General features: G+C 47.9%; 67 protein-coding genes and 1 pseudogene (2 of these 68 cut by a window edge). 2 read left to right on the top strand and 66 right to left on the bottom strand.

Annotated elements, in window-relative coordinates; translation table 11 throughout:
- From panC to ACX1C1_RS18670, 10 genes are all read right to left on the bottom strand, one after another.
- Window positions 1–699, bottom strand: partial view of a pantoate--beta-alanine ligase gene (gene panC / locus ACX1C1_RS18715; protein WP_458953693.1) — the 5' portion only. 192 nt of this gene lie to the left of the window's left edge; the window shows 699 of its 891 coding nt (coding positions 1–699); it begins with the start codon at window positions 697–699; its stop codon lies off the left edge, out of view.
- Window positions 696–1,610, bottom strand: a complete 915-nt coding sequence (gene panB, locus ACX1C1_RS18710) for a 3-methyl-2-oxobutanoate hydroxymethyltransferase (protein WP_458953692.1) — start codon at window positions 1,608–1,610, stop codon at window positions 696–698. Before panB ends, panC begins: the two co-directional genes overlap by 4 nt.
- Window positions 1,611–1,898: 288 nt before the next feature.
- Entirely contained in the window at window positions 1,899–2,882 is a 984-nt protein-coding gene (locus ACX1C1_RS18705; protein WP_458953691.1) for a biotin--[acetyl-CoA-carboxylase] ligase, read from the bottom strand.
- 12 nt (window positions 2,883–2,894) lie between these two features.
- Window positions 2,895–4,202 carry a CCA tRNA nucleotidyltransferase gene (locus ACX1C1_RS18700; protein WP_458953690.1) on the bottom strand — a complete coding sequence of 436 codons (1,308 nt, stop codon included), beginning with the start codon at window positions 4,200–4,202 and terminating at the stop codon, window positions 2,895–2,897.
- Window positions 4,199–5,359 carry an N-acetyl-alpha-D-glucosaminyl L-malate synthase BshA gene (gene bshA, locus ACX1C1_RS18695; protein WP_458953689.1) on the bottom strand — a complete coding sequence of 387 codons (1,161 nt, stop codon included), beginning with the start codon at window positions 5,357–5,359 and terminating at the stop codon, window positions 4,199–4,201. Before bshA ends, ACX1C1_RS18700 begins: the two co-directional genes overlap by 4 nt.
- A 73-nt stretch (window positions 5,360–5,432) precedes the next feature.
- Window positions 5,433–6,125 (bottom strand): bacillithiol biosynthesis deacetylase BshB1, encoded by a 693-nt coding sequence (bshB1, locus tag ACX1C1_RS18690; protein ID WP_458953688.1) that lies wholly within the window; start codon window positions 6,123–6,125, stop codon window positions 5,433–5,435.
- Complete coding sequence (locus ACX1C1_RS18685; RefSeq protein WP_458953687.1) at window positions 6,125–6,547, bottom strand: methylglyoxal synthase; 423 nt, start codon at window positions 6,545–6,547, stop codon at window positions 6,125–6,127. The genes bshB1 and ACX1C1_RS18685 overlap by 1 nt, the downstream gene beginning before the upstream one ends.
- Before the next feature lie 29 nt (window positions 6,548–6,576).
- Window positions 6,577–7,383, bottom strand: a complete 807-nt coding sequence (gene dapB, locus ACX1C1_RS18680; protein WP_458953686.1) for a 4-hydroxy-tetrahydrodipicolinate reductase — start codon at window positions 7,381–7,383, stop codon at window positions 6,577–6,579.
- Window positions 7,383–7,940 carry a tetratricopeptide repeat protein gene (locus tag ACX1C1_RS18675; RefSeq protein ID WP_458953685.1) on the bottom strand — a complete coding sequence of 186 codons (558 nt, stop codon included), beginning with the start codon at window positions 7,938–7,940 and terminating at the stop codon, window positions 7,383–7,385. Before ACX1C1_RS18675 ends, dapB begins: the two co-directional genes overlap by 1 nt.
- A 65-nt stretch (window positions 7,941–8,005) precedes the next feature.
- Window positions 8,006–8,329 (bottom strand): nucleotide pyrophosphohydrolase, encoded by a 324-nt coding sequence (locus ACX1C1_RS18670; protein ID WP_458953684.1) that lies wholly within the window; start codon window positions 8,327–8,329, stop codon window positions 8,006–8,008.
- 141 nt (window positions 8,330–8,470) lie between these two features.
- On the opposite strand from ACX1C1_RS18670, the gene ACX1C1_RS18665 reads away from it, so the two are divergent.
- On the top strand, window positions 8,471–9,331 hold the full coding sequence (locus ACX1C1_RS18665; protein WP_458953683.1) for a YitT family protein: 861 nt from the start codon (window positions 8,471–8,473) through the stop codon (window positions 9,329–9,331).
- A 1-nt stretch (window position 9,332) separates the two neighbouring features.
- Here the strand turns inward: ACX1C1_RS18665 and ACX1C1_RS18660 are convergent, their stop codons facing one another.
- From ACX1C1_RS18660 to ACX1C1_RS18605, 12 genes are all read right to left on the bottom strand, one after another.
- Window positions 9,333–10,229, bottom strand: a complete 897-nt coding sequence (locus ACX1C1_RS18660) for a sporulation protein YpjB (protein WP_458953682.1) — start codon at window positions 10,227–10,229, stop codon at window positions 9,333–9,335.
- 57 nt (window positions 10,230–10,286) lie between these two features.
- The gene (locus ACX1C1_RS18655) at window positions 10,287–10,922 is read right to left on the bottom strand and encodes a DUF1405 domain-containing protein (RefSeq protein WP_458953681.1); all 636 of its coding nucleotides are present in this window, start codon (window positions 10,920–10,922) and stop codon (window positions 10,287–10,289) included.
- 60 nt (window positions 10,923–10,982) lie between these two features.
- Window positions 10,983–11,831, bottom strand: coding sequence for a menaquinol-cytochrome c reductase cytochrome b/c subunit (locus ACX1C1_RS18650; protein ID WP_458953680.1), 849 nt, complete (start codon window positions 11,829–11,831; stop codon window positions 10,983–10,985).
- A 19-nt stretch (window positions 11,832–11,850) separates the two neighbouring features.
- Window positions 11,851–12,522, bottom strand: a complete 672-nt coding sequence (gene qcrB, locus ACX1C1_RS18645; RefSeq protein WP_458953679.1) for a menaquinol-cytochrome c reductase cytochrome b subunit — start codon at window positions 12,520–12,522, stop codon at window positions 11,851–11,853.
- A gap of 16 nt (window positions 12,523–12,538) precedes the next feature.
- Window positions 12,539–13,069, bottom strand: a complete 531-nt coding sequence (locus ACX1C1_RS18640) for a QcrA and Rieske domain-containing protein (protein WP_458953678.1) — start codon at window positions 13,067–13,069, stop codon at window positions 12,539–12,541.
- Window positions 13,070–13,308: 239 nt separating this feature from the next.
- Window positions 13,309–13,731 (bottom strand): DUF2487 family protein, encoded by a 423-nt coding sequence (locus tag ACX1C1_RS18635; protein ID WP_458953677.1) that lies wholly within the window; start codon window positions 13,729–13,731, stop codon window positions 13,309–13,311.
- Between the two features lie 116 nt (window positions 13,732–13,847).
- Window positions 13,848–14,027, bottom strand: a complete 180-nt coding sequence (locus tag ACX1C1_RS18630; protein ID WP_458953676.1) for an IDEAL domain-containing protein — start codon at window positions 14,025–14,027, stop codon at window positions 13,848–13,850.
- 23 nt (window positions 14,028–14,050) lie between these two features.
- The gene (locus ACX1C1_RS18625) at window positions 14,051–14,557 is read right to left on the bottom strand and encodes a gamma carbonic anhydrase family protein (RefSeq protein WP_458953675.1); all 507 of its coding nucleotides are present in this window, start codon (window positions 14,555–14,557) and stop codon (window positions 14,051–14,053) included.
- Between the two features lie 63 nt (window positions 14,558–14,620).
- Complete coding sequence (locus ACX1C1_RS18620) at window positions 14,621–15,772, bottom strand: hypothetical protein (RefSeq protein WP_458953674.1); 1,152 nt, start codon at window positions 15,770–15,772, stop codon at window positions 14,621–14,623.
- 184 nt (window positions 15,773–15,956) lie between these two features.
- Window positions 15,957–16,544, bottom strand: coding sequence for a histidine phosphatase family protein (locus tag ACX1C1_RS18615; protein WP_458957718.1), 588 nt, complete (start codon window positions 16,542–16,544; stop codon window positions 15,957–15,959).
- Between the two features lie 28 nt (window positions 16,545–16,572).
- Window positions 16,573–17,178, bottom strand: coding sequence for an anti-sigma factor family protein (locus ACX1C1_RS18610; protein ID WP_458953673.1), 606 nt, complete (start codon window positions 17,176–17,178; stop codon window positions 16,573–16,575).
- Window positions 17,175–17,771 (bottom strand): RNA polymerase sigma factor, encoded by a 597-nt coding sequence (locus ACX1C1_RS18605; protein ID WP_458953672.1) that lies wholly within the window; start codon window positions 17,769–17,771, stop codon window positions 17,175–17,177. Before ACX1C1_RS18605 ends, ACX1C1_RS18610 begins: the two co-directional genes overlap by 4 nt.
- A gap of 521 nt (window positions 17,772–18,292) precedes the next feature.
- Between ACX1C1_RS18605 and ACX1C1_RS18600 the strand changes: the two are divergent.
- Window positions 18,293–19,449, top strand: a pseudogene (locus ACX1C1_RS18600) (IS110 family RNA-guided transposase).
- A 390-nt stretch (window positions 19,450–19,839) separates the two neighbouring features.
- On the opposite strand, the gene ACX1C1_RS18595 reads toward ACX1C1_RS18600, so the two are convergent.
- From ACX1C1_RS18595 to ACX1C1_RS18380, 44 genes are all read right to left on the bottom strand, one after another.
- Window positions 19,840–20,931 (bottom strand): prephenate dehydrogenase, encoded by a 1,092-nt coding sequence (locus ACX1C1_RS18595; protein WP_458953671.1) that lies wholly within the window; start codon window positions 20,929–20,931, stop codon window positions 19,840–19,842.
- Window positions 20,932–20,941: 10 nt separating this feature from the next.
- Window positions 20,942–22,033 (bottom strand): histidinol-phosphate transaminase, encoded by a 1,092-nt coding sequence (hisC, locus tag ACX1C1_RS18590; protein ID WP_458953670.1) that lies wholly within the window; start codon window positions 22,031–22,033, stop codon window positions 20,942–20,944.
- Between the two features lie 158 nt (window positions 22,034–22,191).
- Window positions 22,192–22,998 (bottom strand): tryptophan synthase subunit alpha, encoded by an 807-nt coding sequence (gene trpA / locus ACX1C1_RS18585; protein WP_458953669.1) that lies wholly within the window; start codon window positions 22,996–22,998, stop codon window positions 22,192–22,194.
- On the bottom strand, window positions 22,985–24,190 hold the full coding sequence (gene trpB, locus ACX1C1_RS18580) for a tryptophan synthase subunit beta (protein ID WP_458953668.1): 1,206 nt from the start codon (window positions 24,188–24,190) through the stop codon (window positions 22,985–22,987). Before trpB ends, trpA begins: the two co-directional genes overlap by 14 nt.
- On the bottom strand, window positions 24,187–24,876 hold the full coding sequence (locus ACX1C1_RS18575; protein WP_458953667.1) for a phosphoribosylanthranilate isomerase: 690 nt from the start codon (window positions 24,874–24,876) through the stop codon (window positions 24,187–24,189). Before ACX1C1_RS18575 ends, trpB begins: the two co-directional genes overlap by 4 nt.
- The gene (gene trpC / locus ACX1C1_RS18570; protein ID WP_458953666.1) at window positions 24,873–25,670 is read right to left on the bottom strand and encodes an indole-3-glycerol phosphate synthase TrpC; all 798 of its coding nucleotides are present in this window, start codon (window positions 25,668–25,670) and stop codon (window positions 24,873–24,875) included. The genes ACX1C1_RS18575 and trpC overlap by 4 nt, the downstream gene beginning before the upstream one ends.
- Window positions 25,660–26,706 (bottom strand): anthranilate phosphoribosyltransferase, encoded by a 1,047-nt coding sequence (trpD, locus tag ACX1C1_RS18565; RefSeq protein ID WP_458953665.1) that lies wholly within the window; start codon window positions 26,704–26,706, stop codon window positions 25,660–25,662. The genes trpC and trpD overlap by 11 nt, the downstream gene beginning before the upstream one ends.
- Before the next feature lies 1 nt (window position 26,707).
- Window positions 26,708–28,291, bottom strand: coding sequence for an anthranilate synthase component I (gene trpE / locus ACX1C1_RS18560; RefSeq protein WP_458953664.1), 1,584 nt, complete (start codon window positions 28,289–28,291; stop codon window positions 26,708–26,710).
- A 352-nt stretch (window positions 28,292–28,643) separates the two neighbouring features.
- Window positions 28,644–29,018 (bottom strand): chorismate mutase, encoded by a 375-nt coding sequence (gene aroH, locus ACX1C1_RS18555; RefSeq protein ID WP_458953663.1) that lies wholly within the window; start codon window positions 29,016–29,018, stop codon window positions 28,644–28,646.
- On the bottom strand, window positions 29,015–30,115 hold the full coding sequence (aroB, locus tag ACX1C1_RS18550; RefSeq protein WP_458953662.1) for a 3-dehydroquinate synthase: 1,101 nt from the start codon (window positions 30,113–30,115) through the stop codon (window positions 29,015–29,017). Before aroB ends, aroH begins: the two co-directional genes overlap by 4 nt.
- Window positions 30,116–30,478: 363 nt before the next feature.
- Window positions 30,479–30,640 carry a hypothetical protein gene (locus ACX1C1_RS18545; protein ID WP_458953661.1) on the bottom strand — a complete coding sequence of 54 codons (162 nt, stop codon included), beginning with the start codon at window positions 30,638–30,640 and terminating at the stop codon, window positions 30,479–30,481.
- Window positions 30,641–30,710: 70 nt separating this feature from the next.
- The gene (locus ACX1C1_RS18540; RefSeq protein ID WP_458953660.1) at window positions 30,711–31,490 is read right to left on the bottom strand and encodes a CheR family methyltransferase; all 780 of its coding nucleotides are present in this window, start codon (window positions 31,488–31,490) and stop codon (window positions 30,711–30,713) included.
- Window positions 31,491–31,534: 44 nt separating this feature from the next.
- Window positions 31,535–31,978, bottom strand: coding sequence for a nucleoside-diphosphate kinase (gene ndk, locus ACX1C1_RS18535; RefSeq protein WP_458953659.1), 444 nt, complete (start codon window positions 31,976–31,978; stop codon window positions 31,535–31,537).
- A gap of 29 nt (window positions 31,979–32,007) precedes the next feature.
- Complete coding sequence (locus ACX1C1_RS18530; RefSeq protein WP_458953658.1) at window positions 32,008–32,982, bottom strand: polyprenyl synthetase family protein; 975 nt, start codon at window positions 32,980–32,982, stop codon at window positions 32,008–32,010.
- Window positions 32,979–33,839, bottom strand: coding sequence for a menaquinone biosynthesis protein (locus ACX1C1_RS18525; protein WP_458953657.1), 861 nt, complete (start codon window positions 33,837–33,839; stop codon window positions 32,979–32,981). Before ACX1C1_RS18525 ends, ACX1C1_RS18530 begins: the two co-directional genes overlap by 4 nt.
- A complete protein-coding gene (locus ACX1C1_RS18520; protein WP_458953656.1) occupies window positions 33,802–34,479 on the bottom strand; it encodes a UbiX family flavin prenyltransferase in 678 nt (225 codons plus the stop codon). Before ACX1C1_RS18520 ends, ACX1C1_RS18525 begins: the two co-directional genes overlap by 38 nt.
- Window positions 34,476–35,345 (bottom strand): UbiA-like polyprenyltransferase, encoded by an 870-nt coding sequence (locus tag ACX1C1_RS18515; RefSeq protein WP_458953655.1) that lies wholly within the window; start codon window positions 35,343–35,345, stop codon window positions 34,476–34,478. Before ACX1C1_RS18515 ends, ACX1C1_RS18520 begins: the two co-directional genes overlap by 4 nt.
- The gene (locus tag ACX1C1_RS18510; RefSeq protein ID WP_458953654.1) at window positions 35,342–36,064 is read right to left on the bottom strand and encodes a demethylmenaquinone methyltransferase; all 723 of its coding nucleotides are present in this window, start codon (window positions 36,062–36,064) and stop codon (window positions 35,342–35,344) included. The genes ACX1C1_RS18515 and ACX1C1_RS18510 overlap by 4 nt, the downstream gene beginning before the upstream one ends.
- A 5-nt stretch (window positions 36,065–36,069) precedes the next feature.
- A complete protein-coding gene (locus tag ACX1C1_RS18505; RefSeq protein WP_458953653.1) occupies window positions 36,070–36,939 on the bottom strand; it encodes a heptaprenyl diphosphate synthase component 1 in 870 nt (289 codons plus the stop codon).
- 103 nt (window positions 36,940–37,042) lie between these two features.
- Window positions 37,043–37,645, bottom strand: coding sequence for a hypothetical protein (locus ACX1C1_RS18500; RefSeq protein WP_458953652.1), 603 nt, complete (start codon window positions 37,643–37,645; stop codon window positions 37,043–37,045).
- Between the two features lie 213 nt (window positions 37,646–37,858).
- Entirely contained in the window at window positions 37,859–38,083 is a 225-nt protein-coding gene (mtrB, locus tag ACX1C1_RS18495; protein WP_458953651.1) for a trp RNA-binding attenuation protein MtrB, read from the bottom strand.
- A gap of 136 nt (window positions 38,084–38,219) precedes the next feature.
- Window positions 38,220–38,495: an HU family DNA-binding protein gene (locus tag ACX1C1_RS18490; RefSeq protein ID WP_087567006.1), complete on the bottom strand. Its 276-nt coding sequence runs from the start codon at window positions 38,493–38,495 to the stop codon at window positions 38,220–38,222.
- A gap of 264 nt (window positions 38,496–38,759) precedes the next feature.
- Window positions 38,760–40,238, bottom strand: coding sequence for a stage IV sporulation protein A (gene spoIVA / locus ACX1C1_RS18485; RefSeq protein WP_458953650.1), 1,479 nt, complete (start codon window positions 40,236–40,238; stop codon window positions 38,760–38,762).
- Between the two features lie 324 nt (window positions 40,239–40,562).
- Window positions 40,563–41,324, bottom strand: coding sequence for a DUF3939 domain-containing protein (locus ACX1C1_RS18480; RefSeq protein ID WP_458953649.1), 762 nt, complete (start codon window positions 41,322–41,324; stop codon window positions 40,563–40,565).
- A gap of 19 nt (window positions 41,325–41,343) precedes the next feature.
- Window positions 41,344–41,688, bottom strand: a complete 345-nt coding sequence (locus ACX1C1_RS18475) for a 2Fe-2S iron-sulfur cluster-binding protein (RefSeq protein ID WP_458953648.1) — start codon at window positions 41,686–41,688, stop codon at window positions 41,344–41,346.
- Entirely contained in the window at window positions 41,640–42,281 is a 642-nt protein-coding gene (locus ACX1C1_RS18470) for a nucleotidyltransferase family protein (protein WP_458953647.1), read from the bottom strand. The genes ACX1C1_RS18475 and ACX1C1_RS18470 overlap by 49 nt, the downstream gene beginning before the upstream one ends.
- Before the next feature lie 475 nt (window positions 42,282–42,756).
- Window positions 42,757–43,053 carry a 2Fe-2S iron-sulfur cluster-binding protein gene (locus ACX1C1_RS18465; RefSeq protein ID WP_458953646.1) on the bottom strand — a complete coding sequence of 99 codons (297 nt, stop codon included), beginning with the start codon at window positions 43,051–43,053 and terminating at the stop codon, window positions 42,757–42,759.
- Window positions 43,054–43,103: 50 nt separating this feature from the next.
- Window positions 43,104–43,283: a DUF2768 family protein gene (locus tag ACX1C1_RS18460; RefSeq protein WP_458953645.1), complete on the bottom strand. Its 180-nt coding sequence runs from the start codon at window positions 43,281–43,283 to the stop codon at window positions 43,104–43,106.
- Window positions 43,284–43,505: 222 nt separating this feature from the next.
- Complete coding sequence (locus tag ACX1C1_RS18455; protein WP_458953644.1) at window positions 43,506–43,781, bottom strand: stage VI sporulation protein F; 276 nt, start codon at window positions 43,779–43,781, stop codon at window positions 43,506–43,508.
- An 84-nt stretch (window positions 43,782–43,865) separates the two neighbouring features.
- A complete protein-coding gene (locus ACX1C1_RS18450; protein WP_458953643.1) occupies window positions 43,866–44,903 on the bottom strand; it encodes an NAD(P)H-dependent glycerol-3-phosphate dehydrogenase in 1,038 nt (345 codons plus the stop codon).
- A gap of 5 nt (window positions 44,904–44,908) precedes the next feature.
- Complete coding sequence (gene plsY / locus ACX1C1_RS18445) at window positions 44,909–45,505, bottom strand: glycerol-3-phosphate 1-O-acyltransferase PlsY (RefSeq protein WP_458953642.1); 597 nt, start codon at window positions 45,503–45,505, stop codon at window positions 44,909–44,911.
- Between the two features lie 15 nt (window positions 45,506–45,520).
- Window positions 45,521–46,843, bottom strand: coding sequence for a ribosome biogenesis GTPase Der (der, locus tag ACX1C1_RS18440; protein ID WP_458953641.1), 1,323 nt, complete (start codon window positions 46,841–46,843; stop codon window positions 45,521–45,523).
- A gap of 122 nt (window positions 46,844–46,965) precedes the next feature.
- Window positions 46,966–47,145 carry a capping complex subunit for YIEGIA gene (locus ACX1C1_RS18435; protein ID WP_458953640.1) on the bottom strand — a complete coding sequence of 60 codons (180 nt, stop codon included), beginning with the start codon at window positions 47,143–47,145 and terminating at the stop codon, window positions 46,966–46,968.
- The gene (locus ACX1C1_RS18430; RefSeq protein ID WP_458953639.1) at window positions 47,138–48,055 is read right to left on the bottom strand and encodes a YIEGIA family protein; all 918 of its coding nucleotides are present in this window, start codon (window positions 48,053–48,055) and stop codon (window positions 47,138–47,140) included. The genes ACX1C1_RS18435 and ACX1C1_RS18430 overlap by 8 nt, the downstream gene beginning before the upstream one ends.
- Entirely contained in the window at window positions 48,056–48,706 is a 651-nt protein-coding gene (locus ACX1C1_RS18425) for a YphA family membrane protein (protein ID WP_458953638.1), read from the bottom strand.
- 117 nt (window positions 48,707–48,823) lie between these two features.
- Window positions 48,824–50,080, bottom strand: a complete 1,257-nt coding sequence (gene rpsA, locus ACX1C1_RS18420; RefSeq protein WP_458953637.1) for a 30S ribosomal protein S1 — start codon at window positions 50,078–50,080, stop codon at window positions 48,824–48,826.
- 82 nt (window positions 50,081–50,162) lie between these two features.
- Window positions 50,163–50,741: a lysophospholipid acyltransferase family protein gene (locus ACX1C1_RS18415; RefSeq protein WP_458953636.1), complete on the bottom strand. Its 579-nt coding sequence runs from the start codon at window positions 50,739–50,741 to the stop codon at window positions 50,163–50,165.
- Window positions 50,742–50,744: 3 nt separating this feature from the next.
- Window positions 50,745–51,443 carry a (d)CMP kinase gene (gene cmk / locus ACX1C1_RS18410; protein WP_458953635.1) on the bottom strand — a complete coding sequence of 233 codons (699 nt, stop codon included), beginning with the start codon at window positions 51,441–51,443 and terminating at the stop codon, window positions 50,745–50,747.
- Between the two features lie 408 nt (window positions 51,444–51,851).
- On the bottom strand, window positions 51,852–52,508 hold the full coding sequence (locus ACX1C1_RS18405; protein WP_458953634.1) for a flagellar brake protein: 657 nt from the start codon (window positions 52,506–52,508) through the stop codon (window positions 51,852–51,854).
- 80 nt (window positions 52,509–52,588) lie between these two features.
- Window positions 52,589–53,944, bottom strand: coding sequence for a germination protein YpeB (gene ypeB, locus ACX1C1_RS18400; protein ID WP_458953633.1), 1,356 nt, complete (start codon window positions 53,942–53,944; stop codon window positions 52,589–52,591).
- Between the two features lie 105 nt (window positions 53,945–54,049).
- A complete protein-coding gene (locus tag ACX1C1_RS18395; protein ID WP_458953632.1) occupies window positions 54,050–54,211 on the bottom strand; it encodes a hypothetical protein in 162 nt (53 codons plus the stop codon).
- Between the two features lie 48 nt (window positions 54,212–54,259).
- A complete protein-coding gene (gene prsW / locus ACX1C1_RS18390; protein WP_458953631.1) occupies window positions 54,260–54,958 on the bottom strand; it encodes a glutamic-type intramembrane protease PrsW in 699 nt (232 codons plus the stop codon).
- A 16-nt stretch (window positions 54,959–54,974) separates the two neighbouring features.
- Entirely contained in the window at window positions 54,975–56,210 is a 1,236-nt protein-coding gene (locus ACX1C1_RS18385; RefSeq protein WP_458953630.1) for a Glu/Leu/Phe/Val family dehydrogenase, read from the bottom strand.
- A gap of 160 nt (window positions 56,211–56,370) precedes the next feature.
- A protein-coding gene (locus ACX1C1_RS18380; RefSeq protein ID WP_458953629.1) for a genetic competence negative regulator crosses the window boundary here: on the bottom strand, window positions 56,371–56,458 show its end. Its footprint extends 527 nt past the window's final position; the window shows 88 of its 615 coding nt (coding positions 528–615); its start codon lies off the right edge, out of view; the stop codon is at window positions 56,371–56,373.

Genomic DNA, 56,458 nt, shown 5'->3' with positions numbered 1-56,458 from the left:
TTGCTCAATGTATGCACTCACTTGTTGCCTTAGCTGCGCAGCTGTTGTCTCAGACTGCTGAGACCACTCTCTAACAAGATGGAGCGATTGAGACAACCTTACGGCCTGTACCCGCTGCTCAGCGCTTAGAAACACGTTTCTGGAGCTGAGAGCAAGTCCGTCAGGTTCCCTTAATGTTGGACAACGAACAATTTCAACATCCATGTTGAGATCCTGTACCATCTGCTCAATAACGGCAACTTGCTGTGCGTCCTTCATGCCGAAATATGCTCTCGTAGGTTTCACGAGATGGAATAATTTACTGACAACTGTACCGACTCCATCAAAATGTCCAGGTCTAGATGCTCCGCACAGACGTTCTGTCACTTCATGTATGATGACCTTTGTCAACGGTTTGGTCGGATACATCTCTTGAACGCTAGGGATAAAAACAACATCTACATCACATTCGGACGCGACAGCAAGATCACGATCTTCGTCCCGAGGGTAACGATCCAAATCCTCATTTGGTCCGAACTGAAGTGGATTTACAAAAATGCTCAATGCGATTATTTCATTATCTCGGCGTGCTTGCCGAAGCAAACTGGCATGACCTTCATGCAAATACCCCATAGTCGGGACGAAGCCTACTGATTTCCCCGTGCCTGTAAGCTCGTTTAACGCTTCCTTTAATTCAGGGATCGTTCGACATACGATCATGTATATTGAACTCCCTTCTCAGCTGATGGGGCTGTTTTTACAGATTCTTCTTGACTGTTTGTTGCACCACCATATAAGGCCGTTGGAACATTCGTTTCTTTTTGCGGCTGGAACGCGTGCTCCTCAGCAGGAAATTCGCCGGACTTCACGTCAGCTACATACGCTTCAATTGCCTGACGGATTGTCGTTCCGATATCCGCATACGTTTTAACAAATTTTTTCTCGAAATAAGGCGAAGCGTATTGCAGCAGATCGTGATATACCAAGACTTGACCATCGCAAGTACGTCCTGCCCCAATCCCGATTGTCGGTATGGAGATGGCATCCGTGATCGCTTTGGCAAGAGGCTCCGTCAACAGCTCCAGAACAATGGCGAAAGCGCCTGCTTGCTCCAGCGCGATCGCATCTTGCAACAGCCTCTCTGCATCGCCCTCTAGCTTGCCTTGTACCTTATAACCGCTCAATTGGTGTACAGACTGAGGCGTCAGACCAATATGACCCATAACGGGAATTCCGGCTTTGACCAGCGCCTCCACCTCGGAGGCAATCTCCTTGCCGCCTTCCAATTTGACGGCTTGAGCGCCGCCTTGCTGCATGATTCGAGCTGCATTCATGAGTGTCGCTTCACGGCTTGCGCCATAAGTCATAAACGGCATGTCAGCTATAATAAACGTATGAGTTGCCGCACGCGCGACAGCTCTCGTATGATAAACAATATCGTCGATCGTAACCGGTATCGTAGTTTCGTACCCTAATACAACATTACCAAGAGAGTCACCCACAAGTATCGTATCGATACCTGCTTCTTCCGCCAGCTTTGCAGACGGATAATCATACGCTGTCACCATGGAAATCGCATTGCGCTCCCGCTTCATCTTCTGAAGCGCGGAAATTGTCAGTCGTTTCCTCATCGGTTTCATCCCCTTTATGGCTATTGTGAACACAAAAAAACCTTTTAGCCGCTGCTGAAAAGGTTGCCGTAGAAAAAAGGAATATCCTACTTGTCATGCTTCCTTCTGTCTCGGTCCTCAGCGGCTCAGAGCAGAGTGCGCATCCCAATCATTGTCAATTGCAATACATTGGAGCATGCTATCGTTCCGCATCGGTGCAGCTTCTGAACGTATCGAATGCTGCCCGATGCCTCTATTTTACCAAAAAAAATACCGATCGTAAACGGCGCTTCCACTGCAGGGATATTCCTATGGCCTAGAAAGCGGCTCACCCATCTCGGCAGAGAAGATCGTAGCGATTCTGCCGTCTTCACAACGAACTCGGATCGCGCCGCTAGTATCGAGCGATTCGGGTACACCGATTAGCTCGCCTTGCGGCGTGGTCAACTTCACTTTTTGCCCTAATGATACCGCCATGGACTCCCACAAGACCGCAATGGGCTCAAAGCCTTCGCTCAAAAACAATTCGTACAACTGCTCCCATTCCAACAAGAAATCTGCCAGCAATTCCGTTCTGCTTAAGACTCGTTCAGAGGCCATTCGCAGAGATACTGCTTTCTCGCGCATCTCTTTCGGATAATCTGCTTCGGTCAGGTTCACACTGATGCCGATGCCCGCCACGATATATTTGAGCCGCACATCCTCAACGGCAGATTCCATTAAGATGCCGCTTATTTTGCGTCCATCTACCAGTAGATCATTCGGCCACTTAATTCCGATGGGCAGCCCGGTGCTTCGTTTTAAACTGCGGCATAACGCAACTGCCGCAAGCAGCGTTAACTGTGGGGCACAATGAATGGGAACAGCAGGTCGCAGCACCATGCTCATCCATATCCCTTTCCCGAAGGGGGAAATCCATGATCGTCCCATACGACCTCGACCACTAAGCTGGCGTTCGGCGACGACGAGATAACCTTCGGGCGCTCCTTGTTCTGCCGCAGCACGCGCCAAATCTTGCGTGGATTCAATCTCGCCTTCAATGGTCAGAACTTGGCCAAAGGTTTTGGTCGTCAATCTTCGTTCGACATGCTTATGTGTCCATTGATCCGGCTCAAAGAGCAGACGATAACCAAGCTTTGTTGAAGCTTCGAATTCATAACCGGCATTTTCGAGCTTTTTGATGTATTTCCATATTGCAGTACGGCTCACCTTAAGCTCTTCGCTCATTTTGGCGCCCGAAACATATTCGCCGGGATGGTCGCGTAACAATTGGATTAATGCTTCGTTACTCATGATTTACTCCCTTCAATCCGTCTCCCATGCTGCAGCTTGCTGGATCAAATGTTCCTTTTGATTCTCGATTCTGCCGAGTGAGGCTTCCAGGAGCAATCTCTCTAAGCATAACTTAAGCCACGCGCCAGCTCCTTTATTAAGAGCGCTTGCAAGTTCAGAGCCGGTTATGTCCAGCTCCTTCAAGGTAAGAACGGGAGCATGTTCAATCAACCGCTCTAATCTGTTTATCCATTCGACAGGAACCAGTCTCATCGAATTTGCATGATTTTTTGACAACAATTTCGTAATGAGGATCCAATGTCTTACAGGTGTTATTCCTATAGACAATGCTAATCGCATACTAGCTTTATCCCATTCTCCCGCAACACCTGAATCGAACTTGGTTCCATTCTGGTATTGAAGAAGATCCGCCATTTGTTCAGCGAATACAATTGGAGCCACTATTCTTTGTATAGACTTGTTCGACATCCGCAATGTATCCAGGGTTGTCCTTGTATCTGTTGCAGATATCCCCATCGATAGAGCCAAACATGTCCATTTGACATCCGGCTCGTTTATTTCATGGAGGATATCCGCGCCAGAAGGATGACGACGGCTCTCTTTATATTTGTTCACAAAAGCAAGAGGCTCCTTCGTATGACGAAGCAAGCCGCTCTGATCCAACCAGGCAAGAGAACGAGAAGGATTGCTGCTTTCGATCATTTTCGTTAGTTCGGCTTGAATCCGCTCCATCGCTATATGCTGCAACAGCTCCCGATTGCGCCTGATCGATCGCCATACAGACAAAGCCGGCTGAAATCCGTAGACTCCGATAAATCGGATAGCTCGAACCATTCGCAGCGCATCCTCACGGAGGCGCTCGTTCGCATCACCAACGCAACGCAGTACACCTAGTTCCAAGTCATTTAGACCACCGTATGGATCATGAATGCTTCCGTCCCCTCTGAGCGCCAACGCGTTGACCGTGAAATCGCGTCTCAACAGATCACCGTCTAAATCCTTGACAAAGGAGACGGAGCTAGGTTTGCGGAAATCGATATACTGAGCTTCTTGGCGAAAGGTCGTTACCTCGTAGGGTATCCCCTCTTGCATAATGGTCACTGTACCGTGGGCGAGGCCCGTCGGGATACATCGCGGAAATATCGCCATAACCTCTTCTGGCTCGGCAGCGGTTGCGATGTCCACATCCTTGACATTCTTGCCAAGGATGGTGTCTCGAACCGCCCCCCCAACAAATACCGTTTCATGCCCGGCTCGCTCCAGTTGCTCAATGATGGGCAATGCCGCCGACATCGCTGCGGTAAGGTCGAGCTTGATCATTCGCATACCGGCTCTGGAAGCTTCGCTTCGATGCCAAGAACACGATAATAAATCTGTTCGTATTGCGTTGTAATCGCGTCATTGCAGAATTCAAATCGAGCGCGGTGCAAGCAAGCATTTTTAATCCGATCAGCAAGAACATCGTCTGTCAAAAGTTTGATGGCATTCTCTGCCATCTCTTCCACGTTGCCGATATCCGACAGAAAACCAGTTTCTCCATGCGTGACAAGCTCCGGAATTCCTCCTGCATTAGAACCAACCGTCGGTACACCGCATGCCATGGCTTCCAGCGCAACCAGACCAAAACTTTCCTTCTCCGAAGGTAACAGCAATACATCTGCCATAGAAATGACCTGGGCAACATCCTCTTGTTTGCCAAGGAATTGTACACGGTCTTCAAGACCTAAATTTCGAACTTTACACTGGATTTTGGATTGCTCCGGTCCTTCTCCAACAAGCAACAACTTGGCTTTGATCTTATCTGCAACGCGGGCGAAAATATCTACGACATCGCTTACCCGTTTGACTGGCCGGAAATTGGAGATATGCATAAGAATTTTCTCATCCGACGCGGCGTAGTCGCGTCGGAGCGTCTCCACATCCCGCGGATAATAGACACGTTTATCTACAAAGTTATAGGTTAGATCGATCGGAGTCATGATGTCTAGAAGCTTGCGCGTTTCTTGAATCAGATCGTCCGATACGGCCGTAACGGCATCGCTCTGGTGGATGGCAAGTCTAATCAAATCCTTCAACGATTCATCCTGCGCGAGAACAGTTATGTCAGTGCCATGCAAGGTTGTAACCGTTTTGAATCCATCATTGCTCATCTGTTTGGCCAAATACGCGCAGACGGCATGCGGGATGGCATAATGAACATGAAGGATATCCAGCTTCTGCATCTTGGCAACTTGAGCCATTTTACTAGCGAGTGATAAGTCATAAGGAGGATATTTGAACACGTAATAATCGTTAACTTCAACCTCATGAAAAAAGATGTTTTTGTTGAATTTCCCCAAGCGAAACGGAATGCTATGCGTTATAAAATGAATTTCATGTCCTCTCTCGGCAAGCAATTTCCCGAGTTCCGTTGCTACAACACCAGAACCGCCCAGCGTAGGATAACATGTAATTCCAATCTTTAGTTTTCTGGTCATGTCTGATGCACCTCCGCATGTGAAACTTTACTTATATGTATTCCCAATAGGTTTTCCCTTAGTATTCATAACCCTAAAATCCCGCTATACCAAACGGACGTTTAATGGCGAATCCTTCTGCATAGCTCCAGCCACGGCCCTGGGCCAACAAAGAATCCCTTGCTTCAACCCGTTCCAAATAACCGCTCGTAAGCGGCGTAGCAACCGTATCCGCTCCACCACTCAAACCGAACTGCGATTGATAGGCCTTCAAAGCCTGTCTCTTCTGTTCGTATACGGAAGACACATCCATCACAAGCGACACGTTCTCCATATCATTAATATAATAATAGATAAGCTGTTCCACCTGGACCGGCGGCAACGGCTTCATATAATTGCGAAGTTTGGCATTAAACACAGCTTCTTCAATCAGCTTGCTGGCTTGTACATGATCGGGATGCCGATCCACCCAATAAGGGGCAAACACATATTTGGGTCGCCACTTCCGAATTTCTTCTACAACCCGTTCGATATGCGCACGGGAAAGCTCAAGTCCTCGATCAGGCAGACCAAGATTTGTACGGGCATATAGACCAAGCACCGCGGCCGCTGCATCGGCTTCTTGCCGACGCAGCTCCACGGTGCCGTTGGATGACATCTCCGCTTCTGTCAAATCGCATATGACAACTCGTTGTCCCGCCATCGTATGTTTCACGATGGTGCCGCTCATGCCAATCTCGGCATCATCGGCATGTGCGCCGAAAATGAGCATATCGATTTCGTTCATTACTCGGCCACTCCCGGCTTATATTTGTGGACAAGCTCTCTCCACGCAAAGTCCCCGCGTTCTACAGCTTTAACAAGCAGCTCCGCTGTCGCAATATTAGTCGCAACTGGAATACCTTGCACATCACATAGACGGAGCAAAGCGATAATATCCGGCTCATGCGGCTGTGCCATAAGCGGATCTCTAAGGAATATAATCAGATCCATTTCGTTCTCTGCGACCATGGCACCGATTTGCTGATCACCGCCAAGTGGTCCCGACATAAAACGATGAATGTTTAATTTCGTTTGCTCCATGATACGGGTTCCTGTTGTGCCTGTTGAATATAGCTTATGAGGAACAAAAACATGTTCGTACGCTGTAACAAAATTTACAATTTCATCCTTCTTGCGATCGTGTGCGATAAATGCAATGTTAAGCATGACGTTCCCCTCTCGTGCTGAAAAATCAATTAGTCCATCAGATGTTCGAAACCATAAACCATTCCGGAATAGTGCATAACCTTCTTAACCGCTGTGTTGACGCCAGGCATATAACCAGCGCGATCGTAGGAGTCATGGCGGATCTTAAGCGACTGTCCGAATCCCCCGAAGATCACTTCTTGCTGCGCAAACACTCCCGGCAATCTCACGCTATGTATACGGAAGCCATTGTAGTAACCGCCGCGTGAGCCTTCGATAATTTCTTCCTCATTCGGATTACCTTGACGAAGCTCTTGGCGTACTTGCGAGATCAGCTCAGCCGTTTTAATCGACGTACCGGACGGAGCGTCAAGCTTCTGTTCGCCATGGTATTCGATGATTTCTACATTCGGCAAATATTTGGATGCTTCCGCTGCAAATTTCATCATCAGAATGGCGCCAATCGAGAAGTTTGGTGCGATCAATCCGCCAATTTCACGCGCTTTGCACAGCTCGTCCAGCTCTACGATTTGCTCTGGGGTAAAGCCTGTTGTCCCCATAATAGGACGAACCCCATATTCGATCGCTGTTCTCGTATGACTGTATGCGACCTGAGGAACAGAAAAATCTACAAGAACATCCGCTTTTGTCGAAGCCAGCGCTTCTTCTAGGGAAGCACTCACGATGATTCCACAGTTCGGTTTGCCAGCCAAGGTTGCAGCGTCAATCGGGCCCGAAGAAGGGGATACCGCAGAAACAAGCTCTAAAGTTGCGTCCTCCAATACCATCTTCACGACTTCGCGACCCATACGACCGCTTGCGCCGGCAACAGCCACTTTAATTATGTTTGTCGACATTACAAATCACCTTCCCCTGTCTCTCTATGAAGTTTGGAACGAATTTTTTTCGTCGATCTTCTCAGCTTACGTTTAATATCAGCGAATAACCGCTTAGCGGTGTGATGGTGGGGATCCAGAACCAAGGCATCTCGGATATAGGTTAATGCTTGTTCCATATCCCCTTCAGTATAGCGGATCATTGCAAGCGTATAGAATCCATCAAAATTCAATGGATCAAGTTTCACAACCTGCATCAGCTTATCTCCCGCTTCAAGGAGTTTCGGCGGGGATGCCGCAAGCAACACATTCGCTTCCTCTAACAGCAGGTTTGCATACACGAACTGTGTATGAAATCTATATTCATCATTGTCCGGATCCAACTTTTCAGCGATATCAGCGTATTGGCGCGCCTTATGCCACTTGTTGCTGCGGGCACAAGAAACAGCGCATTTGTGATAATATCCCGCATTGTCCGGCTCTGCGGCAATCGCCAGCTCGAACCAATGAATCGCGCCTTCGAAGTCGCCTCGCAGAATGTCATCGTAAGCCTTGCGGATGCAGCTTTCCCCGTCCATGTTCCATCCTCCTTGTACAGGATCGATGGTACAGCATATGTAAGGAGCTTGCATACGGTTCGAATCTATTTCTTAGTCCAACGATTCGCATCGCGAGTATTAAACTTATTCATGACTTTATTATGAGCTTCCGTGAGGTCGATGTCGAGTGAATTGGCGAAACATGATAAGATGAACAGAATGTCTCCAAGCTCCATCTCGATGCTGTTATCAGCTTCATCTGCCTTTTTTGGCTTTTCACCGTATTTATGGTTAATTTCTCTAGCCAGTTCTCCTACTTCTTCGGACATTCGTGCCATCAGTGCAAGAGGACTAAAGTAACCTTCTTTGAATTGTGAGATGTAATCGTCTACCTCTCGCTGGATATCCGACAATGATTTCTGAGTCATATCTCGCGCTTCCTTCCCAATATTCGCTATTCTCTTCTATGTTACCGTATTATTCTGTGCAAAATCAATGTTTTTTGAAGCGGTCTTCTAAGCCATACTATACCTATCTGTTTCGAAAATTTGAAGGGAGTTTTACTTTTTATGTCTCGCATCCTGCTACAGGCCAGACTAATCTTGCCTATCCTCCTTGGTACGGCTGTTTACGCGTTTGGCCTGCAATATTTCCTGCTACCGAATTCGTTGATGGAAGGCGGCGTCACAGGTATCGGCGTCCTGCTTAATTATGCTGCCGGTTGGCCGCTATCGATTACGACACTCCTTCTTAACATTCCGCTGTTCCTTCTTGGCTGGAGGGCACTCGGCAAGACTCAGATGCTCTACACCATAATCGGCACTGTTTCTCTGTCACTGTTTCTTGCTTTATTCGAAACCATGACCAAACAGGGTTGGATCGTACCTTTCCAGAGCACGAACGATAGCATGCTGATCGCGTTATACGCTGGAGCGACGCTTGGTACTGGTCTCGGTATCGTATTCCGATTCGGCGGCACGACCGGCGGAATCGACATCATCGCCAGAATCTTATCCAGACGCGGACTCAGCATGGGTCAGATCATTCTCATGTTCGATGCGATTATTATTGGGATATCGATGCTGTACATATCGTTAGAGAAGGTTCTATACACGCTCGTCGTCGTGTTTATCGCATCCAAAATCATCGACTTTATTCAAGATGGTGCTTATTCAGCAAAGGCGTTCTCCATCTTCTCGGATCATAGTGCCGTGATTGCAAAACAAATAACGATCGAGCTGGAGCGAGGTGTCACATTAATGCCTGCGAAGGGCGCATTCTCCGGACAAAACAAAGAGATCGTCTATTGCGTCGTCGGACGGTTCGAAACTCGCCGTCTCAAAACAATCGTTCGCAATATCGATCCCAGAGCGTTTATCGTAATCGCAGATGTCCATGACGTGCTTGGTGAAGGCTTCAAAGAAGAATAAGTTATTTGATTGATTTGACGCCATAAGGCTTCTGCTTATATTTGCGCCAACCAACAAACGTGAGTACAGCTGATATGAGAGTTCCGATAAAAAACGACCACTGCAATGGATATATGGAAGGCGCTTCTGTCAAAGCAGCCAACGCCGCCACATCATCTTTAGCATCCATCTGAAAGATGTTATCAATGGCTACAGAGGCCCCTTCAAGGGATTGAAGCGCAGTACGCAATTCTGTTGCCGAAGCGCTATTATTATCTTTCATCAATGCGATTAACTTTTCCGAATAAGCTAAACGCTGTTTGAGCTCGTCCATACGCAGCGCTTGTCCATTCATCGCTGCTGAAGGCTCAATCCGATTGACATGCGCCGACATCGTCGCCATTAAAGCTAGAGCGGCATTAGCCGCTGACTCCCGATCATCCGTACTGCGCTTCAACGCTTGTCCAACAAGCTGAACATCATCTTGCAGCAGTCTTCTATATTGATACCATAACGAACCGCTGCCGGCTGTTACGGCATCAATCGCCAGCCTAACCCGTGCAGCGCGTTCCCTCCACTCTGTATGAGAAATGCCCTTTATTAGCGCCGATTCAATAACGACAAGATCTTCGCTCAGCTTCTCCCAGCCTGTCTCATCTCCGTAGGAAAGAAGCAACTCATTCTTTAACCCCTTTTGAAGCTTCTGCACTTGCGCGTAAGCATATTGTCGATTATTTTCGTTTGCTGCACCATATAACGCTACTGCTGTTTCATCCATACGAAATAACATGTCATATGGTCGATCAGCGAATGGAAACATCAAATTGGCTGTCGGTGCTGGTCCGCCCCAAACGACGCTTACCGATCCGATCGTCATGAAGACACATATAACAAATGGAACTATAATTCGCGTTTTCACGGACATCCCCCCATAAAAAAGCATATGAGGAATGGGCCAAGCTTATGCCATTTACTTCTACTTCTGTCGCAAACGTAATCGCCCAACCAACCAGGCCATCACGAAGCTTGCCACTGATAAGCCGTATGTGAATTGCTTAACGGCCTCTCGATCGTCTTCAAGCTCATCTGGCAGCCATGGATTAACATGAAGTGTGTAATCGACCGTATCATTGATTAGCAACCATGCTAACGCTATCGCTAAAGCCTTTGTACCTGCTTTCATAAATCGGTAATAAAGCAGCGCTTCGACAGCCATTGCCAAGTGAGATGCCATCAGCATATAATGCGTCCAGTTCAATTCATCGCCTTGAGCTGCGCCAGCTACGATCATCGCGACGGCCCATATACCATATTTGACGGAACAGACAACGGCCAGCGCCTCAATAATGACTCTGGCTCCATAAGCGAATCTCGAAGGTTTGGGCATAGGGAACAACAAATATAACAACGCCATCGTGAAAAATAAGCTGGCAGTTGGTGAGTCCGGCACAAAAGGAATCGTCCAGTCGGGCTTATTGATAACCGTCCATTGCAGTTGGCTGTCATACCAGATATAACCATAGACTGTTCCGAGTAAATTGACGATAAACAATAACCATAAGAACGGACGATTGAGCAAAAAGCTCTTGCTCCAGAAGAATGAAAGTTGCATCTCGTCTTTCCTTTCAAAAAAAACCTGACCGTATACTACCGATCAGGTTTCTTATGTTTATTATTGTGTTTGCTTAGTTAGCCAAACTGCAAGTGTATCGATCTCTTCGGCAGATAAATTACCTTCGTAAGCCGGCATCGCATTACGACCTTTAGTAATCGTTTCTGCGATTTCCTCTTTGCTCAGTCGGTTACCGACACCGAGCAAGGCAGGGCCTACCGAGCCGTTAAGATCTGTGGCATGGCAGCCGATACATTGTGCTTGTACGATCTCCATAGCTGGGTCGTCTGCTTCAATAATAGCGGCCGCTTTCTTAAGCGGATTCGGTCTTGGCTCACCGCGTTCATGAGCCTCGCGCGCCTTCTCTTCACGTACGTGATGCTCCGGCGTCTGACCGTTCTTCTCGAGCATGTGCTGGTAGTGATCCCAAGATACAACCGTCAAATATACGCAAGCCGCAAGTGTAAGCATCATCAGCGACGATGCGATTGGACGGCGATAGAAACGGCGTTCTTTGCCTGTGTCCAGGAATGGCGCCAGCAGCAATGCGCCGAACAAAATAGTAGGAATACCCAATGTACCTAATAAGATATACTCCTGGGATACATATGGATATTTCAAAAATTGATACAGGAACAAGAAGTACCAGTCCGGCATCGGGATAAACGCGGTATTGGTTGGATCCGCGGGATAACCGAGCGGAGCAGGTTCTGCAATCGTCCATACCAAGAATGCGACGAGCACAAGACAACCGACCATCCATTCCTTAAGCAGGAAGTTCGGTATGAAGGCTTCCGACTTGCCTGGGAACGAGGTGTAGTCCGGAGGCGTCTGTATGCCTTTGCCCTTCTTGACCCTTGAGTCGCCGACATAAACGACCTTCTCGTTCGATTTATGACCATGCGCCATAAGTAAGCCCTCCCTTCGCTTAAAGTGGTCCTGAAATGCCTTGCTTCCGGATCATCAGGAAATGCGCAGCCAGCATGGCGATTAGCGCACCTGGCAAGAAGAATACGTGAATCGCGAAGAAGCGAGTCAACGTTTGCGCGCCTACGATATCGCCGCCGTACAGGAAGTCGGCGATATACGATCCGATGTAAGGAACGGATGCCGCGATTTCAACCCCTACTTTAGTTGCGTAGTAAGCTTTGTTGTCCCAAGGAAGCAGGTAACCTGTGAAACCCAGGCCCAACATGATAAAGAAAATCAGCATTCCGACTACCCAGTTCATCTCACGCGGCGCCTTGTAAGAGCCAGTGAAGAATACACGAAGCGTATGTAGGAACATCATTACGATTACCAAGCTCGCACCGAAGTGATGCATACCACGGACAATTTGTCCAAATGCGACTTGGTGCTGCAGGAAGTCAACGCTCGCATAAGCATTGATAACATCCGGCACGTAGTACATGGTCAGGAACATACCCGACAGGATTTGAATTACCGTGATGAAGAACGTCAAACCGCCGAAGCAATAAACGAAGGCCGAGAAGTGATGTGCGGGATTGACATGCTCCGGCACTTCATGGTCTGCCACGTCTCTCCAAAGCGGCGTAATGTCAAGACGTTCGTCAATCCAGTTGTATACATTCTTAAACATCTGTCATTCGCCCTCCTTAGAATCTGCTGTTCGGTTTAATCGCTCCAAGGTAAATATACCCTGCTTCAATATTGACATCATACTCGTCGAGCGGCGTATTGGCGACTGCCAAGTTCTTGCCGTCCTTCGTGTACCGCGCATCGTGACATGGACAATCGTACTCGTTCTGACCTTTCGCATTCCAAGCAATTGTACAGCCTAGATGCTTACAGATCGGTGAAAGTGCGAAGACTTCTCCATTGTCGTTCTTGGAGATCCATGCAACCAGCTCCGGTTCGCTTTCGTACCATCCGTCAACCTGATGAATTTTGAATTTAAATTCTTGCGGTTCGTTAGTAATCTTGCTCTCCTCAACCACTTTAACGAACGTGCCTTCGCCCTTCTTCTTAAGAAGAGGATCCACCGCAAACCGTACCATCGGCAGTACCGCGCCACCCATCATGAAGGCCGTTGTGCCGCCAAGCGTATATGACAAAAATTGACGCCGGGACATTTCTTTGCGCTGAACCGGACGATGCGACGTCTCGTGTTGTTCATGATTACTCATCTTCTGTTCTAACCCCCCTTTGCCAACCATATCTCGCGTCTTGCCGCACGGCAAAAACACATGACGAACTAGGACATTACTTATAATAGCCTAGGTGCTTGGGAGCGTCAAGAATATGGCCCGATATTTGCGTCATTCTGGAAATCGCGTTCAATAATTTGTTGTCAATTTGTCACATTTGACCTGCTATGGCATTTGTTTTCCCCAAAATTCGATTATATTATACAGAACTGCTTGTATTATGCAGGTGATGCGCTGCTCCATAACGCCTTGACTTGCTGTGCAACAATCGAAGGATCTGGGCGCTCACCGCTCGATTCTGGATTGAGGATGAGATCAGCATTACATGCGGTCAAATTCAGGTTATTGTTGGCTGCCGCCACTATGACATATTTGAAGCCGGATGCCTTTAACCGTTCGATTATGGCAGCCAAGCCATTCATAGATTCATCTCCCAAGTCGTAATGACATGCAGGATAAGTGACCACCCGCCCCTTAAATGGCATTTCGACGAGATCCAGCATGTCTCTGAGCGCCTCTAACCGCTCCGTTGCTTCATATGGCTTCTCTGACCCCGTCATCCCCGTAATGGGCAGCAAACACGTATCCAGATAAGGAGATAGCTCGTCCCACTGTTCCTTCTCAATGTCGCTGAATTTCAAAGTATTCTCCCCGTTTCCTATCAATTCATGATTGCTAACCTTTCCATTCTACAAAAGAAAGCCTCCACGCGCTAGTGGCGAAAATCGCCGAACTAGACTGGAAGCTTCTCTGTTAATTATTTGAGCTTGTTCATCTGCTTGACCAGACGATAAAACGTATCCTCATCCCCGTCAGCAAGCGCTTTGTCAATGGCATTGTTTAATTGTACGGTCTGAAACTTAAGGACTGCTTCATCAAGCACAAGTTCAGCAGCAAGCCCCAGCATGGCTTCATACGTAACTTTCATTTTGTCCATAGGATACACCTCCACACCGGCGCTTACGAGATCCTATATTCGATTCCTTTCGTCACATAGCTCTCCATCGTCCTTTTCATGCGCAGCAAATCGTCTTCTGTTAATTCTCTTACGACTTTGGCAGGTGACCCGAGAGAAAGCGTATAGGGTGGGATTATCTTGTTCTCCGTAACAATCGAACCGGCTCCTATTAAAGCATATTCACCAACGTCGGCGCCGTTAAGTACGATGGCCCCCATTCCGATTAATGTGCCCTTGCCTAGCTTGCATCCATGAACGATGGCGCTGTGACCAATAGACACTTCATCTTCAATGATTAGCGGCTGATCCGTATTCACATGCCCGACCACATTATCCTGTACATTACAGCGGTTACCGATCAAGATCGGTGCCAAATCACCGCGTAAGACTGCGTTGAACCATACGGTCGATGATGCTCCAATCGATACATCACCGATTATTTTGGCGCCTTCTGCCACGTAACTTTCAAGACCGAGCCTTGGCATAATTCCTTTGTAAGGCAACAACATTTCATATCCTCTCCCTCCTGATGGTAGGTGAGATTCTACCAATCGCTACCTTCAAAGTCAATGTTACCTGGCAAGTCCATTGCCTGATACGATAGCTAGGCCAGCCTTAGTCATTCTAACGACCGGTCCGTGCTCGGAATGTTCGCCTATCCGAAGCAATCCCAGGTGAATCATCATTGTCATAATCCGTGTTTCCAATATGGCGTCCGCTTCATCGTAATAGTAAGGTTTCACGAACGGGTACAGCACCTGCTTCAGTGATGCCGTCGTCACCCAATCCTCTGCCAAAGCATGCAGCCAGTGTACGAGCGATAGAAGGTTAACCACAGGTCCTTTGTACAACTTCAGCCAATATGCAAACATCGCTTCCAGCTCTTGCGGCGGTGATGCTTTCAGACGTTCAACGCCTTTATCCGTTAGGGCCAAGAAAGTCTGAGTTTCGCTAATATAACCTGTATTGCAGCAGAAGTCATAAAGGAAGGAGAAACGATCCGGATAGACATTAAAGTGCCTGCCGTAACCGAAACGCCATGAGCCCTTGCCCGGCATCTCCTCCTGCACACTCATTCGTTCCAACAGCTGCTGCAAAGAACGTTTATACATGGACCCGTCAGCACTAAGTTGAATTTCGTTATGGTACACAAAATGCAACAGATTTTTAACATCATCCTTCATCAAATCCTGCTCGTCTCTATAGATAGAGGGATCATCGGTATACATCAATTCTTGAGCGAACCTTCGCTTCAGCGTATCACGAAAACGGGTCTTAAGATCGCGCGGCACTTGAAACAAATATCGATTGGGTCCGCTAAATCCATTGAACAACCAGCCTTGATGCTTAAATCGTGCAATGACATCTCTTGGACTTGGCGGAGGAGTAGGTATTTGTTTTTTCTTGCTGCGCTTTGATTTTGTTCCTGCTGCTTCTTCGGCAGGGGGACCATCGATGCCGAATCGGGATTGCTGTACACGCGCGATCAAGTCCTCAAGGCTGTAGGATTCCCTCGTCTCGAAAAGCAGCGAATTCAGGAATCGAATTTCCTCTAGTTTCATGACACTGATTTGTTCATCGAATACGTCATGCCGACTTACGGTTGCGAGAATCGATTGTATCAACTCGTTTTTGGAATTGCCGTTGCATTCGCAGCGGTAAACATTTGCGATGCGGCTAAGCTGCCCGATGTCGGCGTATCCGAGCATGTCCGATAAGTTCATGGCTTACTCCTCTCTTCGCCCGGACACACGCTCAATCCCGACGAACATTCTTATTACCATTATTGGACAATTCCGAATTTTAATACCTCAACCACTCTCAGACGTTATTGCATCTCTGAAAGGCAGCAAATAAAAAAAACGCTGCGATTGTCGTAGACAACCCAGCGGTCATTTTGTTTCCCTATTATTGACATACGATATCCAAATGTTTTGTGCAATTATGGAGGATCGTCTCCCACTGACCTTCTTTTAGAGCAAGGATATTATAGGATAAGTTTCCTAACCGTTGATCGTCAATGGTCACACACATCTCTTGGAGCAATTGCGCAATAAAGCTGCCATGGGAAACGATCAGTATGTTGCGGCCGTCTTGTGCTGCTGCAAGTTCATTCATCACGAGCATTCCTCTTGCCCGCATGTCTTCGTCTCGCTCCGCACCGAGATCCAGCTTCCGCCAATCCTTGCCCCACTTGACTTCCCGCTGTTCAACCGTCGTCCCTTCAATCTGACCGAAAAACCGTTCGCGAAGTCGAACATCCGCATCAAGCAAAGGAATGTTCAGTCGATTGGCAATGACTTCAGCTGTCGTTCTCGCACGAGATAAATCGCTTGATAACACTGCATCCCATATTTTTTCTTCCGATACCAATCGTTCTGCAAGTGCTGCAGCCTGTTGCAGCCCCTTTTCATTAAGCGGAATATCTGTCTGTCCCTGCAGGATACCACCCGCATTCCAATCCGTCTCTCCGTGCCGAACCAATCCGATCAACAACATCATTCACTCCTTCAATAACCTCTCATTAATGCCTTGTTCTAGACAACCAGTTCAGGATAAGCAGCGCCATAATGAGACCGAGAAGCGATAACGCTACGTAATATTGGGGGAACGTTGGCACGACCTGAAGGACGAAGGGATCACTAATGCTTGCGACCGGAACCTCCGCGTATAATCCCGCTGCACGGAATGCATTATCCCCTGTAACATTAACCGTTTCGATTAATCCTGTCATGGCTTGCATTTCTGCTTGGGACGGTGTTTCCCGATAATCGAATACAAAAACAAAAAACGCACAAGCAAACATCGCCATACATGCTGCGACCACAATGGCAATATTGCGTCGGAACGACTTGGAAAACTGATAGCTTTTGCTTGGCACGGGCATAAACCAGGATTGCTCGGCATAAATCCGATCCATTACGTTGCGCGTGACATGATCTGAAGGTCCGATTGGCAACGGCTCCTCCGAAAATTCACGAATCATGAGTTCGCTCTCTTCCCATACGCCGAACAGATCCGCGCACTCCTGACAATCAAGGAGATGCGCCTCCATCTCTATTCTATCCTGATCGTCCTCCGACATATCCCAATACATAGCGAATTTGTCCTGAACTTCCGCACATCTCATCTCATATTCATCCCCTCGAATGACTCCATCGCCGAAACTCCTCCGAAATATGGCTCGAGCTGCGCCTTCACGCTAGCTCTAGCGCGAAAAAGTAGCGACTTGACGGAGCTGACCGATTGCCCCAATATGTTTGCGATTTCTTGGTAATCGAGTTGGTCGTATTCTCGCAGAATGAGCGCGGAGCGTTGTTTCTCAGGCAGATTATTAATCGCATCTCTCACCATAGCCATACGTTCGTTGCGCAACAGCTGATGCTCTGGAGCCGAGTCAAGGGATGCAAGCGGTTCAAATCCAGCTTCGTCCAAAGATACATTGTTCGCTTTCCCTTTGCGCAGCTCACTTAGTACTGTATTGCGGGCGATCGTATATAACCATGTTGAAAAGGATGCATCCATCTCCCTGAAGGAATGTAAGCTCCTATAAGCTTTATAGAATGTCTCCGAACATAAATCTTCGGCAAGTAACTCCAGCTTCGAACTCTTCAGCATATGAAAGATAAAGGCCATGATTTTGCGCTGGTACCGCCCCATTAGCTCGGAATACAGCTCGACATTGCCATCCTTTATCTCACGTATAAGCTGGGAATCAGTCATGACAGGCGAACCTCCTCCACCTGCAAGTCATCCCCGGACCGTCTCATCATATTGTACCGATCCGAGAACAAAAAGTTGCGGTCGTCATGGTATAAAATCCGAATAACTCGGTTTATAACGTATTCGAGTTCTACAAGCAAATTCCTGCTTCTTTCGACATTAGGATAAAAAACCATGCGTTCCCAAATTATCCATGTCCTACTTATACATCCGTTTGTAATGATCACGTACACAATTGATCACTATTTCAAACAAAACTTCCATGGTCTTTCGCCCGCAACCCGTACATGAAAGTGGGGTTTAGTGTTTAAGGCGCGCTCCCATACTGGATAATACTGCGATTGGACAGAAATACGAAGTTTTTTTTGGTGGTTCGACCCTGTAAACAAAACTGTGAGGATCCGTTCTGTGCACAACCCGTTGCTAGCTCCGGCGATGTCTGCTGGATGACTGCGTACAGAAAAATGGAGATTTCCAGACGAATCCACCAATCGCACCATTTCTAATTGGGAGGTATTTGCATGGAAACATTAATTGCTCGTTGTGCTGGAATGGACGTTCACCAAGAATCCATTGTCGTCTGCGTGATGACCGGTGACGCTGCTGAGGCGCCTGAAGTCGTGACTCGAACGTTTCCGACGATGACTCGAAATTTATTCGAGCTCATGACATGGCTTGAATCGAAAGAAGTGACCCACATTGCGATGGAGAGCACCGGTATTTACTGGCGTCCCGTGTACAACATCCTTGAAGGTTACTTTGATATTACGTTGGCAAATGCACAACGCATCAAAAATGTGCCTGGACGTAAAACGGATGTCTCCGATGCGGAATGGATCGCCAAACTCTTACGCGTTGGCTTAATTGAAAAAAGTTTTGTTCCTTCTTCGGATTTACGCGAACTCCGGGAATTAACACGTCTTCGCAAGAAACGAATTGGAAGCTTAACCGCTGAAAAAAATCGGATACAAAAGCTTCTTGAATCTTCTAACATTAAGCTGGGAACGGTCATTTCAGATGTGTTTGGCGTATCGGGACGGAATCTGCTTGCACGTCTCGTGGAGCAAGGCTACATTGATCCTGATGACATCGAACATCGCATCCACCGGTCGGTGAAGCCGAAACTTCCTCGTTTGGCTGAATCCTTGTTCGGAACATTGACCGAGCATCAGATCATGCTGATTCGGAACTGTTGGAAACAAATTATCGACTTGGAGGCGTCAATTTCAGAGCTTGATGTGGCGATTACGAGCCATCTCGAACCGTACCAAGAAGAATTCACCCTTATTCAAACCATACCAGGTGTAAGTGCCAACACAGCTGCAAGTCTTATTGCTGAAATCGGCGTAGATATGAAGCAATTCCCCACTGCCGACCATTTGGCTTCCTGGGCTGGTGTTGCTCCGGGAAATAACGAAAGCGCTGGTAAAAAAAAAGTACACGCTCCATGAAAGGTAATCCGCATGTCAAAGCAACGCTCTGTGAAGCGACATGGGCTGCCGTCAAATCACGAAATACCATGCTCTCCACAACATTTTGGAGATTAGCATCACGACGCGGCAAGAAAAGAGCGCTCATCGCTACAGCTCGTAAAATACTCACCATTGTCTATCACATCATTCAAGAAAAACAAGGTTATATAGAAGGTGGCAAACAGCCGCGTTCAAAAGGGGCCTAACATTATTTCCAACTGAAATATTTTTATTCAAGACTTTGAAAAATTCAAAGCCCGGGCATCCTATTGTCTTTTTTCAAGAAAGAGCTACGTTCGTCAAAAGCTTCGTCGCACTCATGTTAGTACGTGCTAAATAGACTTTCACAGAAAAAAAAAACCACTCCGAGGAGTGGCCAGTCTCAATATGAGAACTGAAAGTATTGGATAGGAGTGGAGAGAAACCATACTGTACTTTTATTATATGTATACGCTTCCATCTTGTCAATAAGCGTTTTCATATTTTGAATTTATATTTAGAAAGCGTTTTCTCTCCTCTGGCAGCTTCGATAACCAAAAAACTCTTTGAACAGCAGCACTGAAACTGCCGATCAAAGAGTTTATCGTTAATCATACTTATTGGTGCACAGCATAACCTGTCCCATCAAGTAATACGATGGCTTGATCCAAATCGTCTTGCGTGCGGAAGGATAGTCGCATAACACCTGGCACATCTTCCCTGCTCTCGATAATTTGCAGATTGCTCAAATTAATTCGATTATTGCCTAACTCTGTTGCGATTTTGCCGATGATGCCAGGATGATCGGGCACGTCTACATAACAATCGTATACGGAGTGAATCATCCCTTTACGACGCTCCGGCATGCGACTGCGGAATTGCCCCGCATCGCGAAACGATTGCTCGATCTCTGCACCATTCTGTTCCTCTAACATACGTGCAAATCCTTCCATTCCCTGATTCCAGTCGCGTAGAAGTTTAAGCAGCACATGTCTATTATCCAGAAGAATATCACGCCATAATGCCGGATCTCCTGAGGCAATTCGTGTAATATCGCGGAAGCCGCCTGCAGCCAGCGATTCGTATAATCCATTACGTTCGTTGTAGCTGCGAACCTGATTCACTAACGCAACAGCGATCATATGCGGGAGATGACTGATAGCGCCCACGATATCATCATGGGAATCTGCGTCTACCTTCACAATGTTTGCTCTAGTATGAGTCAAAAGTTCCGTCAATCGATCGACAGCTTCAGGAGGTGTCGACTCGCTTGGCGTTAACACGTAGAACGCATTCTCAAGCAGATGGTATGAAGCAGCTTCTACTCCAGTGCGTTCCGATCCTGCCATTGGGTGTCCGCCAATAAACACCGCATCTGTTAAGTGCAGCGATTCGGCATACGAAGCCACCGAGGACTTGGTGCTGCCTACATCAGTTACAATACAGCCCTTTTTAAGATTGAAGCTGCTGATTTGTTTCAAATAATCTTGAAGCATTCCAACCGGTACACATAAGAATATAAAGTCCGCGGCCTCCGCGGCTTCTTGCACGGATGTCGTCCCTACATCAACGACACCACGTTGCAGGTACTTTTCAACGGAAGCTGGTCGATTGGAGTAGCCGATCACCTTGATTCCCGGTTTCCCTTTGAGGCACAAAGCGATCGATCCACCGATTAGTCCAACACCGATTATGGAAACAGTTATCATCCTAATTTATTTACACCGTCACTTCCTGCATGACTTGTTCAAGCTTAGTGATAAATGACTCGTTCTCCGCTTGTGTACCCACGCTCACCCGAATATATGTCGGGTAATAGGTCCAGCGTGCTCTCACGATAACACCTCGCCGCAACAAAGCGTCAAACACTTCTGGAGAAGGACGTTTCACATCAACCATAATGAAGTTACCGAAAGAAGGGAAGTAACGAAGTCCCATTCGATCGAAATGCGCTTGCAGATATCGTATGCCGGCCGCATTAGATTCACGGCAGGACTGCAAGAATGTATCGTCTTGAAGAGACGCTTTTGCTGCGCCTTGAGCGGCACGACTTGTGTTAAACGGTTCGCGTACCTGATTAATATAGCGGATCACGTCCGGATGGCCAATCCCGTATCCGATCCGCAGCGAAGCGAGTCCATAAATTTTAGAGAACGTACGAAGAACTAACAAGTTCCGATGCTCGCGTAACATGGATACACCATTACTATACGAGTCGTCATACACGTACTCACCATATGCCTCATCCAGAACGACAAGTACTTCGGTCGGCACTGCCTTCATGAATGCTGACAACTCTTCATGAGATACGATCGTCCCTGTTGGATTGTTTGGGTTGCAGATCCACAATACTTTCGTGCGCGATGTCACTTTGGCCAGCATTGCCGGCAAGTCGTGACGACCATCCTTTAGCGGAACTTCAACAATTCTTGCATTCTCCACTTCCGCGTTATGTTTGTATTGGGAGAAGGTCTCGTCAGCCATGATCGTCTCGTCTCCTGGAGCTAGAAACGCGCGAGCAGTCATCAGGATGATGTCGCTCGAACCTGCACCAAAGATAATTTGGTTCGTTTCTACTGACAGTTTCTCCGCTAATAATGCCGTCAACTCTACACTGGCACCATCCGGATATATATGCGTAAGCGACAAGCTCTGGATGACGGCCTCCTTGGCCAGCTCCGAACAACCGCTCGGATTTTCGTTGGAAGCAAGCTTGATGACTTCACTCAAGCCTAATTCTCTTTTCACGTCTTCAATCGGTTTCCCCGGCTGATACACGGGAAGATGGACGATGTTGCTTTTGGGCTGCATGTCGTCGTTCACCCCTTCAATAGATTCAATATCACAATAGCTATTTTGTATTGTCTCATATCTCTTTATTGATTTAAAGTAGTTTTGCAAATTCAAAGAGCCTCCCCTTTGCGGAGAGGCTCGCTGCATTATTTTAAGCCTTGTCTTAACAGTTCGTATTAACCCTTCAAGGATGCGACGAATTGACCGACTTTACGTAAGCCTTGCGATCTTGTATCCATGTCGCGCAGAAGCGGAAGCTGCTCCTCGATCTGTCTGACGATTGCGCTTCCTACGACAACACCATCACAAATCTGCTCGAACCGTTCGACTTGCTCCCGGCTAGAGATACCGAACCCGATACAGATCGGTTGATCGGTTGCTTCTTTGACCGTAGCTAAGAATTGATCGATATTGCTATGGAATTCAGCCCGTTCTCCAGTTACGCCAAGAGAAGATACACAATAAACAAAACCTTTTGCTTTACTTGCGATCCGCTTTACACGGTCCTTTGAAGTTGGAGCAACGAGTGGAATCAAATGAATATCCGCTTGCTCCGCCCGTTCGCGCACTTCCTCATCCTCTTCGATTGGCAAATCCGGGATGATAAGTCCACTGATTCCTTTACTCCGGACAAGCTCGAAGAACGCATCCAATCCGAACTGTAAGACAGGATTAAAGTAAGTAAATAAGATCAAAGGAATCGAAACGCCAGCTTGTCGCGCCAGCTCAGCAATACCAACACAATCACCCAACGTTACTGTACCCTGCAATGCCCGCTCCGAAGCTCGCTGGATTACTGGACCGTCTGCGAGCGGATCGGAATATGGAACTCCGAGCTCAATCATATCGGCGCCGGATCTCTCCAGCTCCTGCAGTAATGCAATTGTCGTATCTAGATCAGGGTCTCCAACCGTTATAAACGGGATAAGTGCTGAACGACCTTCCGCCTTCAGACTGGCGAATTTCGTATCAATGAGATTCATTGTTTTGGCCTCCCAGATACCCCATAATAGCTTCTACGTCTTTGTCACCGCGGCCGGACAAGCTGACTACGATAACTTTGTCCTTATCAAGCGTCGGAGCAAGTTTCAGTGTTTGGGCAATGGCGTGAGCCGACTCAAGCGCTGGTATAATTCCTTCGGTACGAGACAACAATTGCAACGCGTCCAGCGCTTCCGCATCGGTAATCGGAACATATTCGGCACGTCCCGAATCCTTAAGGTATGCATGCTCCGGACCAATACCAGGATAATCCAAGCCCGCAGAGATCGAGTGCGCAGGCAATACTTGCCCATGATCGTCTTGAAGAACGTAGCTCAGTGAACCCTGGAAAACACCATGACGTCCCTTCGTCATCGTCGCCGCATGTTCTTCGGTATGAACGCCTCTTCCTGCTGCCTCCACGCCTAACAATTTAACGGAATCATCATTTACGAACGGGTAGAAAATGCCCATTGCGTTGCTGCCGCCGCCAACAGCCGCTACAACGTAATCCGGCAGTCTGCCTTCAGCTCTCAGGATTTGATCGCGTGCTTCATCGCCGATGATCCGTTGGAAGTCGCGCACCATCATCGGGTATGGATGTGGACCAGTTACGGAACCAAGGATATAGTACGTATCATTCACATGGCTGACCCAGTAACGAAGCGTTTCGTTACAAGCGTCCTTCAGCGTTTTTGTTCCCGAGGTAACGGGTACAACTTCGGAACCCAGCAAGTTCATGCGGAAGACGTTCAATTGCTGACGTTTCATGTCCTCTTCGCCCATAAACACTTTACATTCTAGTCCCAGCAGCGCTGCAATAGTTGCTGAAGCAACACCATGTTGCCCCGCGCCTGTTTCAGCGATAATTTTGGTTTTGCCCATTCGTTTGGCAAGCACACCTTGACCAATCGTATTGTTGATCTTGTGAGCGCCTGTGTGATTAAGATCCTCCCTTTTCAGGTACACCTTAGCTCCGCCCAGTTGCTCACTCAAACGTTTGGCATAATATAGGGAGGTTGGTCTTCCCGAATATCGATGAAGCAATTCGCGGACTTCATCCTGGAACACAGGATCTGCCGAATAATGTTTATAGGCTTCTTCAAGCTCTAACAATGCGTTCATCAACGTCTCTGGCACGTACCGGCCGCCGAACTTGCCGAACCTGCCGCTTGCGTCTGGTATCTGTATCATGATTCTGTCACCTTTCTCACAAAAGCTCGTATTTTCTCGATATCCTTACGACCATCGCTCTCGACCCCGCTAGACACATCTACGCCGTCAGGGCCGAATGTTGCGATCAACTCACCTACATTTTCAACATGCAGTCCACCAGCCACATACAACGGCAAACCAGAGCTTGCTGCCGCAGTTCGATAAACTTCAATAGCTTGCCAATCAAAAGTCTGGCCCGTCCCACCTCCAGGCGCGTCAATGAGAATCGCGTCGATAGCACCTTCGTAGGCACTTATTTGCTTGGAGGCAACTTCGGTTTGCTCTGATGGTGGAAGACCATCCTTACCTACCGAAAACACACGCCAGATGATCGTATTCGGATGACTCTCTTTCAGCCTCTTACAATACTGCGGGCTTTCGCTTCCGTGTAATTGGACTATGTGTAAAGGAACAGAAGATAATAGTTCTTCCATTTCTATAATCGGCATATCAACGAAAACACCAACCGTTGAAGGCGGCAGGCATTCGGCAGCCTTGATCCGACCAGCCGCAGCTATTAAACTTGAGGCTTCCTGGCGCGAAACCTGTCTTTTGCTCGGCGCAAATACGAAACCTATCTCGTGAAACGGAAGTCCGTTCATCGCTTCAATTGTGCCGATATCCCTTAATCCACAAATCTTAATTCGAGTTACACTAGTACTCATCGTAATACGGGTCCCAATAATTGTTCGACGGCTGCCTGGACATTATCTTGGCGCATGAAGTGTTCACCGATCAACACGCCCTCTGCGCCAACTGATTGCAAGTAAGCTATATCCTCCGGTCCGGCAATTCCGCTCTCGCTAATGATCGTTACCCCAGCCGGCATGCCGCTGATCAATGTTTCGGTTGTTCGCAGATCCGTTACGAATGTTTTCAAATTCCGATTGTTGATGCCGATCAACGTCGCTTTCTCGATGGATACGACTCGCTCAAGCTCCTCGGCATCATGCACCTCCACCAGGACGTCCATATCGAGTGCGCGAGCTAGATCATAAAATTCAGCAAGCTGTTCCGTTGTCAGAATAGCGGCGATAAGCAGAATCGCATCCGCCCCGATCAATCTTGCTTCATAAATTTGTCTGTAATCAACAATAAAATCTTTGCGCAGCAAAGGAACTTTTACCGTTTGTTTGACCAGCGTTAGATAATCGTTATGGCCCTGGAAGTACTTCTGATCCGTTAGCACAGAGATACAATCCGTACCTGCCATCTCGTAGGATAGAGCCAATCCTGCAGGCTCAAAGTCGTCGCGAATGAGTCCTTTCGATGGAGATGCTTTTTTTACCTCAGCTATAAGCCCCAGCCCCCGGTGCCGTACACCGCGTTTAAGAGCCTGCTCGAAGCCGCGGCACGGCTCCATATCGGCAATGCGACGCTCGATATCCGATAACCAGAAGCGTCCAGCCAGCTCCTCCACTTCTTCCGCTTTGGTGGTTACGATTCGATCAAGAAACATGTGTCAACTCTCCTGTCATTTGAATAAGCTGTTTCAGTTTGTTTGCGGCTTTTCCGGTATCGATCACTTCCGCCGCGATGCTAACCCCTACTTTAATAGAAGATGCAAGTCCACCCACGTATAAGCATGCGCCGGCGTTGGCAAGCACAATATCGCGATAAGCGCCTGTTTCTTGGCCGTCAAAGATAGCGCGGATGATCCCCGCATTTACTTCCGGCTCGCCGCCCTTAACCTCGCTGATCGAATATCGTCGAAGTCCAAGATCCTCGGGCACTAGATCAAAAGTAGTAACGATTCCATCCTTGAGCTCGGATATTTGTGTAGCTGCCGAGATACTAATTTCATCAAGTCCATCATGGCTGCTGACGACTAATGCACGACTTAGACCCAGTTCACCTAAAACCTCTGCGATTGTTGCCGTCTTGGAGCGGTCGTACAGCCCTAATAGCTGTCTGTCCGCGCCTGCAGGGTTCGTTAATGGGCCAAGCATATTGAAGATCGTACGAATGCCTAATTCACGGCGCGGAGCCGCCGCATGTTTCAAAGATGGATGATACAATTGCGCAAACATAAAGCAGATACCAATCTCCTTTAAGCATACGGATGCTTGTTCAGGAGTCAAGCTGATCTGGACGCCTAACGCTTCGAGCACGTCTGCACTTCCCGTCTTGCCGGACATGGCCCGGTTGCCATGCTTTGCAACTCGTATACCAGAAGCCGCGGCAATAATAGAGGAAGCCGTCGAAATGTTGAACTTATGAATGCCGGAACCACCCGTTCCACAAGTATCCAGCAGCTCGCCGTGACCGGCCTGTACATGATTGCCGAAACTTCGCATAGCCTCAGCAAATCCTGTAATTTCGTCCTTTGTTTCGCCTTTCATTCGGAGTGCCGTGGCGATCGCGCCGATCTGGGCCGGAGAAGCATCACCGTTCATAATTGTCCCCATGATGCTGCTTGCTTCGCTTCGGGACAGGTGCTCGCCGCCGATTACTTTGGTCAATGCTTGCTGCAGGCTGATAACCGTTGTCTCCATCCTACCCCCGCCCCTCTCTCGATGCAACCTCGTAATCCGAATTCACTTTCGCACCCGCAAATTCGTTTCCTGAGGCGGATTGGATGCCCGTCCCGAAGCTCGCTTCAGCTGCTCGGATAGCCTTCAGCATACCTTTAGCTTTGTTGACGGTCTCCATATATTCGTTCTCCGGTACGGAGTCCCAGACGATGCCAGCGCCGCTTTGAACATACGCCTTGCCGTGTTTAAATATAATCGTACGAATCGTAATGCACGTATCCATTGTACCGCCAAAACCCAGATATCCGATTGCCCCGGCGTATGCGCCGCGCGCTTCGTTCTCAAGCTCCGCAATAATTTCCATTGCGCGAAGCTTAGGCGCTCCCGATACCGTTCCTGCAGGCAGACAAGAGATAAAGGCATCAAAGAAGTCCTTTTCCGGGTGCAGCTTACCGGATACATTGGAAACGATATGCATCACATGGGAGTAACGCTCAATTTCCATGAAGGAATCGCATCGCACGGAACCAAACTCCGAGACACGGCCGATATCGTTACGACCGAGGTCAACAAGCATCAAATGTTCAGCACGTTCCTTCTCATCTGCTAGAAGCTCCTGCTCCAGCGCCAAATCTTCTTGAGGCGTTGCGCCGCGCGGTCGCGTGCCTGCAATCGGCCTCGTCTCTACCCGCCCATCCGATACCTTAACCAGCGCCTCCGGAGAGGTTCCTACGATCACCTCGTCGCCCATCTTCAGGTAATACATATACGGTGATGGATTCATCGTCCGCAGCACTCGATATACATGCAGCGGGTCGACATCCGTATCGATACTGAACCTCTGGGATAACACGACTTGGAAAATATCGCCTGAACGAATATACTCTTTGGCCTTCTCCACATTGCCGATAAATTGTTCCTTCGTCAGATTAGACTCCACATTACCGAGATCGGGATCAGACGGATAAGCTGCCACTGGCGTCATAAACCCTGTTTTCGGAGGCTGCTGCAGTTTAGCAATCAATGCGTCGAGTTTGCGCACCGCTTTGGTGTATACTTCAGCAATCTCGTTATCTGTTGCTCCTTCTGGAATATGCACATTGCCCACCATTTGGAGCTGCTGTTTCAAATGGTCAAACACGACCACCTGATCGCAGAACATAAACTGCATGTCGTTCATTTGCAAATCATCGATGCGATGCGCAGGCAATTTCTCGTAATATTGAAGTAAGTCGTAGCCAAAAAATCCAATAGCGCCGCCTGTGAACGGAGGGAGCTCAGGCAAGGCAGGACTGCGGAATGACCGAAGCTTCGCTTTCAGCAGCTCGATTGGCTTATCCTTTAGGGCCGTTCTGGTCCCGTTATGTTCCATGATCATCTCGCCATGTTTTCCATATAGCTGCAAGAACGGATCAGTACCGATGAACGAATAGCGTGCCCACTTAGCTCCGCCCTCCACACTTTCAAGCAGGAAAGCATGCTCTTCTTTGGCAAAGTGCTGGAACAGCCTGATTGGTGTCTCGGTATCCGCTAACACATATCGTACGATCGGGATCAGATTGTACGTACCGGCCAATTGGATAATTTGTTTAAGTTCTTTATTCATGGCAAGATCGACCTCCGTTAATAAATTGGCAATACTTTATGTTATCGGGTACAAAAAAAGCCCCTGCCGGAAGCAGGAGCGCCAGTTTATGATGATAACGAAGGGATCAGAAACCTAGCTGACAAATGACGGATTGGCCAAATAAACCCTCTCGGGTAACAATTAACCAAGTGACATACCTTGCCCCTATGGGTTCGGCTATGCCATACCACCGTGTTGTCGTACATATTGCGCTAAGCTCTTCTCTTCCTTAACTCTTCTCGTCTCATCTCGGCTACTTACTGCTTCGCTTTACTTATCTATGGTTAAATATAATGCATGCTCAATTGATCGTCAACCCAAAGTTAACGAACTAGGCTCTCGTTTTGGCTAGATCCGGACGTAATGCTTGTGCGCCGCCCAAATAAACATGTTGGATCTCCGATTGCGTTTTCTCGGTATTCACGAGCACCATCAATCTCACGCAACGCTCCAAGCTGCCCTTAACAGGCACCTCTAACGCGCACATGAGCGGAACAAGCTCCCATCCAGGCAACTGTCTTACTGCTTGCGCTGGGAACGAGTCGTCCAGATCTTGCGTAACCGTAATTAACACGCTGCAAATATCTGCAGGATCAATGTGGTTCGCTTCCATGATTTCGTGTACCATGGCCAAAGTTGCTTCCGAAATCAGCTTTGCTTCATTCGCTTCTACAGTAACTGCTCCCCGTATTCCTCGCACACTCATCCCTGAACCTCCAATTTCAATTCTTCTACAATTTCTCTCACCCATGACACCGAAACATCCGATTTGATTTCCACGCTTCCAATCGACGTAGGTACAACAAAGACCATGGTGCCTTCGGCAAACTTCTTGTCATGCATCATCGCAGACATGATCGCATCCACGTTCAAGTGCTGAGGCAGTACGACCGGAAGTCCGCAACGTTCGAGCACTCGTTTCGTTGTCGTATACACTTCCTCTGACGCACCATATCGAACGCCTAGCTTTGCTGAGCCAATCATCCCAATAGAGATGGCCTCCCCATGCTGTAGCTCGTTATATCCGGCAACAGCTTCAAGAGCGTGTCCAATCGTATGGCCCAAGTTCAGAATTGCGCGCAGGCTGTTCTCCCTCTCGTCTTGTGAGACGACGTTTGCTTTCACGCTGCACCCCATATACAAGGCATAACCAAGCGCTTCAGGATCCAGTGCCAACAGTTTATCTGCGTTTGCGTCGCACCACTCGACGAACTCAGCATCCCAAATGAGACCATGTTTTACAACCTCAGATAAGCCGCTTCGCACATCTCTAGGAGGCAGCGACTGCAAAGTCTTGAGATCATATAGAACAAACTCAGGCTGATGGAATGCTCCGATAATATTTTTGGCAAGCGGATGATTCACTGCCACTTTGCCGCCTACACTGCTGTCATGAGCCAGAATAGTGGTAGGAATCTGCACAAACTTCACACCGCGCATAAAGGATGCAGCCACATAACCAGCCAAATCGCCAACCACGCCTCCGCCAAGAGCCACGATCGCTGATTTGCGATCCAGTCCGGCTTCAAGTGCTTTTGTAACTAGCTCCTCCAGCATTTTAAGCGACTTGGAGCTCTCGCCGGCAGGCACAACTGCAGACGAAACCTTAAAGCCTCCGGTTGTCAATTCGCCAACTAGCTGATCCAAATAATAAGGAGCAACATGCTCGTCCGTAATAATCAGTAGCGGCGATTTCGAGCTAATGCCGTGCTTCTGGAAATAAGCGGCTGCATCCTGCAACAGCCCCTCGCCGATATAGATAGGATAAGAACGATCGCCAAGTTCCACTTTTAACTCTCGCATTTGTTATCGCTCCTTCAGCACTCGAACGTTCAATTACGTTCTTATGGTTATATGTAAGCCTGACGTAACGTATCCGCTTGAAGCTCACCGCGGCTAATCACTAAACTCAGGCAGGAGTGCTTACTCCTCTTCGCCCTCAACATCTTTGCTCATTATAGTACAGAGGTGATGGTTTGACAAGAAATCTCAGCCCATTCCTTTGACGCGTCGAAGCGTTCGATAAGTAAATTGAAAATTTGTCCAATCCTTGTATGATTCAACCAATTTTGCGGCTCGGCGATCGTAGACGCATCAAAAAAAAACCGCCTTGCCCTCATTTGGCAAAAGCGGTTTTTAAAGTTTCTTTCGAACTGTCACAAATGCTTAAACAGATTGACCTTCGAGACGCGTCAACTCCGAATTGATGAATATCGGATCGTTCACAAGCCGATTGATCTGCTTGCTGTCGACTCCAATAATTTGCGCGCATTCCTGAATCGTAATAAAACCACGACGATATGCCGCAATTACCTTACGTTTGTCCATCTACTGTCACCCTCCAAGCTGTTTCCATAAACTTAGTATAGGAGAAGATGGAAGGTCGTATACCTGCTTGTTAAACACGGCGATAGAAAAAGGTGTCCGCAGTCTCAAAGCCGTATTGTGCCGGCGAGAAAATCTGTTCTGTGCTGCCTACGAACAACAGTCCGCCAGGCTTAAGCGCGCCAGCAAACTTGTGATAAAGCTGATGTTTGGCTTCCTCAGTAAAATAAATCATAACGTTCCGGCAGACGATGAGATCGAAACCGGATTCAAATTTATCATACAACAGATTGCCTTGCCTAAACGTCACTGCACGCTTCAGCGTATCGGACACCGCGTATGCTCCGTCTACGCCAGTGAAATACCGAGTTCTGTTCTCCTTAGGCACATCGCGAAGCGATCTTTCTAAGTAGATGCCCTCTTGCGCCTTCTGAAGCACACCCATGTCCAGATCCGTAGCCAATAAATATGTCCGTGATTGAAGACCCATCTCCGACAAGATCATGGCAATTGTATATGGCTCTTCTCCAGTCGAGCAAGCCGCGCTCCAAATGCGCGGCTTGGCGCTATTGTGGGCGATTTCTGGTAGAAAACGATTCTGAAGAACTTCCCATCGCTGAGGATTTCGCCAAAATTCTGAAACGTTAATCGTCATCCGATCTAAAAACTCATTGAGCAACGATTTATTTCCATCGAGCGCTTGATAATATTCGCCGAATGTCGTGAAGCCGTGTTTCATACGCAACGTTGTTAGGCGGCGCTTCATCTGTGCTTCCTTGTACTGGGACAAATCGATATCAGTTTTCCGTTTGATCTGGGTTATAAAGGCCGTGAAATCTGGATCTTCAGACATTGATGCCTCCAGGTAATTAGAATAAATAGGATAAGATCCGTGCCTTATATCCACGCTTGAATATGATGTTTGAAAGAAACAAGTTCCTCTGCGGAGAAGAAATTACCAATCTCCCTCTGCGCGCTTGCCGGTGAATCCGAACCATGAATCAAATTAAAGTTTGTATGTACAGCGAAATCTGAACGAATGGTGCCAGGCGCTGCATCGATCGCATCAGTCTTGCCGATCATCGCCCGCGTGAGTGCAACAACGTTATCCCCGCTCCATACCATCGCAAATACGGGTCCTGATGTTATAAATGCGAGGAGCGGTTCATAAAACGATTTGCCTTCGTGCTCTGCATAATGTTTTTCAGCGAGCTCGCGCGACACTACCATGAACTTGGCAGCGGTCAACTGCAGTCCCTTTCTCTCAAAACGTCCAACGATTTCGCCGATGAGGCCACGTTGTACGCCGTCCGGTTTAATCATGAGAAATGTTTGTTCCATCTGCTATCATTCCTTCCTGCTTCTGTAGGTTAGTAATTGCGCTTCCCGACAAAGTGGGCAATGTCGATTAAATTCTTTTTCGCCGTAATGTTCGGTAATCCTTCTAGCGCATGTAACGCTTTTGCAATATAGCGGTTGGCTAGCGCATCCGCCAGATCTCCGCCCTTGCTTCCGCGAATCAATTCGATAGCGCGTTTGGTATCTCCTCTGCCCTCCCGCGTACGGATCGATTCAATTTCCGCGAGAAGAGGTGCTTGTACCCGAGAATCTCGTAGAGCAAGAATAACCGGCAATGTAATATTCCCTTGTCTCATATCGGAGCCAGGAGGCTTGCCAATCTGTTTCTCCGTGCCATACAAATCGAGCAAATCATCACGAATCTGGAACGCCATACCTACATTGTAACCGAATCGATAAAGGGCATTGGATACGCTGCGTTCTGCTCCAGAAGCAATTGCCCCGAGCTGGCAACTGATTGCGATCAGCAGTGCAGTCTTACGTCTAATCCTCAGCAAGTAGTTACGAATGGATTGATCCGTATTAAAGAAGTCTCGAATTTGCTCCATCTCTCCGATACACATCTCAACTAACGCTTTGGACAGCACCTGATGGATGACGGGGTTCGGGAGTCTCGTTGCAATGGCTAGAGCCTTACCGTGTATGTAGTCGCCTGTGTACATCGCGATCCGATTGTCCCACTTGGCTTTGACCGTGAGCTGGCCTCTTCTTGTCTCCGCATCATCTATGACATCGTCATGAACCAGCGAAGCCATATGAATTAACTCAAGCGGGACGGCGATTTGTTTCATGACCTCAAGCTTGTAATCACCGAACTTGCCTGACAACAAGACGAATACTGGGCGAATTCGTTTGCCGCCTGCCTTAAGCAAATGAGTGGAGGTTTCGGTGAGCAGCGCATGTTCATCTGTCACGCTTCGCTCAAGCTCCTGTTCAATCTGATTGAGATCACCTTTCATCTTTGCATACAGTTCTAATAGTTTCATTCATTCACCTTTAGAGGAATTTGTTCTTCCAGAAATCGGAGACTAACCTCATCCTTCAATAAACCTAATTCAGCAGCGTATTGAAAATAAAGTTCAAGTCCGCGCTGAAGCTTCTCGTCGAAATCGTATCTAAGCGCTTGAAAGTAGACACGCCAGTAGCTCTCTGCTCCTCCAAGCTGCTCAACTGCCTTCTGCACCATCGTCTCTGGGTCATCTACATTTGCTTTCCTGGTTCGAACCATCGCAGCGTATAATTCGTATACGTTCTCTTGTGCTGATTCAACCCACTGACGTCTGGCGGCTACTACGGCGTATGTCATACCAAGACCGGTCCAGTCGTTCCAGAGTTGTCCAAGATCCAGCACTTGCAGACCATGACAGTCTCTGGATGCACGAATTGCTGGGTCTCCGATTAGAAGCGCTGCATCCGCCTTCTCTAACATCGAGTCCAAATCAGGCTCATCCGGAATATATTCCGGCTCGAAGCCGTAACGCATCGCCATTATGATCTTGAGTAAATTAACGGAAGTAGCCGAAGCAGTCGTCACTGCAATACGTTCAGGTCGTTTCTCTTCTATCGGAGTCTTCAGAAACAGGAGAATAGAATGAACGCGGCCAATTGAACCTACCGACAAGTTTGGAAGCAACACATAATCTTTAGCATTCGCACCATACGAGAATGAAGAAATGGCAGACAATTCAAGCTTGCCTTCCTGCAACATCATGTTGAGCCCAGAAGGGACACAAGATACGATTTCGTAGGATAAGTCTCGCGTATATTGTTCCAAGCCGTGAAAGAGCGGCCATGCATTCGCGTAATCAATTCTCCCTACGGATATCCGGCGTCCTCTCGACATGCTGCTCATCTCCCCATCTTCTGTACAAGTTATGATCAATGTCTATGTTGTCAAGTACCTTGCCCACGAGAAAATCGATCATCTCATCCATCGATTGTGGTTTGTAATAAAAAGCTGGCATGGCCGGCACGATTCTGACGCCCAACCTGGCAAGTGTCAGCATATTTTCCAGATGAATGGCATGAAGCGGCGTTTCGCGCGGGACCAGTAGGAGCTTGCGCCCTTCCTTCAGCATGACATCGGCAGCTCTCGTCATAAGGTCATCCGATACGCCATGCGCAATCGAAGACAATGTACCCATCGAGCACGGCATAATCAGCATCCCTTCAACACGGTAAGAACCGCTCGCGATTGCTGCGCCGATATCTGCGTTAGGATAAAACACGAGTCGCCCTTCTTGGATCGGCTCTCCGAATTGACGCTCAAGCGCCGCTGAACGTTTGCTGGATTCCCAGCCGAGCTCTTCTTTCAACACGCGCCAGCCAGCCTCTGTTATGACCAGATGAACATCATGCCCGGTAGAGAGCAGCGATTCAATTAACCTGATTCCGTAGATAGCGCCGCTCGCTCCCGTTATTCCAACAATCCATCTGCTCCGTTTGTGTTGCTTCCCAGCTGAGATGTTATCCTTGCCGATCATCCGAACACCACCAAATCTACAAACGCAAAAGCAAATAACACAACGCTTAGCGTACCGTTCATCCCAAAGAACGCTGTCTGTACACGAGAAAGATCATGCGGGCGCACCATATAATGCTGGTAAAATAACAGCGTAACGGACAGAATCGCACCAAATAAATATAGCCAGCTAAGCTGCGTAATGACAAAAAGCAACACAAAACCAATCGCAGTTACGACGTGCAGGCCCCGCGCGATCCACAATGCTCCTGAAATTCCGAACCGTGCCGGAATCGAATGGAGACCTGCATTGCGGTCGTATTCGTAATCCTGCGTTGCATAAATGATATCGAAACCAGCGATCCAGAGTGCCACCGTCACATACAACAGCCATGCTCCGACTGAGAACTCTCCCGTAACGGCAACCCATCCGCCTAACGGTGATAAACCGATTGTCAAACCTAATACGATATGACACAACCATGTGAACCGTTTCGTGTAAGAATATAAGACTAAGAAAAAGACGGCGATCGGCATCAATTTCATTGTAATTGGCGCTAAGTTATAAGACGCGATAAACAACAAGGCGAACGAAACGACAATAAAGAGCACAACCTCGGCCGATTTGAGCAGTCCGGCCGGGATGGCGCGAGTGCTCGTGCGCGGATTGGCTCTGTCAATCGCGCTGTCAATAAGCCTATTCAAGCTCATAGCAGCGCTTCTTGCTCCGAACATGGCGAGCGTTACCCAGCCAATCTCGCTCCAGGATGGCAGCTGGCCTTCCATCGCGACGGAACCCAAAATAGCTCCCAGAAAGGCAAAAGGCAGAGCAAATACCGTGTGTTCGAATTTAATCATTTCCAAAATAATACGAAGCTTACGAATCATGACTTCGAGTCCATTCCCTTCGTCCCAATATGCAGGGCGGCGATGCCTCCGAAGAACAGATCGACGTCCGTATCCTTTAATCCCGCTTGTTCGTAAAGCTTCGCAAGTTCCTTTGAATCCGGAAATTGTTTGAGTGATTCTGGCAACCACTGATATTCCTTCCGTTTACCAGCGAATAGCTTCCCGAACATCGGCATTATTTTCTCGAAATATAGATAATAAATCCCTTTAAACGGCTGCCATGTCGGCTTCGAAAGCTCTAGACAGACGACTTTTCCGCCTGGCTTGACGACACGCTCCATCTCTTTTAATACCTGCAAATAATCGGGTACATTTCGTAATCCGAATCCAATCGTCGCAAAGTCAAACGAATTATCGGGGTAAGGCAGGCTCATTGCATTGCCCTGTACGAGCTTAATCTTATCTTGAAGCTGATTTTTCCTTATTTTCACGGCTCCAACGTCTAACATGTTCTGACTAAAATCGAGACCGACGATACCCGCTTGTCCACTCGCATTCGCCAAATCAATCGTCCAATCACATGTGCCGCAGCAAATATCAATCGCAGTTTGACCATTCTTTACGTTCATCTTCTTCATCGTAAACTTTCGCCAAGCCTTATGGCGGCGGAAGCTGATTACATCGTTCATGAAATCATATTTCGGAGCGATCGTCTCGAATAAGGAGTGAACGTGGCTTTTGGAAGAATTCGTTTCCACTTCGTTCACCTCGTCTCATTAAGTGCAGGCATATTGCCTTCTAGTTTGTGTGGTAACTGATCTGCCAGTTCAGTAAGCTCCCGAATCAACTTGTCCGACTCAAGCATAAGAACAGTAGATTTAAAACCTTGTAACGCCTGCTTCAGCTTATTACCGAGCTGTTTACGAATTTCGTATTTGCTCATTAGTATTTCGATGAGCTCATTGTCCAAGTCGCCATCCATCATCGAATGGCGTTCTTGTTCGTTACCAGCTTGGAGGACATACCAGTATGCCCAGCTACGCTCAAACCTGCCTGTGTCATCACAACGCTTCAGCTCGTCTAAGGCCACCTCGCAACGCGCAATACCGGCTAACAAGTCCGGCCACAATCTGGACAAGGAGCCCTGCAGCCTATCGCCGAAATGACTGAACAGTTCGCTTTTCAATTGAATTGCGTACCCCCAGTAATCATCGGCGGTCAACTTCATTCCGCGCATACGCGTATATAAGTTGACTTTCATACGGTTGACCTCGCAAACTGCTTCGCTTAACCTCGTAATCATTTCGGTCTGTCCCGCTAACGCAAGTAACTGATAGAATCGGGAACTGAAATAATCGCCTGCAAGCACTTTGAGCTGACGAGATCTCATCTCTTTTTCTGTGCGCCTTCTTGTATCCGTATCAATCAGGTCATGTGTATCCATGCCCACCTGAACAAGTGATACGACTGCCGTATACAATTCGCTATGCGTCTGATTGGTTTCGCCATCGTTCAGAACGGCATAAAGAAGCCGCAGCCTGGGCTCGGCGAGCGGCGGTAGCTCTGTATGCGCTTGTATCATATCGTGGTTCGTGTAAGTAGAAACAATTGCAGGAATGCGGTATTTCGCCATGGTCGAAGCCTCCGGACAAGTGTAGCAGAATTGCCGCTCAATAATCTCACGCTATTATAGCACAACTTTAAGTAAAGATCACATGATGCCCGATCAGTGTTCATCAATTTGCAACATCCGTATCTCCAGCTTCAGAAGTTCGTGTTGGCAAGGCTTTGGCAGAAAAACCTGCCACTGGTCCGAACCGTGATTCCCATGCCCGTGTAAAACTCATGCGAAGTCTCTGCCGCCACACCTCATCATGGACAGGATCAGCATTTGCGAGCTTAATAAGTTCTTCCGAGAGCCATTCGTCGGAACGCCTTACATCAATGGCAGCAAGCAGCGTTCGTTTCCCGTTATTTTTCTCTGATAGGCGCACAAGCAGCCTAGACACATTGTCCAGCTCCCTGAAAGAAAGCTCCATTAATTGCTCGATATCAGAAAATATAGCCTGAGGTCGGCTCTTGCCTGGAGACAAGGTCAGCTCCAGCGACAATACGGTTCCATTCCATTCTGCATGACCTAGTTTCTCACGCAGCTCTAAGCGTGACAGGACATCCACAATGTTGACATTCGTTAAACGGCTAACGTCAGCAGGACGCATCACTTCGACCTCCTGCCCATCGCGCGATTTGTTGTAGGATAACCCCGGCAGCCAGGTCATAGCCACCGTAATCGCTAACGTGGCCATGCCAGCAACCAGCCACGGATATTTGTTGCGCATTCAGCATCCACCTTCCGTTCAATACGATTATATCTTCCAGTTTGTTCATAACGGGAAGACACCATACCGTCCAAGCTCTCTACTTCATTGTACGAGTGGATGTATCGTATTATTCGGCGGTTTGATGAGACAAAAAAAAGGCTCGCGTCGCTATTGCGCTACGCGGCCCTTCCAGTAAACGGCGTACATGGCAATATGCATTGCCATAACCGTCTAAGCATCCGTTTCAATCGTGCCGTATTTGGTCATTACGGTAGCTTTTCCCCTGATCTTGATCGCTGAGGTATGATCGGTGAATTGACAGATCAGCACTTCATTCCGATCCAGCTTCTCCGTGTGGTGGAATTTCGTATCCTGGCCACGTGTCAGACCGATCACTTGCACACCTTGATCCTTCGCCTTCACGACGATGTATTCCCCTACCGTCGGTTGCTCCATGATGATCTCCTCCGCCTATGTCATGACTTCTCGAGCACAGCTAGGCTACACTTCTCGAGGACTCCCATGCACAATCCTCTAAACGAAATAGAAAAACGCTCAAACGTTCGTTCGAGCGTTCTGCACTGCATATGCATTAATTGGATACAAGGTCTTTGAGCGATTTGCCTGGTTTGAATGCCGGCATCTTGCTGGCGGCGATATCGATCTCTTCACCTGTTTGCGGGTTACGTCCTTTACGGGCTTGGCGTTCGCGAACCTCGAAGTTACCGAAGCCGACGAGTTGAACCTTGTCTCCGCTTTGAAGGGCATCGGAAATGGCTTCGAATACGGCGTCAACCGCTTTCGTCGCATCTTTTTTCGACAAGTCGGACAGTTCAGCTACTTTAGCGATCAAATCTGTTTTATTCATCTCTTCACCTCCTTAGGTATGTAAAAAACATCTTATCCCTCTTATTCACCGAAAACTTCAAATATATACCTTTTGACCGAACAAACCTATAGTAATACAGAGGAAACACAATTTCAAGTAGGAATGCCGATTTGACAGCTATTCGCAGCGAATTCTCATCTTCCTCATGTACTTTCGGCTTAATATATTCGTAATCGACACAAAGAAGAGCTCTCTCGCAAGCCATTTGACTTGAAAGAGAGCTCTTCCCGATCCTTCGATTGTTTACAGAATGATAGCAATCAAGCCGCCAGAACCTTCGTTAATAATGCGCCCCAGCGTTTCTTGCAGCTTATAGCGTGCATTGTCCGGCATAAGGGCGATCTTGCCCTGGATGCCTTCCCTAACAATGGAGTGCAGCGAACGGCCGAATATATCGGACTCCCAAATTTTGATGGGATCGTTCTCGAAGTCCTGCATCAAATAACGGACAAGCTCTTCGCTTTGCTTCTCAGTGCCGATGATCGGAGCAAACTCAGACTCGACATCTACTCGGATCATATGAATCGAAGGTGCCGTCGCTTTCAGCCTTACGCCGAATCTAGAGCCTTGACGTATAAGCTCCGGCTCGTCGAGCGCCATCTCTGCAAGCGAGGGAGCCGCGATACCGTAACCCGTCGTTTTGACCATCTCGAGCGCTTCTGCAAAGCGATCATACTCTCGTTTGGCGTGAGAGAAGTCTTGCATGAGCTGGAGCAGATGATCCTTCCCGCGAATCTCTACGCCAACTACTTCCATCAGAATGCTGTCGTATAGCTCATCGGGCGCGTACAGATCGATCTCGGCTACACCTTGCCCCATGTTCATGCCGCTTAAACCCGCGCGAGCGATAAAATCATAATCCATAAACTGTGCTACGACGCGCTCCACATCCCGCAGTCGACGAATATCCTTCACTGTATCGCGAACGGAATTTTCGTAGTTGCTGCGGAGCCAGTGATTGTCGTTAAGTACCATGACCCAGCTTGGAAGATTGACGTTTACTTCATGCACAGGGAACTCATAAAGTACCTCGCGCAGAACGGCCATACCCTCTTCTTCGCCCATCGTCGCGACGCTTAGCGCCATGACAGGTATGTCATATTTGGCTTGCAGCTCGCTGCGAAGCTGCTGTGTCTCTTCCGACTTCGGACGAGTCGAGTTGATGATCAGAACGAATGGTTTTCCAACTTCCTTGAGCTCCGCAATGACCCGTTCTTCAGCAACTACGTAGGAGTTTCTAGGGATTTCCGCTATAGAACCATCCGTCGTAACGACTACCCCCAGCGTGGAATGCTCCTGAATGACTTTGCGTGTCCCGATTTCTGCCGCTTCCTGGAACGGAATCGGTTCTTCGAACCATGGCGTTGTAATCATTCGCGGGCCATTTTCGTCCTCGTAGCCTTTTGCGCCTTCTACGGCGTATCCGACACAATCAACGAGTCTGACATTTACGTCAAGCCCCTCTGCCACCTTGAGCTGTACTGCCTGATTCGGTACGAACTTCGGCTCCGTAGTCATAATCGTTTTGCCTGCGGCGCTTTGTGGAAGTTCGTCCACGGCTCTAATTCGGTCTGATTCATTCACGATGTTAGGGAGCACAACCGTCTCCATGAATCTCTTGATGAAGGTTGATTTTCCTGTCCGGACTGCTCCTACTACACCGAGGTAAATATCCCCGCCGGTACGTTCGGCTATGTCCTTGAAAATGTCTACTTTCTCCACTGAATATCCCCTCCCAATTGAATTTCCGGTTCGCCGCCATCCACCGGACAAAAGGGCAGGCCAGCGACGCAACTCGTACATGCTTTCGGACTATTAACATCTTATGTTGGGACTGTCCAATTATGCCGTTTCTTTCTACGAAATCTTTTTTCCCTCCGACCAAATCATGTGATCTTCCCTTCCAAGATTGAAATATATGAACTGCATAAGAAAACTATGACGGGAGTAAGCGGCAACAATCAAAAAAAATCCCTTACCGGCTTGTGCCGCAAGGGATTTAATCGAACAATTGCTAAACGGATTCATCATTGATGACTTACGAACTTAAGGTTGAACAGCAACTGGTTCTCCATCAACCAGGTTGTAGGCAGGTGATTTGACCGGAACGTACTCCGATTCATCCACGAGCAGAGTTCTCAAATCTATGTTTTCTTCATAGCTTTTATCTTTGTTTCGCTCAAGTAGCTGCATCAGATCTACGCCATAATCCGTAAATACGGTACCATCCTCATCCAGAATCGCACGCTGCGGGATGCCGGAGAATACGCTTACGATGGTAGGTTCTTTCTTTTTCATCGCCTCGTAATCGATTTCGTAAAACCCTGGATAAACCGCCGACGATTTAGGAACCGCAGCATTCTGCTCCATATATGTATCCACCCAGTTCTGGATATCATTGATTTTCTGAGCTGTCACGATGTCCATTAATTTGACGATCGGATCGGTGTCTTCGTTGAGGATCAAGAAGTAGTAATGACCACCGCCTTCAAAGGAGGCTCCCGGCGTGGCGCTTATATACCCTCTCGAAATCAGCTTGTCGAAATCGATCATATATTTTTCATAGACCGGGACCGATTGTGTGCTGTTTTTGATCGGTAATAACTGAAGCTCATCATAATATTGATCGACAGCCCCTTGAACATTACGAATTGCTTCCTTTGGAGCCATACTTTGTTGCATTCGATCTTTAGGATACATGCATCCGCTTAAAGGTAATGCGACGAGCGCGAGGGATAGCGCCACCCAAGCCATACGCAGCCCCAATGCTCGGCGCGCTCTCCGCACGAAATAGAATATACTTGCCATTAAAACGTTCTCCTCCTTGCTACCACAGTTCGTCTTCCTGTTGCTGTCTAGCCAGCTGTCTTGCAATTGCCGCTTTAAGCGGATCCGGCGGAAGCTCCACCTCAACACGACCTGTGACTCTCGTTTGACAGGAGAGACGAATTCCTTTCTCGTCAAGACCAGCCAGTTTGCGTCGCTCCGCATCGCCAATCGGTTGGAGCTCACTGCCGGGACGGACCGTCACCTTGCACATAAAACATGCTGCTTTGCCTCCGCAGCGTGTTGCGATGGTGACGCCAGCGCGCCTAGAAGCGTCCAGAACGCTCGTTCCGCGTCTTACACGTACGGATTTTCCGCTAGGCCAGAAGACGACTTCAGCATCCATTGTTTGTCACCAGCTTCCGATTGACTTAACCAACGACGAACCTCTCGCATCGCTAGCGGCTGTAATTTATTTCTGCGTTCGATAACTTGAAGTGCCTTCTCATGTACGGATGAGTTAGCGGCAAAGGCTTGAACGATCGGTTCGACCCGATCCGGACGTTCCCGCAGGGCATTGAACCACAGCTCATGAGCAAGCGGTACGACCGTTGCTATGCCTGCGCCCTGTACCTGGACCGGTCTTCCTAGCGGCAGCAACACCTCTCGCACCTCTGTGCGGTAAACGCAGCCGTGGGCCGATACCTCGAATCCTCCAACCAGCTCTAACCGTATTCCCTCCACCTCATAATGGCTAAGGTAAGAGCGGTAAATATCCGTCTCGCTGTACTCGGGTCCATCAACCGTATAATGTCGCAAAGCTTCATGCACCTGAAGCATATTTTCCTGGTCGCAATAAAGGTCCAGATCACGAGGCATCGCGGATAACGTTACGCCTCGAAGCATAAGCCCCGCGCTTCCCCCAATTACCCAATTCCCGCTTCCCGCATGTTTAATTACGGTAGCCAGCGCTTTGTTGATACTAGCCAAATCAGTCACTGCCGGCACATCCCTTAAAGTGGAAATTCAAAAGTATCGCTTCCCATTACTAAGTGTTTTCAAGATGTTGTTCGACATCGAATAGTGAATTCAGCCGATCCTTCCGGTGCTCACGTAGCGCTGCTACGATCCGCTCCTCATTCTCTAGCTTCATCCACTCTTCTCGGTACTGAAAACCGATTCTTTTGAACCTTTATTGTTGTGGAAATTCAAAAGTATCGCTTCCCATTACGAAGTGTTTTCAAGATGTTGTTCGACATCGAATAGTGAATTCAGCCGATCCTTCCGGTGCTCACGTAGCGCTGCTACGCTCCGCTCCTCATTCTCTAGCTTCATCCACTCTTCTCGGTACTGAAAACCGATTCTTTTGAACCTTTATTGTTATGGAAATTCAAAAGTATCGCTTCCCATTACGAAGTTAATTCATGTAGTCATTTCGACATCGAATAGTGAATTCAGCCGATCCTTCCGGTGCTTAGAAATATGTTTTATTTATGGCAGCTATCCGACCTGCCCCGGCTTTCACAATCGCCTGGCAGCCTAGACGATATCCCTCGTCAAACTCCTCCGGCTCCAACCGATCCCACTCCTCATCGGTTACTTCCTCTAGGAACTCCGCTCCTTCGGTTACGAGACAGCGGCATCTTGCGCATGTGCCCCTCGTACAGGAGAAGCTAAAGTCTATCCCGTGTTTGATGGCGTGGTCCAGAATGGACAACCCGGACTCCGCTTCCACTTCCATTGTGATCGTTCGTCCTTTTAGTTCGATCATGATGTACGACTACCTCTCTTCCACGATCCTACATTGATATGTATGCCCAACTAGATGATGGAGAAAAACCCGTAAATAAATCCAAATACCAATAAAATAAAAGCGACAATGGACAAAACGAGCTTAACCACACCTTTTGTCTTCACTCGAGCAAAAGTAATCAGGAAAGCCGCAAACGCCATCAGCCCAATGCCGATAAACGACACCCACATTTTCGTCATTGCATCCATAATAAGTCCAATCTCCTAATCATTATCGTTATCAATTATACACATTATAGCATTCGGATAGCGCAAACGCACATAGACGCCTGTCAGATATGTGACAAAAAAAGGAGCAAAAGCCTAGACGCACCTTCCGTTTGTCGAAAGGCCGGCTTGCGCCGGGTGCATCCATACCTTTTGCCCTTTTGCCCACCTTCATTCCAATTGCAGCAGGTTTGCTGCAAGTTATTACTTTTTGAGCATCATTTTGACTAGCGATTCCATGCTTGACGGATTCATTCCGCTCGCTTTGACAGCCTTTACGATATCATTCACGGTTGATTCCGGCACTTTGATTTTGGCCATATCAGCAACCTGTTTGACCAGCTTGCGCAGCTCAGCTTCGTTCTGCATTGTGCTGGCATCAACACCGCTTGCTAATTTCTTGACCGCACTTTCCGAGATGTTTTTGCCCGCTTTTTTGTTAATAGCGCCGAGCACATCCTTGGGAATACCTTTAGACAATTGTTTCACCCTCCTCATGTGTTGCGCTCTAAACCATCATATGAGCAGGAGAAACCATTGGTGTAGGCAGTTGCGGACGCAGATCTACGCTAAAGGCTCAATCTCGTGAGTTTTGAGTCTCCCCATCAGCTCACCAACTGCATCCTTTGGCGTTCTGCCTTGGAAGAGAACCGCATACAACTGTGTCGTAATGGGCATTTCTACTTGGAATTGCTTCGACAGCTCGTAAGCCGCTCTTGTTGTGCGGACACCTTCGACTACCATGCCCATTCGCTCAAGGACTGTCTCCAGCGGTGTCCCATCGGCAAGCATGGAGCCTGCGCGCCAGTTCCGACTATGTTTACTCGTACATGTCACAACGAGATCTCCCACGCCGGCTAGACCGGCGAACGTAAGCGGGCTTGCTCCCATGGCTGCACCGAGTCTGCCAATTTCGGCCAACCCGCGAGTCAAAAGAGCCGCCTTGGCATTGTCGCCGAACTGCAATCCGTCGGACAAACCTGCACCAAGCGCGATAATATTTTTGATCGCTCCGGCAACCTCTACCCCTACAACATCAGGGTTCGTGTAGACGCGGAATGATTGATTGATGAATGCATCCTGTGCCTTTTCTGCAATATCTGACTCTTCGGAAGCGACAACAACGGTTGTTGGTTGTTTGCGAATGACTTCCTCCGCGTGGCTGGGGCCGGATAATACGACAATCGAAGATTGTGGCCTGCCGAGCTCCTCACTTAATACGGTGGACATTCGTTTAAGCGTATCGCTTTCGAATCCTTTTGTAGCATGGACAACAAAGGTTTGCTCTTCAAGGTATTGTGCTGCTTGTCGAGCTACTTGACGCATTGCGCTCGATGGCGCGACGAATACCGCGAGCTCGGCATCTTGGAGAGCAGCTGCCATATCCGTTGTCGCCGTCAGCCCATCCGGAAGATCACAGCCGGGCAAGTACTTGCCATTCTGTTTTTTCGTGCTGATCTCATTAGCCTGTTCTTCATTTCGAGTCCATAAAGACACTTGATAGCCGTTTGAAGCAAGCACCGATGCTAACGCGGTCCCCCAGCTGCCAGCAACCAATACGGCCGCTTTGCGGTTAACGGAATACCCTTCTTTCGTAGTCATCGACATCAAGCTCCTTTCCTAGCTCCCAACTTATTCTCTGTGCCTTGGGCCAGCTTAACGATATTTGACCGATGGCGAAGGAATGCAAATGCGCAAATGGTAAGCGCCCCAGCCAGCAGCGGCCAAGAGAAGTCCAGCCAAATAATAAACAGCGGTGTCAGTGCCGCGAAAATCAGTGAGCCAAGCGATACATATCGTGTAATCGCAATAACGGCAATTGCAGCAATTCCCGCATACAGCGCTGGGAAAAACGCAAGCGTCGCAATCACCCCAACCGTTGTCGCAATTCCCTTGCCGCCTTTGAAGCGGAACCAAATCGGCCAGTTATGACCAATAATTGCTGCGAGCCCGCATAATACAGGCGTCCAAGCTTGGTCGCTAAGTGCATATCCAAGCGCAATGGCGCCAATGCCCTTTGCAATGTCTAATACGAATACAAGAATACCGGGACCCTTGCCCAGCACGCGGAGCGTGTTGGTTGCTCCGGCATTACCGCTACCATGCTGCCTAATGTCGATCCCTTTCACCCATTTGGCAATGACAATGCTAAATGATACCGAACCTAACAAATAACTAAGCACAACCGCAATAATATCTAACACCGGTCCCATTCTCCCCTAGTCCTCGTCGGATTTGCGGCGCGTAAAGATGCGCACCGGCGTCCCCTCGAAATCAAATGCCGCGCGTATCTTGTTCTCCAAGTACCGTTCGTACGAGAAGTGCATCAGCTCTGGATCGTTAACGAAACATACGATCGTCGGAGGTTTGGTCGATACTTGCGTCACATAGTTGATGCGCAAACGTTTGCCTTTGTCCGAAGGCGGCGGATTAATAGCAACAGCATCCGAGATAACATCGTTGAGCAAATGTGTCTGAATACGAAGCGCGTGCTGCTCGGAAACATGATTGACGACTGGCAGCAGCTTATGTAAACGCTGTTTCGTCAAGGCAGATAGGAATACAACAGGCGCATATGTCATGAACAAGAAGTGATCACGGATACTCGTTGTGAAATGCTGCATCGTCTTCTCATCCTTCGCCACTACGTCCCATTTATTCACGACAAAAATGGATGCTTTGCCTGCTTCGTGCGCGTAGCCAGCGATATGCTTGTCCTGCTCGATAATACCTTCTTCGCCGTTGATCAATACTAATACAACATCCGCGCGTTCGATCGCCTTCATGGCACGCATGACACTGTATTTCTCTGTTGATTCGTAAACCTTGCCGCGTTTGCGCATACCGGCTGTATCAATCAGTACATAACGTTGACCGTCATGTTCGAAAGGAGTGTCGATTGCATCGCGTGTTGTTCCAGCTACGTTACTGACAATAACACGATCTTCTCCTAATAGCGCATTCACAAGAGATGACTTACCTACGTTAGGTCGTCCGATCAGCGCCACTCGAATGATGTCCTCGTCATATCCGTCGTCTTCGATCTCTGGCAATAGATCTGTCGCAGCGTCCAGGAGGTCGCCTATACCAATGCCATGAGAGCCGGAGATAGCAATAGGTTGACCGAATCCAAGTCCATAAAATTCGTAAACCTCGTCCATCCGATGTTCGTTATCCACTTTGTTAACCGCTACAACGACCGGTTTCCGTGAACGGAACAACATTTGTGCAACCTCTTCATCCGAATGGGTAAGACCAGACTTAGCATCCACCATCAGAATAATGACATCCGCTTCTTCGATCGCAAGCTCGGCTTGCATGCGGACGGATTTCATTATTTCATCTTCACCATCTATCTCGATGCCGCCGGTATCCACGATGCTGAACGGCTTGCCGTTCCATTCGCCTGTGCCGTAAAGACGATCGCGAGTAACACCAGGTTTATCCTCTACAATTGCTAGTCGATCGCCGATGACCCGATTAAAAATTGTGGATTTGCCCACATTAGGTCGTCCGACGATGGCAATAACGGGTCTTGCCATAATTGGTTTTTCACTCCTTAAAAGTTTGAGAAGCTATTTGCAATACTAGCTTCACCATATCGAATACCATTCTCACGTTACCCATCATAGCAAAAAAGAACGCGCTTGGCTAACATTTCATATTAACGGTGATTCACAAGAATGATGGAGCCGTTCTTGAGGTCGTGTGCGCTGGCATCCAGTATTTTCTCCAATAAAAAGGCTGTTTCCTGCAATGCTTGCTCATTCTTCGCGATAAAAATAGGTGCACCGCCACCAACAGACTCGTTTGACAATGCAACTACTGCCACAATTTCAGCCAATAGACTCACCTTCCTTTTTGTTCACAGGCGCTTCTGTCGGCATCCGAACAGCAGATTCCATGATCGGTACACGTTTGATGATTTCAATTCCTTTATCGAGCTCCTTATCCTGCGGCAATACGAATATAGCCAACCTGCCGTCATTCATATCAAGCTTGGCCATAGGGATCAACGCCGGTTCGCCGTCATCACGATATACGCCAAGAATTGTAGCCAGATCATACAGGATAGCCTGACGCTGCCCCAGATTAGTTAGAGTCACTTTGGCATTAGGGTTGCGTGGCGTCAGTATGAATCCTATCCCGCGATCCGCTATTATCGATTGGTTCTCCTTTAATCCTACATTCATAATATAAATGTCCTCGACAAATAGGTCTGGACCATCGATTCGAACCACGGCGAATCTAACCTCAGCAATATGATTAATCGAACGTCCTGACTTTAGTTTCATAACTACCAATAGAGATAGGACTCCAGCTCCTATCCCAAACCAAACATTAAGCAGGATTGCAAACAAACTTGTTACGAGAGACGACATAATAACCAAATAATTGCGTCCTTCGAACACCATGGCTATTCCTTCTATATAAGTAGATCCACGACTAACGAGCTCCATGCTGTCGATCTTCGTCAATGTCTCTCGTTCCATCTTTCGTACATCTCGAAATTGCTGCGCGGCAAGCGTAAGGAACGTAATGGCCGTATAGTCTTTGTTAAACAATGCAGGGACGGCTACTGCTCCAAGGGCGGCGGCAATTACGCCTAAGGAGATATGGATGATACTACCATGCGGATGAGTAGGATATTGCCGATAGTCTGTCTTAAGCATAAGCAGCCTGGCGATAATGCCAAAGGCTATACCAAGCAGCACACCGCTCAGATGTCGATTTTGTTCCAAATAATGTAGCATTTATTCTCTCCCATCTCGCAATGTAATCCAGGTACGACCCGCCATCGCTAATACTCGACGCACCAAGTGGATCGAAATTGCACCACAGCAAGCCACGGCAATTGCGATACACAACGAATCCCACCAACTAGCCGATCCGATCTGCAAGGGAGAGATTCGTTTGTCCAGCCATGCGCTTATAACATCGCCTAGTACTGCACTCCATAATAAAGAAGCTGCTTGATACCGAATATTAGTCGTGAACATACAACTTAACAATCCACACAGCAATGGGGCATTCCAACTTGGCTCAATCCAATATAAGACTGGGTCTTGCGCAAACAAACTTCGGATACTCCCCCAAATAATCGCCAACATGAGGACGCAAATAAACAGATAACCTCGTTCTCCGCTGTTGCTATTGTCAACCCAAGCGATTAAACTTGCCACCAGCCACAGTGCTGTTCCGCTATGAATGGCTGCAGCTGGAAGATCTGCAGGCAATAACCACCAATAATCGACAAACAGCGTAATTGTCGTCGCAATGAATAACAGAAACATAGTTGGTGCCTTCACTCTAGGTGCCAAATATGGTTTCCATCCTGTCGCGAATAAAATGATGATGATAAGTACCATCCATACAGTAATATATCCTGGATTCAATTGACTCACCTCGCGTATCTCCTATTATGCACCAATACAAAAAGGCTATTCCTGCGTCGAAACGCGGGAATAGCCTTAGGAGTATCGCATACGCCAACCGAGACCGGCAAGAGGCGCTGAATGAAATTACTTCAGTTTGCTAAGTTTGTCGCCGAAACGCTCTGCCAGCGAGTAGCTCATGCTGGAGCTGTTCAAGCTAACGTTAGGGTTGTTGATTTCTTCAATCTTAGGAGCACGCGGAGTACGAGGTCCACGGTCACGATCGCGTTCTTGTCTAGGAGCTGCTTCTGGTTGCTCAGGAGCTTCTTCTGTTTCTTTGATGCTGAGGGAAACACGTTTCTCAGCAGCGTTGAAATCAAGAACTTTTGCTTGCACTTCTTGACCTTCGCTCAGAACCTCGGAAGGTGTCGCAACATGGCGATGTGCGATCTGGGAAATATGAACCAGACCTTCTACACCAGGAGCGATCTCAACAAATGCACCGAACGTCACGATACGACGAACTGTACCTGTAACGATGTCGCCAACGTTGAATTGGCTTGCAGCGGAATCCCAAGGACCTGGTTGAGCAGCTTTGATGCTCAGGCTGATTTTGCCAGCAGCTGGATCAACTTTAAGTACCTTTACACGTACCGCTTGACCTTCGGACACAACATCCTTAGGATGAGCGACATGCTGCCAGGACAACTCGGAAACGTGAACCAGACCGTCGATACCGCCGATGTCCACGAATGCGCCGAATGGAGTCAGACGTTGAACAGTACCGTCCAGCTCTTGTCCAGCTGTGATGTTATTCATGATTTGTTGTTTGTTTTGCTCGAATTCAGCGTCAAGTACTTCTTTAGCGGACAGGATTACTTTTTTGTTCTCCAAGTCCAGCTCTTTTACTTTAACGCGAAGCGTGCGGCCTTTGTAGTCGCTGAAATCTTCTACGAAGTGACGCTCTACCATGGATGCAGGAATAAATCCGCGAACGCCAACGTCCGCTACAAGTCCGCCTTTAACCACGTCAGCTACAGTTACTTCGAAGATTTCGCCGCTCTCGAAACGAGCTTGAATCTCTTCCCAGCCTTTAGCCGAATCAACAAGCTTCTTCGAAAGAACAAGGCTCTCCTTGTTATCGTCGATGCTAACAACTTTAAGTTCAACTTCTTGGCCAACTTGAACCGCATCGTTAGCGTTGTCAAGTTGTACGGAAGAAAGTTCGCGAAGCGGAATAACACCGTCATATTTATATCCAAGGCTTACGTAAGCTTGGTTATCTTCGATCTTGACGATTGTACCCTTAACGGAGTCGCCTTTCTTCAAGGAAACGAAATTATCCATTGCGTCTTGGCTCACTTCCTCCGCAACGGTTTCTTGCACATTGATTTCTTCTGACATTTGAAATTACCTCCTCAGTTCTAAAGCACAACTTTATTTAAATCCGCGTGCCGAAAAGGTCGGATTGCGGCATTTAAAACGATTATCGATGATTGTCTGCCAGCAGTTCGTTGATCCGGACCATTACGGCATCGGTAACTTGCTCCAGCATATCAGGTGATGATTCTTGGATAATGGCATGAAGATCGATTGGAGCCCCATAACAGACTAGCGTCTTACGGAAAATTCGGTATTTACCCACGATTGCTACAGGAATAATGGTTGCTCCGCTGCGCACAGCAATCATTGCTGCGCCCTTCTTCGCGGCGCCCGGTGTCTTGCGCGAGCCTTCCGGGAAGATGCCGAGCACATTGCCTGCCTTAAGTAAAGTAATAGCCGATTTAATCGCTTCCTTGCTGACCCCGCCTCGTTTGACGGGGAATGCACCAAACGCAGTAATAAGCGGACCTAGTACTGGCACTTTGAAAAGCTCTTCCTTGGCCATAAAATTAACTTTGCGCGGAACTAAAACACCAATCGTTGGTGGATCTAAATTACTAATGTGATTGGATGCTAAGATAACTGGACCTTCCGCCGGGATGTGATGCAATCCCTTTGCTTCCAATCGAAACAGTAGTCGGTAAGTCACCCGAAGTAAGAAGCGGAACAGGACGTATAACATAGTTTACTTCGCCTCCGCCAATTTGGTTCGGCTTAATTGCACAATTGATGCAACTACTTCTTCGATCGTCATTCCGCTGCTGTCCAATTCAAGCGCATCGGTCGCTTTGATCAGCGGCGATATCTCGCGGCTTGCATCCAGCCTGTCCCGTTCGGCGATCTCGAATTCCAATTCCTCCAGCGTCACGCCAGAGTCCTCTCGGAGCTCCTTGAATCTGCGCAGTGCACGTTCCCTTACAGAAGCCGTCAAGAAAATCTTAAGCTCTGCTCGTGGTAACACATGCGTCCCGATATCACGCCCGTCCATAACGACACCCTTATAGGCAGCAAGCTCACGTTGCATACGGCTCAGAACGCTTCTGATTACACCGCTTGCTGCAAAATGAGATACTTGCCTTGTCACTTCAAGAGATCGTATCTTGTCCGTTACATCTTCTCCGTTTACATAAACGGATTGGCCTTGCTTGCCCGGCTCCAGCACAATCTGGATCGAATCCATCAGATCCTTGAGAGACTCGGACTCGTCCGCTGCGATCGACAAACGCTGAGCGCTGTACGTAACCGCCCGGTACATCGCGCCAGTATCAATATAGACATATCCCAATTGTCCGGCGACCAACCTTGCAACGGTGCTCTTGCCCGCCCCTGCCGGTCCGTCTATCGCGATATTGATACGGTCGCTGTCGCCTTCTTGCTGCGCCACTTGCGGTCTACCTCCTTTGAATCAGGACGGCCTCTTCTCTTTAACTCCCCGGATGATGGCGGTATTCAAAGAAAAAGCAGGCATTGCCTGCGAACGTGAAAATTATACCACACTATGCCTCGTTATGCAAAAGAGAAGCGCTAGTTCAGAGGGGTACCTTCCCACCGATCAGCGCTTGTCATAAACTGTCTAACGTCGTCGTTTTGTAGGGCCAATTGCGTTAATGCCATGATCAAAAGCAGTATAGCAACAACTTGCATCAGCCTTCTGCAGAGCTTGTCCGACATCTCAACCAGTTGTTTTTGGGTACCACGGTTCTTCCGACTATTGTACAATATGGAAACACCTCCACGCATCACACATATGGATATGTTCCCTCAACGTTAAAATGTTATTCATCACCAAGCTTTATCGGTTACGGTATTCTAATTGTTTCTCGAAGCAAAAACGGATTATTTTCTGGCGTTCCGAGTCGCTAATGCTCAAAAACTTAATCATGGCTTGCTTGCGACCTGTCTCTAGCAGATTCACTCGGATAACCTCGCCTGTAAAGGTTACATGCTCGACCGTGCCATTCTTATAGGGAACTAGTAACCAGCATTCCAACGTATTCTCACTTTTTATGTTCCACTTGCCGTCGCAAATAAAGGAGATGCCTCCACCGCCCAGATCGTCAGTCTTGCAAACGAATCTTTCGTGACTGCCAATCTTGACTGCGAGCTCCAGCTCTGCCGGCACGCGAAGGAAACTTCTGCGCTGTACCTTCGTCATCTTCTCGGGTACGGGACGGAGCAATTTAACTAGCCGCACGGCTCCATCTTCCTTAAATCCGATGACATGCGAGTCGAAGTAATGTTTTACTCCCTCCGACGACACAAAATAAACCGATAACTCATCACCAAGGAACAGGCGCTTAAGTCTGCCTGTCTTTTCGTTCAAAGGATATTCGATTAATAGAGCATCCTCTGCTTCGTCTGCTATTCTAGAGCGATATTCCTGAGCTGCTTCCGCTTCGTCGGAGGAAGCGATCTGATAATACAACATTCCGTTAATCTTAGGCAGCAAATTAGTCCCCTCCCCCATATAACAGACATTATAGCATGTCGAATGGAGGGGGGCTATATCGAGATTAGCTGCAAATCGGCTTACGAATTCGTTGTTTTTTCGTCTTCTGTCGACATTTGTTCAATCGTTTCCTCTATGCCATTGAGCGCGTTAATATAGATTCGATACGTCGAGCCATTAATTTTACCGCTGAACTCGTAGCACAATACTTCTTCGCCCATTTCATTTACTATTAACGCCAATTGCTCTTTTTTGATTTGCATATTCGGATTAATCGCTTTTCTGGCTTCATCTTTTGACATGATTGGACTTGGAAGCTCTCGTTTGTGGTTTTCGTAAACGAAGTCTCTTGCTTGCAGACCTACAGCTTCACCGTTGTCGAGTGCAACTTTAACGGTAACCTTCTCCGGATAAATAAGAACACCATTCTGCAGACCAATGTAAGTAAAGCTTCCCGAGTTGTCATACATATCGTAATTGACAGCCGTCATGTCTTTGAAACCAAAATCATTGAGAAGCTGATCTGCAGAAGATTTGGCTTGCTGGAATCCAACTTTTTTCTTGCCGATCTCGCGGCTCTTCATAAACCAAATCAATTGTCCGCCTTTTACGGTAAAATCCATTTGTATTTTCGACTTGGAATCCTTTGCGTTTGCAACGGCTGAGAACGAAGCAAATTCTGAATCCTTTGCGTTTTCCGTAACTTCAACCGACGAGCCCTCCACCTTTAAATATTCGGCAGCTTTTTTCTTGATATCGTCTGCTTTCACCATTTCGCCGCCCAGCATTTTGATCGAATGCTGCTCGTACATGCTAGTAACAGAAGGCCCCCAATTCACCTCCGGATATGCGCCTACTTTATCATTCATCGTACGAAGTCCATCTACGATTTGGTTGCTGCCCTCCTGTTGATTGGCTGCAATTGCAACCTCTACATCCATCCAACGAAGATTGCTGGACAATACATCCGTTTGCATTTTACCTAATTCTTTCGAGATTTCATCGGACTTATCGTATAACGTTTTTAACGTTTTGAACTCATCGTCCGTTAACGGACTTTTCGTTAAATCGCGTACTGCTGTTTTATAAGCAAAGTTAGAGATATGTGACAAAAAATCCTCCGCTTCGGTGAATGGCAGATACGACAACGGCAACTGACTTATTTCGTTCTGAGCTTGGCTGGTCAAACGCCATACGTTGACCAAACCTTTACGGTGGTAGCCTTGTGACGTTGAGTTGACCGCCAGCGTATTGCCAAGCTGTTCATGAAGTTTGTCCATATGAAAAGTGAGATCATGGAAGGCGCGTTGATACTGGTTTTCCGCCTTGATAAGAATCGAATTTTTTTCTTGATGCTCTTGATACCCCCAATAGATCGCTCCGATGAGCAGAATCGTCATAAAGGGGAACATAATGGAACTAAGTCTCCGATACATAACAAAAAGCTCCTTTCTGATTCCAAACTTTGTGCATAGTTTGGTTGATCAGTAGGAGCTTTATGCATCAACTGCATTTAATTGTCTATAGAGATAGTTCAGCATTCAGAAGCCAGGATGTTCTTCGATATCGAGATCATCGCTATTGCTGCAGATACATTGTTTGAAGCCCGTATCAATTGAATTCTTTTCTCGCTTACCGCGAAGCACAAATTTCTCCCCGCACACGTTGCACCGAATTGTCACTTTGATTCTTGCCGCTTCCATGCCGTCTTCCTCCTGCCAAATTATATAGTGACAGTATAGACGGTAATGTTAAAGTTTAATCTCTTCCTCACGCGACACTAGGCGAAATGGCGACTTTGCATTAGCAGAGTTCATCTTATGGAGTCCCCACGCCCACAAACCAATCATGAACGGTACGATAATCCATATCCAATTCTGCTCAACTGTTACGAGAATCAAATCATATACTCCGTGTAACAGGAACGGCAATGCAAACGATATGGCAAGAAATAATCGCGTTTTCCTTTTTGCTTCGGCGAACCTTGCTTTGCCCAAATAGTAGCCCATCATCACTCCAAACAGAGCATGCCCGGATACCGGAAGAAGCGCCCTTGCCAGCAATGTGCCGAAGGACGAAGGTGTGTAGATCGCATATAACACATTCTCTAATGTAGCGAAGCCCAACGAGATAGCCGCTGCATACAAGATGCCGTCATACGGCTCATCGAATTCAGTATGATTATAAATAACGTGATATAACACAAACCACTTCAGAAATTCCTCGACTGCAGCCGAATGTATAAACGAAGAGACAAATACACCGTTGCCGAGCCAAATCTCAAGTCCTCGTTGTATAACCATAATCGGTACGACAACCAAAATACCGAGTACGAACATTCGGATAACCATATGAATCGGTTCCGCTTCGTACCTATCCCTCAAGTAGAGATAGGTTAGCAACGATAGTCCAGGCGCCGCTGCCGCGGTCAATATGGAGAACAACAACATCGCTTCCCAACTTTCTTTACACCCACCCGCGGAAACGTACCGCCTCTGCCATTTTGCGGACGCCGGCCATATAAGCGGCAAGCCTCATATCGACTTTGCGCGTCTGGTGGATTTCGTAGACATTATTGAATCCCCTTATCATCATCAGCTGTAATTTACTGTCGATTTCGGATTCATCCCAGTAATAACCTTGATTATTTTGCACCCACTCAAAGTAGGAAACGATAACTCCGCCAGAGCTCGCAAGAACATCCGGTATTAACAGGATACCCCTATCGGAGATGATGCGAGTCGCCTCTAATGTAGTAGGTCCATTAGCTGCTTCTACAATAATAGAAGCTTGTATTCGGCTCGCATTCTGCTCGGTAATTTGATTCTCGATCGCTGCTGGTACTAACACATCGCATTCGAGCTCCAACAACTCTTCGTTCGTAATTGTCTTCGGAAACAGGTTAGTCACATTGCCGAAGGAATCACGCCGGTCGAGCAGATGAGGAATATCGAGTCCTTCTTTATTATACAACGCGCCGGACACATCGGAAATACCAATTACTGTAGCGCCGCTCTCATGCAGAAATTTGGCCAAATAACTCCCCGCGTTGCCGAATCCTTGGATAACAATTCGCGCGCCTTGCAGTGGTATTCCCTTTAATCTAAGCGCTTCATGAATCATGATTACGACACCACGCGCCGTTGCGGTTTCCCTGCCTTTGGATCCTCCGAGCACGATCGGTTTACCCGTAATAAATCCAGGCGAATCAAACTCTCTAATTCTGCTGTATTCGTCCATCATCCATGCCATAATCTGCGAGTTCGTCATGACATCCGGCGCTGGGATATCTTTTGAGGGGCCCACAAGCTGGCTGACTGCGCGGACATACCCTCGGCTTAGTCGCTCCAATTCTCGGAACGACATCTGTCGCGGATCGCAGATGACTCCCCCTTTGCCTCCGCCATATGGGAGATCGGCAATACCACACTTGAGCGACATCCATATCGACAGCGCCTTCACTTCTTTTTCGGTAACGGCAGGATGAAAACGAACACCGCCTTTCGTTGGTCCGACAGCGTCATTATGCTGTGATCGATATCCTGTAAATACCTTGGTCGTCCCGTCATCCATCCGAACCGGGATACGTACGGTCAGCAACCGAATCGGCTCTTTGAGGAGTTCGATCATGTCATCGCCGTATCCAAGTCTGCGCAGTGCCTGTTCGATTACGACTTGTGTCGCATGCAAGACGTCATTCATATTTAATCATCCCATCTTCCGCCTTTGTTTACCTCTAATATGGGCACACTAGCGCTCCCCTATTCCACATGGTATGCCGAGATAGATGGCACAAGACGAAAAAAGAACATCCCGCCGAAATCGGAAGCGGATGCTCTCCATGGATGGAACTATATTTCGATCAGGACTGAAAATAATTGCAAATTTCGCGGACAGCATGCTCCGGCATAATCACTTTACCGTACTCTTCGAGAACCGCGAACGTAACG

The organism is Paenibacillus sp. strain BS8-2 (assembly GCF_054483835.1).
The sequence above is the reverse complement of the archived record's forward strand: the minus strand, read 5'-3'. Positions and strand labels throughout refer to the sequence as shown.

What these genes read in the sequence shown, in the direction of transcription:
- dapB (WP_458953686.1), bottom strand. Translation starts at nt 7,383, where the DNA reads ATGTCGACAAACATAATTAAAGTGGCTGTTGCCGGCGCAAGCGGTCGT.
- ACX1C1_RS18460 (WP_458953645.1), bottom strand. Translation starts at nt 43,283, where the DNA reads ATGGATGCAATGACGAAAATGTGGGTGTCGTTTATCGGCATTGGGCTG.
- aroH (WP_458953663.1), bottom strand. Translation starts at nt 29,018, where the DNA reads ATGAGTGTGCGAGGAATACGGGGAGCAGTTACTGTAGAAGCGAATGAA.
- ACX1C1_RS18610 (WP_458953673.1), bottom strand. Translation starts at nt 17,178, where the DNA reads ATGAGATGTGCGGAAGTTCAGGACAAATTCGCTATGTATTGGGATATG.
- ACX1C1_RS18450 (WP_458953643.1), bottom strand. Translation starts at nt 44,903, where the DNA reads ATGACTACGAAAGAAGGGTATTCCGTTAACCGCAAAGCGGCCGTATTG.
- ACX1C1_RS18530 (WP_458953658.1), bottom strand. Translation starts at nt 32,982, where the DNA reads ATGAAACTATTAGAACTGTATGCAAAGATGAAAGGTGATCTCAATCAG.
- trpB (WP_458953668.1), bottom strand. Translation starts at nt 24,190, where the DNA reads ATGATACAGATACCAGACGCAAGCGGCAGGTTCGGCAAGTTCGGCGGC.
- qcrB (WP_458953679.1), bottom strand. Translation starts at nt 12,522, where the DNA reads ATGTTTAAGAATGTATACAACTGGATTGACGAACGTCTTGACATTACG.
- ACX1C1_RS18520 (WP_458953656.1), bottom strand. Translation starts at nt 34,479, where the DNA reads ATGATCGGCAAGGATAACATCTCAGCTGGGAAGCAACACAAACGGAGC.
- ACX1C1_RS18415 (WP_458953636.1), bottom strand. Translation starts at nt 50,741, where the DNA reads ATGTTATACGTCCTGTTCCGCTTCTTACTTCGGGTGACTTACCGACTA.
- bshB1 (WP_458953688.1), bottom strand. Translation starts at nt 6,125, where the DNA reads ATGAACGAAATCGATATGCTCATTTTCGGCGCACATGCCGATGATGCC.
- ndk (WP_458953659.1), bottom strand. Translation starts at nt 31,978, where the DNA reads ATGGAACAAACATTTCTCATGATTAAACCGGACGGCGTACAACGTGGC.
- ACX1C1_RS18515 (WP_458953655.1), bottom strand. Translation starts at nt 35,345, where the DNA reads ATGATTCGTAAGCTTCGTATTATTTTGGAAATGATTAAATTCGAACAC.
- ACX1C1_RS18545 (WP_458953661.1), bottom strand. Translation starts at nt 30,640, where the DNA reads ATGGACAAACGTAAGGTAATTGCGGCATATCGTCGTGGTTTTATTACG.
- ACX1C1_RS18465 (WP_458953646.1), bottom strand. Translation starts at nt 43,053, where the DNA reads ATGATCGAACTAAAAGGACGAACGATCACAATGGAAGTGGAAGCGGAG.
- trpA (WP_458953669.1), bottom strand. Translation starts at nt 22,998, where the DNA reads ATGAATCTCATTGATACGAAATTCGCCAGTCTGAAGGCGGAAGGTCGT.
- ACX1C1_RS18500 (WP_458953652.1), bottom strand. Translation starts at nt 37,645, where the DNA reads ATGCGCAACAAATATCCGTGGCTGGTTGCTGGCATGGCCACGTTAGCG.
- ACX1C1_RS18595 (WP_458953671.1), bottom strand. Translation starts at nt 20,931, where the DNA reads ATGATAACTGTTTCCATAATCGGTGTTGGACTAATCGGTGGATCGATC.
- ACX1C1_RS18640 (WP_458953678.1), bottom strand. Translation starts at nt 13,069, where the DNA reads ATGAGTAATCATGAACAACACGAGACGTCGCATCGTCCGGTTCAGCGC.
- ACX1C1_RS18395 (WP_458953632.1), bottom strand. Translation starts at nt 54,211, where the DNA reads ATGGAAGCGGCAAGAATCAAAGTGACAATTCGGTGCAACGTGTGCGGG.
- ACX1C1_RS18670 (WP_458953684.1), bottom strand. Translation starts at nt 8,329, where the DNA reads ATGACTCAGAAATCATTGTCGGATATCCAGCGAGAGGTAGACGATTAC.
- trpC (WP_458953666.1), bottom strand. Translation starts at nt 25,670, where the DNA reads ATGTTTCTTGATCGAATCGTAACCACCAAAGCGGAAGAAGTGGAGGAG.
- ACX1C1_RS18630 (WP_458953676.1), bottom strand. Translation starts at nt 14,027, where the DNA reads ATGGACAAAATGAAAGTTACGTATGAAGCCATGCTGGGGCTTGCTGCT.
- ACX1C1_RS18575 (WP_458953667.1), bottom strand. Translation starts at nt 24,876, where the DNA reads ATGAGTACTAGTGTAACTCGAATTAAGATTTGTGGATTAAGGGATATC.
- ACX1C1_RS18430 (WP_458953639.1), bottom strand. Translation starts at nt 48,055, where the DNA reads ATGCTACATTATTTGGAACAAAATCGACATCTGAGCGGTGTGCTGCTT.
- ACX1C1_RS18525 (WP_458953657.1), bottom strand. Translation starts at nt 33,839, where the DNA reads ATGTCGAGAGGACGCCGGATATCCGTAGGGAGAATTGATTACGCGAAT.
- ACX1C1_RS18620 (WP_458953674.1), bottom strand. Translation starts at nt 15,772, where the DNA reads ATGAACTTATCGGACATGCTCGGATACGCCGACATCGGGCAGCTTAGC.
- hisC (WP_458953670.1), bottom strand. Translation starts at nt 22,033, where the DNA reads ATGCAGCCCAAAAGCAACATCGTCCATCTTCCCGTGTATCAGCCGGGG.
- ypeB (WP_458953633.1), bottom strand. Translation starts at nt 53,944, where the DNA reads ATGTATCGGAGACTTAGTTCCATTATGTTCCCCTTTATGACGATTCTG.
- ACX1C1_RS18655 (WP_458953681.1), bottom strand. Translation starts at nt 10,922, where the DNA reads ATGCAACTTTCATTCTTCTGGAGCAAGAGCTTTTTGCTCAATCGTCCG.
- ACX1C1_RS18490 (WP_087567006.1), bottom strand. Translation starts at nt 38,495, where the DNA reads ATGAATAAAACAGATTTGATCGCTAAAGTAGCTGAACTGTCCGACTTG.
- ACX1C1_RS18700 (WP_458953690.1), bottom strand. Translation starts at nt 4,202, where the DNA reads ATGATCAAGCTCGACCTTACCGCAGCGATGTCGGCGGCATTGCCCATC.
- trpE (WP_458953664.1), bottom strand. Translation starts at nt 28,291, where the DNA reads ATGAATAAAGAACTTAAACAAATTATCCAATTGGCCGGTACGTACAAT.
- ACX1C1_RS18705 (WP_458953691.1), bottom strand. Translation starts at nt 2,882, where the DNA reads ATGAGTAACGAAGCATTAATCCAATTGTTACGCGACCATCCCGGCGAA.
- prsW (WP_458953631.1), bottom strand. Translation starts at nt 54,958, where the DNA reads ATGTTGTTGTTCTCCATATTGACCGCGGCAGCGGCGCCTGGACTATCG.
- ACX1C1_RS18540 (WP_458953660.1), bottom strand. Translation starts at nt 31,490, where the DNA reads ATGTCTGAAGATCCAGATTTCACGGCCTTTATAACCCAGATCAAACGG.
- ACX1C1_RS18665 (WP_458953683.1), top strand. Translation starts at nt 8,471, where the DNA reads ATGTCTCGCATCCTGCTACAGGCCAGACTAATCTTGCCTATCCTCCTT.
- ACX1C1_RS18505 (WP_458953653.1), bottom strand. Translation starts at nt 36,939, where the DNA reads ATGGCGAAATACCGCATTCCTGCAATTGTTTCTACTTACACGAACCAC.
- rpsA (WP_458953637.1), bottom strand. Translation starts at nt 50,080, where the DNA reads ATGTCAGAAGAAATCAATGTGCAAGAAACCGTTGCGGAGGAAGTGAGC.
- ACX1C1_RS18385 (WP_458953630.1), bottom strand. Translation starts at nt 56,210, where the DNA reads ATGAATGACGTCTTGCATGCGACACAAGTCGTAATCGAACAGGCACTG.
- ACX1C1_RS18685 (WP_458953687.1), bottom strand. Translation starts at nt 6,547, where the DNA reads ATGCTTAACATTGCATTTATCGCACACGATCGCAAGAAGGATGAAATT.
- ACX1C1_RS18605 (WP_458953672.1), bottom strand. Translation starts at nt 17,771, where the DNA reads ATGACTGATTCCCAGCTTATACGTGAGATAAAGGATGGCAATGTCGAG.
- ACX1C1_RS18480 (WP_458953649.1), bottom strand. Translation starts at nt 41,324, where the DNA reads ATGGCAAGTATATTCTATTTCGTGCGGAGAGCGCGCCGAGCATTGGGG.
- aroB (WP_458953662.1), bottom strand. Translation starts at nt 30,115, where the DNA reads ATGCGAGAGTTAAAAGTGGAACTTGGCGATCGTTCTTATCCTATCTAT.
- panB (WP_458953692.1), bottom strand. Translation starts at nt 1,610, where the DNA reads ATGAGGAAACGACTGACAATTTCCGCGCTTCAGAAGATGAAGCGGGAG.
- der (WP_458953641.1), bottom strand. Translation starts at nt 46,843, where the DNA reads ATGGCAAGACCCGTTATTGCCATCGTCGGACGACCTAATGTGGGCAAA.
- bshA (WP_458953689.1), bottom strand. Translation starts at nt 5,359, where the DNA reads ATGACCAGAAAACTAAAGATTGGAATTACATGTTATCCTACGCTGGGC.
- ACX1C1_RS18650 (WP_458953680.1), bottom strand. Translation starts at nt 11,831, where the DNA reads ATGGCGCATGGTCATAAATCGAACGAGAAGGTCGTTTATGTCGGCGAC.
- ACX1C1_RS18475 (WP_458953648.1), bottom strand. Translation starts at nt 41,688, where the DNA reads ATGGATGCTGAAGTCGTCTTCTGGCCTAGCGGAAAATCCGTACGTGTA.
- ACX1C1_RS18675 (WP_458953685.1), bottom strand. Translation starts at nt 7,940, where the DNA reads ATGGACGGGGAAAGCTGCATCCGCAAGGCTTACGATGACATTCTGCGA.
- ACX1C1_RS18625 (WP_458953675.1), bottom strand. Translation starts at nt 14,557, where the DNA reads ATGTTGTTGCCTTACAAAGGAATTATGCCAAGGCTCGGTCTTGAAAGT.
- mtrB (WP_458953651.1), bottom strand. Translation starts at nt 38,083, where the DNA reads ATGGAGCAACCGACGGTAGGGGAATACATCGTCGTGAAGGCGAAGGAT.
- trpD (WP_458953665.1), bottom strand. Translation starts at nt 26,706, where the DNA reads ATGGAGACAACGGTTATCAGCCTGCAGCAAGCATTGACCAAAGTAATC.